The organism is Micromonospora luteifusca (genome assembly GCF_016907275.1).
Lineage (GTDB): Bacteria > Actinomycetota > Actinomycetes > Mycobacteriales > Micromonosporaceae > Micromonospora > Micromonospora luteifusca.
Genome location: NZ_JAFBBP010000001.1, coordinates 6631186 through 6687138 on the forward strand (window position 1 = coordinate 6631186; position 55953 = coordinate 6687138).

A 55953-nucleotide genomic window follows, 5' to 3' on the forward strand; every position below is an offset into this window, starting at 1 on the left:
TGACGGTCAGACGGTGTCGGCTGGCGTCGCCGCTGGAGAAGGGCCAGAGCCGGTCGGCGTACTCGACCAGGTCGGCCAGCTGATCTCTGCTCAGGCCGGCCGAGGAGATCTCCGCGTGCACGTCGGCCCGGTACCGGCCGTCGTTGTCGCGCCCCAGCTTCGCCTCCGCCCGTACCTGGACGGTGTGCGCCTCGTCGGTGATCTCCCCGGCCACCTCCACCGCCGCGTGGTGCAGGCAGGAGGCGAAGGCCGCGGCCAGCAACTGTTCCGGGGTCAACCCGGTGCAGTGCGGCGCCAGCGGTGAAGCCAGCGCGGTGGAGAGCCCGCCATCGTCGGTGCGTACGTGACCGCCCTCGGCGGTCGCTGTGGCCTCACGCAGCCAGGAACTCTGATCCGGCATCGCGTTTCTCCCGTCGCTCACCAGGTCGGCTACCCGGCGACCGCCCGACGAAACGCCGTGGACTGGGCTGTCAGCGCTCGGAGGCCCGGTTCGGCTCGTCGAGCACCGCCACCGCCTCGGTCGCCTCCGCGGCGGCCTGTTCGGTCCACGGCGACATCGGGGCCGACCGGCGGGTCGTCGGGATCGTCATCGGCACGTACACCCGCGCGTCCACGGCTTCGGCCAGCAGCAGCGCCGCGATCATGCTGGTCGGGCGCTGCGCGGGATCGTCGGCGAGGCAGGAGTGGCACAACTCGGCCACCTCCGGCGGCAGCCCGTCGATCTCGGGCAGCGGCTCGGGTGGCTGACGGCGGCGTACGCCGAGCAGTTCGCTGGTGGTGGCCGCGCGGTACGGCAGGCGGGCGGTGAGGCAGTAGTAGAGCAGCACGCCGAGGGCGTACATGTCGGCGGCGGGGGTGGCCGGCGCCCTCTGCAGCTGCTCGGGCGCCAGGTATGCCGGGGTCCCCAACACCATCCCGATCGGTGTCGAATCCGCCGCGCCGGCGGGGGTGGCGATACCGAAGTCGAGCACCTTCACCCCCGACGGGGTGAGCATGACGTTTGCGGGTTTGACGTCGCGGTGCACGATGCCCTCCGCGTGCGCGGCGGCCAGCGCCGCGGCGACCTCCGCGCAGACCCGTACGGAGATGCGCCAGTCCAGCGGCCCGGCCCGCAGGTGCGCGGCGAGCGTCTCACCCTCGGCCAGCTCCATCACGATGTAGGGCACCGGGCGGCCCGACCAGGTCGAGGAGGTGCCGAAGTCGTGCACGCTCGCCACGTTCGGGTGCACCAGCCGCGCTGCCGAGCGGGCCTCCGCGCGGATCCGGTCCGCCGGGCCGTCCTGATCGTCCGGGCCGGGGAGGATGAGCTTCACCGCGACCGTCCGGTCCAACACCTGGTCGTGTGCCCGCCACACCTCGGACATCCCGCCCACGCCGATGCGCTGCTCGAGCTGGTACCGCCCGTCCAGTGTGCGCATCGCCCGCTCCTCGCCCTCGCCCCGCCGACAGCGGGTGCTCCGGTCGCGGTACCCGAGCGCCGAGCTGGGCAAACCGACAGCCGGCCGGCCCGGCGCACCTCGCTGCGGCACGACGACGGGTGCGGTAGCTTGCGAGCCAGAGCCGGTGTCACCGATTGTGCCGGCACCGTCACCGCAGGGGGCGCCGCGATGGGTGAGGTCACCGTACGCTTCGTCGGCGGGCCCGCGGACGGCCTGGTCCGGCGGCTGCCGGCCAGCTCCGACGGCACCCCGCCGCAGCGTTGGATCATGCGGCACCCGGACGGCACCGGGTCGGTCCAGCCCGGCCCCGACCACCTCTACGAACGCGACCGGCCCGACGACGCGGGCGGCTGGAGCATGCGGTTCGTGCGGACCGACGCGTACGGGGTGTCCGAGTGACGACGAGGCGGGCCTGACCGGTGGTGACGTCCGCGTCACGTCGGCCCGGTCGCACAGCTGGTACACAGCTCCGTCAGGGGCGCGGCACAGGTGTCGCGGCCACGATGGCGGGCATGATCACGAACGGGCAGGCCGCGCCGAGCCGGATCGAGCTGCTGCGCCCCGACGGCGAACCCGTCCGGGTGCTGGTGGTCGACGACGAGCCGACACTCACCGACCTGCTGTCGATGGCGCTGCGCTACGAGGGCTGGCAGGTGCGCAGCGCCGGCAACGGCATGGCGGCGTTGAGCACCGCACGGCAGTTCCAGCCGGACGCCGTGGTGCTCGACGTGATGCTGCCCGACCTGGACGGCTTCCAGGTGCTGCGCCGGCTGCGCGAGCACGCCCCCACCGTGCCGGTGCTCTTCCTGACCGCCCGCGACGCGGTCGAGGAGCGCATCGCCGGGCTCACCGTCGGTGGCGACGACTACGTCACCAAGCCGTTCAGCCTGGAGGAGGTGATCGCCCGACTGCGCGCGCTGTTGCGGCGCTCCGGCTTCGCGGTCGTCGCCCGGGAGGACGCGGTCCTCACCGTCGGTGACCTCAGCCTCGACGAGGACAGCCACGAGGTACGCCGCGACGGCCAACTGATCACTCTCACCGCGACGGAGTTCGAGCTGCTGCGCTTTCTGATGCGCAACCCCCGCCGGGTGTTGAGCAAGGCACAGATCCTCGATCGGGTGTGGAACTACGACTTCGGCGGTCAGGCCAACGTGGTGGAGCTGTACATCTCGTACCTACGCAAGAAGATCGACGCCGGCCGGGCACCGATGATTCACACGCTGCGCGGTGCGGGCTATGTCCTCAAGCCCGCCGAGTAGCCGCCGCCCGATGCGTGCCGCCCGCCGGTGGCTGGCCGGCCGCTCCCTGCGTACCCGATTGGTGTGTGCCCTGGTCGCGTTGCTGGCGTTGGTCAGCGTCGCCATCGGTGGCATCACCACCGTGGCGCTGCGGCACTTCCTGATCGACCGGCTCGACGCCCAACTGGCTCCCGCGACGGTCATGCGGGGCGAACGTCCGGGGCGGCCCGCCTTTCCCGGCAACGGACCCGCCATCCCACCCGGGTCGCCGGCCGGCACGGTGGTCGCAGTGATCACCAACGGTCAGGTGACGAGCGCGCGGACCCTGACCAGCAGCCCGTCCAGCGACGACCCGTTCCCCGACGAGCACGCCGTCCCGGTCGGGGAGGTCGCCACCCTGGCGGGCCTGCCGGTCGGCGCCGAACCACGCACCGTCGACCTCGGCGCCCGCGGTGACTACCGGGCCGTGGCCCGGCAGTACTGGGACGGCCGGGTACGCGTCGTCGCGATCCCTCTGGCCGGTGTGCAGGAGACCGTCCAGCGGCAACTCGCCGCGCAGGCCGGGGTGGCCGCCGTCGGGCTGCTCATCGCGTGCGCTGCCGGCGCGCTGATCGTGCGGGCCACGCTGCGCCCGCTCAACCGGGTGGCCGCCACCGCCACCCGCGTCACCGAGCTGCCCCTGGACCGTGGCGAGGTGGCGCTCGCCGTGCGGGTTCCGGCCGCCGACACCGACCCGCGAACCGAGGTCGGTCAGGTCGGCGCGGCACTGAACCGGATGCTGGGCCACGTCGCCGACGCGCTGTCCGCCCGGCAGGCCAGCGAGACCCGGGTACGCCAGTTCGTCGCCGACGCCAGCCACGAGTTGCGCACGCCCCTCGCGGCGATCCGCGGCTACGCGGAGGTGGCCCGGCGCGGCCGCGACGAGGTACCCGCCGACGTGGCCCACGCGCTGCGCCGGGTGGAGTCGGAGAGCACCCGGATGACCAGCCTCGTCGACGATCTGCTGCTGCTGGCCCGGTTGGACACCGGTCGGCCGCTCGCGGTGGGACCGGTCGACCTGACCGCCCTGGTGGTGGACGCGGTCAGCGACGCGCACGTCGCCGGCCCCGAACACCGCTGGCAGCTCGGTCTGCCCGAGGTGGCGATCCGGGTGCCCGGCGACGCCGCCCGGCTGCACCAGGTGGTGGCGAACCTTCTGGCCAATGCCCGTGTGCACACCCCGCCCGGCAGCACGGTCACCACCACGCTGGCCGTCGTCGGCGACAACGCCGTGCTCACCGTCGCCGACGACGGGCCCGGGGTGCCGGCCCAGTTGCAGCCGGAGATGTTCGAACGGTTCGCGCGCGGCGACAGCTCCCGGTCCCGGGCACACGGCAGCACCGGCCTCGGCCTGGCGATCGTCGCGGCGGTGGTGGAGGCCCACCACGGCACCGTCGAGGTGGACAGTCACCCCGGCCGGACGGTGTTCACCGTCCGGTTGCCCAATCCCACAGCTGACGTCTAGTCGGCGCACGGCGTCGCGCCGGCCGAGCCGCCGACGCTCAGCGGCCCAGCATCTGGGCGAGGACCTCGACGACGCGTCGGGTCTGGCGCCCGTCGGGGTCCTCGTCGGTGTTCAGGTCGGTCACGCTCATCCCGAGCAGCCGATCGGCGCGGGCCAGGGGGGTGACCAGCGCGATCAGGTCCGCCCAGCGCAGCCCGTCCGGCTCGGGGTAGGTCACCGCCGGCAGGTCGCGTGGGTCCACCACGTCCAGGTCGAGGTGCAGCCAGGCCGGCCCGTCCCCGCCGGCGGCCAGGGTGGCCCCGACGGCTCCGGCGCCCCGGCGCAGCAGCTCGACGGCGGGCATCTGGTGGATCGCCGGGTCGATCCGGGCCGCTTCGACCCGGCTGCTCTCGTCGGTGGGTGGGCGGTGCCCGAGCAGGTGTACGCGGTTCGGGTCGATCAGCGCGTCGTCCGGCCCGACGGCGGCGGCGGGGCCGTGCCCGGTGACCACCGACAGGTCCATGTCGGCGGCCTCACCGGTCGGCGAGGTCGCGCCGTCGAGGAAATCCGGGTGGGCGTCGACGAACCACAGCTCCGTCGTCGGGGGCAGCGCCCGGCAGATGCCGGGCAGGATCGCGCAGTCCCCGCCGAGCACCAGCGGCCGGTGGCCGTCGGAGATCAGCGCGGCGACCCGTGCGCTGATGGCCCCACTCGCCCCGGGCAGATCGGCGGCGCCGATCACCCCGCTCGCCGGATCCCGGGTCGAGTTGCGCAACCGCGCCTCGTCCACCTGCCCGTCGTCCTCGGCGGAGAGGGCGTCCAGCAGGCCGGCCCGGCGCAGCGCAGCCGGCGCCCGCTCCTCGCCGCGCCCGGCTCCGGAGGAGTCCAACGGCGCGTCAACCACCATCCAGCGCACGTCCGTAGCGTACCGACCGGGGCGGTGTCCCGGTCGCATTCTGTGGCGAGGCTGAGAGTCCGGCAATGTGCCCGCGACGCGGATGACGATCAGCGTACGGTGAGGAACAAGTCCGGCTTTCTGGGTCAAAAGCCTCATCGGTGTACGCCCGGGACCGGGGTCAGGACGGGCGAGGGCAAGGAGCGATCGGTGAGACATCTGGCCTACCTGGACGCGGGGTCCGGCAGCCTGATCGTGCAGGCGGTCGTCGGCGGGGTGGCCGGCGCCGCGGTGGCCGCCAAGCTCTACTGGCGACGTCTGGTCGACCGGTTCCGCCGGCAACCCACCGACCAGCGGTGAGCGGGCGGGTCCCGGCGATGGCGATCTCACCCACGGAGGTACGGCCCGAACCGGCCTCCTTCCGCGACCCGGCCAACCGCGTCTTCCACGTCGGCGACGAGGTGCTGCGCGGGCTGAACACGCAGGCCGCCGAGCACTGGCGGGCACTTGCCGACAGCACGTTCTTCCCAGCGTTCGTCGCCGCGCGCAAGGTCTGCGCGACCGAGGACGCCCCGTCGACACTGGTGCCCGCCGCGACCGGGACCCCGTGGGCCGCCGTGCTGCGCCACGAGCGCATCCCGTTCGTCTCCCACCCGTACGAGTGGTCGTTCAGCATGCTGCGCGACGCCGCCCTGCTGCACCTGGAGATCCTGCGCGCCGCGCTCACCGACGGCTTCACCACCAAGGACGGCTCGGCGTACAACCTGCAGTGGCGCGGCGCGGAGCCGGTCTTCATCGACATCGGCTCCTTCGAGCCGGTCCGCGACGGCGAGCCGTGGGCCGGTTACCGGCAGTTCTGCCAGACGGTGCTCTATCCGCTGATGCTGACCGCCCACCTCGGCGTCGACTTCCAGCCGTGGCTGCGCGCCCGGGTCGACGGCATCGAGGCCGACGAGCTTCGGCCGCTCTTCGGCGGGGCCCGCCGGCTGCGCCCCGGCGTGCTGACCCACCTGCACCTGCACGGCGCCATGCAGCACCGCAACGCCACCGCCAGCACCACCGAGGTACGCGACCAACTGCGGGCCGCCGGCTTCTCCCGGGAGTTGCTGTTCGCCACCGTCCGCGGCATGGAGAAACTGGTCCGCCGGCTGGACCATCGCGCGCCGGAGAGCCACTGGTCGGACTACCAGCGCACCTGCGGCTACTCCGCCCGGGACCGGGTGGCGAAGGAGCAGTTCGTGGCCGCCGCGGTGGCCGCCGGCAGCCGCCCCCGCCTCGTGCTCGACCTCGGTGCCAACGACGGACGGTACTCCCGGTTGGCGGTCGGACACGCCGACTACGTCGTCGCCGTCGAGCAGGACCCGGCCGTGGTCGACCAGCTGTACCGCAAGCTGCGCTCGGAGGGGCAGCGCCGCATCCTGCCGCTGGTGCTGGACCTGGCCGACCCGTCACCCGGTGGAGGCTGGCGGGGCGTCGAGCGGGCCGGCTTCGCCGAGCGGGCGTCCGCCGACGTGGTGCTCGCCCTGGCCGTGGTGCACCACCTGGCGATCGGGCGCAACGTGCCGTTGCCGGAGGTCATCGACTGGCTGGCCGGGCTGACCGTGCCCGGCGGCGCGGTGGTGGTGGAGTTCGTCGCGCCGGAAGATTCGATGGCAACTCGGCTGCTGGCCAACAAACCCGCAGGCCTCTTCCCGGACTACCGGCGCGACACCTTCGAGGCGTTGCTCGCCGCCCGCGGGCGGATCACCGACCGGCTGGAGCTGCCCTCGGGCACCCGCACGCTCTACCGGACGGTGATAGGTGGCTGAACCAGCCGCCGCCGGCCCGCCAGCCCCCGACGAGCCGCCGAACCCCGCCCGCGAGCGGTGGGACCGGGGTTGGCGGGGCGAGGTGGCCCGCCTGCTGGAAATGGTCGCGCTCGTCGGCCTGGTGGTCACCCAGCCACTGCTGGACGTGCTCGGCCGCAGCCCCGACTTCTTCCTCTTCCACCGCGCCGACACCGCCCAGATCCTGCTACTGGTCGCCCTGGTGGCAGTGGTGCCCACGACCGGGGTGGCACTGCTCGGCGCGCTCAGCCGACTCGCGGGCAGGACCGCCCGCGCCCTCACCCACACCGGGCTGGTCGGCCTGCTGCTCGCCGCCCTCGCCGTGCAGGTGGGCCGACACGTGACACCACTTCGGGGCGTACCGCTGCTGTGTGTCGCCGGTCTGGCCGGCGCGGCCGGCGCGGCCGCACACCGACGGTGGCGGGCCCCCAGCCGGGTGCTGCGACTGGCCGCCGCCGGACCGGTGGCCTTCGTGGCGCTCTTCCTGCTCGCCTCACCCACCTCGGCGGTGGTGCTCCCGCGCACCGACGGCGGGGCGGCCGGCACCGCACAGGGCACGGGCGTGCACCCGCCGGTGGTCATGCTGATCCTCGACGAACTGCCACTGGTCAGCCTGCTGGGCACCGACGGGCGGATCGACGCGGCAAAGTACCCACACTTCGCCGAACTGGCCGGCGGGTCGACCTGGTACCGCAACGCCACCGGCGTCAGCGGGTGGACACCCAACGCGCTGCCCGCGATGCTCACCGGCCGCTACCCGGCACGGCCGGTCGCCCCGCACTACTCGCAGTACCCGGACAACATCTTCACCGCCTTCGGCGGCCTCTACGACATCCGCGCCGAGGAGAGCATCACCCGGCTGTGCCCACCCAGCCGCTGCGAGCAGCCCGTCACCCCGGAACAGGGGCTCGACGTGCTGGTCCGCAAGACCGGAACACTGCTCCGCCAGATCACCGGGCCGACAGCCACCCAGGTCGACCCGGAGGACTCCTACCGGGAGCAGACCCGGGCCGAGGCCGGCCTGGACGCCGCCGAACCGGTGCCGGCCGACCCGACGTTCCGCTGGGACAGCCTGGACGACAACCAGCCCGCCCGGTTCACCACCTTCCTGGCCGGGCTGAAGCCGACGACCCGACCCACCCTGCACTTCCTGCACCTGCTGATGCCGCACTCACCATGGGCGTACCTGCCGTCCGGGGCGCGCTACGACGCACCGGAGGACCTGCCCAACGACGGTGCCGGCTGGATCGACCTGGCCCGCCAACGGCACCTCGCCCAACTCGGCTACACCGACCGGCTGGTCGGCGAAACCCTGCGGACACTGCGCGCCAGCGGCCTCTACGACCAGGCCCTCGTCGTGGTGACCGCCGACCACGGGGTCAGCTTCCACCCCGGGGCCCAGGGCCGGGGCATGGACGCGATCAAAGCCGCCGCCGGCGAGGTCGCCTGGGTGCCGACGTTCGTCAAGGAACCCCGGCAGCAGACCGGCCGGGTGGACGACCGCAACTGGGAACACGTCGACCTGCTGCCGACCGTGGCCGACGAAGCCAACATCCGGCTGCCCTGGCAGGTCGACGGCCGCTCCGCCCGGCAGGCCCCGCGCACCGACGCCACGAAACACTTCTACGACCGCCCCGGCGAACCGGTCACCTTCCCCGGCGGGGTGCCCACCCCACCGCCCCCGCCGACGCCACACCCCCTGATCGGCACCGAGGTGCGCGCCGGCCCGGCCGATGGCAGCGCCCGGGTCGCCGACCTGGCCGCGTTCAAGGCCATGGACCCGGACACCGGCACCCTCCCGGCGCTCATCTGGGGGGACGTCCCCGACCGGATCCCGGACGGCACACTCCTGGCGGTGGCCGTCAACGGCCGGATCGGGGCCGTCGTCCCGGTGGTGCCGGCTGACCCTGGCGGACGCCGGTTCGCCGCGCTGCTCGCCGACGACAAACTCTTCCACGCCGGCACCAACAAGCTCGACGTCTTCCAGGTCGGCACGGACGGTACGCTGCGACGACTCGCGCTGTCCTGACATGATTCCCGGTTCGTCCTGCCCTGGTCTTGGCCCCGGTCCAGTCTTCGTCCCGTTCCGCGGGACGTGGGGTTTCCCGGTGGCCCGGTCGGGAATCGGGTGACGCATACCTCACCGTCGAACCACGGCGGACGTTGTCCCCTGAGCCGCAATTACGGTAGAAGCGAAGGCAATTCAACGTAGATCTGCCGGCGAAGCGAGGAATTACATGACGGAAGTCAAGCTCGATCACCCCGGTGGGCAGCTGTCGATGCCGGTGCATCCTGCGGTCGAGGGCCCCGCCGGTATCGGGGTGAGCAAGCTGCTGAAAGAAACCGGGATGACAACGTACGACCCCGGTTTCGTCAACACCGCGGCTGCCTCATCCGCGATCACCTACATCGACGGCGATGCGGGGATCCTGCGTTACCGGGGATACCCGATCGAGCAGCTGGCCGAGAAGTCCTCCTTCCTGGAGGTCTCCTACCTGCTCATCTACGGTGAGCTGCCCACCGAGCAGCAGCTGACCGAGTTCACCGAGTGGATTCGGCGGCACTCGCTGCTGCACGAGGAGATGCGCCGCTTCTTCGACGGCTTCCCCCGGGACGCCCACCCGATGGCGGTGCTCTCGTCAGCGGTGAGCGCCCTGTCCACCTTCTACCAGGACAGCCTGGACCCGTTCGACTCCGAGCACGTGGAGATCTCGACGGTCCGGCTGATGGCGAAGGTGCCCACCATCGCCTCGTACGCGTACAAGAAGTCCATCGGGCAGCCGCTGCTGTACCCGGACAACTCGCTGGGGTACGTGGACAACCTCCTGCGGATGACCTTCGGCGTGCCGGCGGAACCGTACGAGGTCGACCCGGTGATGTCGAAGGTGCTGGACATGCTCTTCGTCCTGCACGCCGACCACGAGCAGAACTGCTCCACGTCGACCGTCCGCCTGGTCGGCTCCAGCAACGCCAACCTGTTCGCCTCGGTCTCCGCCGGTGTGAACGCGCTGTTCGGCCCGCTGCACGGCGGCGCCAACCAGGCGGTGCTGGAGATGCTCCAGCAGATCCACGCCGGCGACGGCGACGTCCGTTCCTTCGTCCGCAAGGTCAAGGACAAGCAGGACGGCGTCAAGCTGATGGGCTTCGGCCACCGGGTCTACAAGAACTACGACCCGCGGGCGGCGATCGTCAAGAAGGCCGCCCAGGACGTGCTCGGCCGGATGGCCAAGCCGGACCCGCTGCTGGACATCGCCATGGAGTTGGAGGAGATCGCCCTCGCCGACGACTTCTTCGTCTCCCGTCGGCTCTACCCGAACGTGGACTTCTACACCGGCCTGATCTACAAGGCCATGGGCTTCCCGACCAAGATGTTCACGGTGCTGTTCGCGCTCGGCCGGCTCCCCGGCTGGATCGCCCAGTGGCGCGAGATGATCAGCGACCCGGAGACCAAGATCGGCCGTCCGCGGCAGGTCTACGTCGGTGCTCCCGAGCGGGACTACGTCCCCTTCGCCGACCGCTGACCCGCTCTTCGCAACACCCGCAGGCCGCCGACCCGTTCCGGGTCGGCGGCCTGCCGCGTCCTCTACCGTCCGCACCCCGGTCCCTGTTCTCGACCGTGTAGAGCTGCCCCACGTATGGGGCGGCAGCGGCGGGGCGACGGGGGCCTGCCGCCCCATTTCTGGGGCAGGTCTACAGGGGCGCGAACAGGCCAGGCGTTGTGGCGCGCTCGACGTCACGCCATCCGGGCCGCGTTCGACGTTGGGATGTCTCGGTGCGGGCCGCGTTCGATGTCGAGGCCTCAGAAGGCGGAGATGTCCCGGGCTCGTTCGCTGCGGCTCAACGCGCTGATCAGCGCCGACTGGCCGTGCCGGCGGACGGCCAGTCGGATCAGCAGGTCGCGTACGGGGTCGAAGACGTCCACCGGGAACTCCGGCGTGGGTACGCCGATGCTCACCGCGAGGTCGTCGGAGTGCACGACGACCTCCAGTTGGCGCGTGAGCAGGAAGTCGGCGCGGCGCAGGGACCAGCCCTGCCACGGGATCGGCACGACGTCTAGGGCGGCGCCCCGCGACAGCAGGTCGGTGACCTTGGTGAGCGCGTCGGCCGAGCGGGCGTGCAGGTCCGCCGGTCCGTGTGCCGCGTCGGCCTCGTCGGGGCCGGAGGCCACCGAGTCCTTGTCCGGAGGCCCCTCGGTGACCCAGGCGGCCCGCTCGTAATGGTTGTCGGCCGACTCCAACACCGGCAGGTCGGTAGGCATCGGCAGTAGCTCCGCCGCGCGTACCGCCTGACGTCCCAGGTGGCACGCCAGGGCACCCACCGAGAGGTGTGGCAGCGCGCTCGGGCTCGGCCACTGCTCGGACACCTCGGGGCGTCGGATCAGGTCCAGCGCGATCGCGGCGGCGATCGGAAAGGCGGAATCCAGGGCGTCGACAGAACGAGACATCCGCACATCCTGGCAGGCGCGACCGGTCCGCGCCGAGGAGCGAGGCCCGGCGTGATCGACTCGGCTTCCAGGAAGTCGTGGGGTCCCCGGCACCGGGACACCACGACTTCGAGGAAACCGAGTCGATCAACCGCAAACGGGCCGGATCAGCGCAGCCCGGCGGCGGCGAGCAGGTTGCCCTCGGGGAGCACCGGGAGGGCGCGGCCCTGGGCCATGCGCTGCTCGGTGCGCTGGGCGGTGAACGTGGCGTCGGTGGCGATGGCGGCGGCGTAGCTGGCGGCGGTGCGTTGGGCGATCGCCGCCCAGCCGTACTGGTCGTTGACCATCCGGCGGGCACGGCGGGCCATGACGCGGGCACGGTCGGGATCCGACAGCAGCGCGTCGACGGCGTCGGTGAGGCCGTCGGGGTCGTGCGGGCGGAAGGTCATCCCGGTCACGCCCGGCTCGACGATCTCGGCGAGGCCGCCGGTGGCGGCGACGGCGAGGGGTGCGCCGGCGGCGGCGCCCTCCAGGGCCACCATGCCGAACGGTTCGTAGATGCTCGGCACGGCGAAGCAGTCGGATGCGGCCATCAGCGCCGGCAGGTCGTTGCCGCCGAGGAAGCCCGGCATGGTGACCATGCCGCCCAGGCCGCGGCGGTGCACCTCGGCCTCCAGTTCGGCGCGGTACGGGCCGTCGCCGGCGATCACGGCACGCAGGCCAGGGTGCCGCTCACGCAGCCGGGGCAGCGCGGCGATCAGGTGCTGGACGCCCTTCTCGTACACGAGTCGGCCGGCGAAGGTGACCAGCGGGCCGTCCCCGGCGAACCGGGCGCGGGCGGCGGCCACGGCGCTCGCCGGCACGCGCCAGCGGTGCGGCTCCACGCCGTTGGCGACCACGTCGACCCGTCCGGCCGGTACGCCGAACAGTGCGTTCACCTCGTCGCGCATGTACCCGGAGCAGACGATCACCCGGCCGGATTCGTTGCTGAGCCACTGCTCGACGCCGTGGATGGTGCGGTTCATCTCCTCGGGCAGCCAACCCTGGTGCCGCCCGGCCTCGGTGGCGTGGATCGTGCTGACCAGCGGGATGTCCAGGTGGTCGCGCAACGTCATCGCGGTGTGGGCGACGAGCCAGTCGTGGGCGTGGATGACGTCGTAGGTGCCGGCCTGGGTGGCGCGTAGGGCGGTGCGGGTGAGGGTGTGGTTGAAGGCCATGGTCCAGGCCAGCAGTGAGTCGGTGGCGAGGGGGAAGGTGACCGGGTCCTCGGGGGCGCGCAGGATGCGGACGCCGTCGGCGTACTCCTCCAGGGGTGCGCCCTCGGAGTGGCGGGTGACGACGGTGACTTCGTGGCCGGCGGCGGCGAGGGCGACGGAGAGGGCGTGCACGTGTCGGCCGAGGCCGCCGACGAGCACCGGCGGGTACTCCCAGGACAGCATGAGGATGCGGCGGGTCTGCGGGGGCACCCCGGGGCCCGACTGCGTCGGCGAGGGCGTGCCGGGCTGCACGCCAAGACCGGGGCCGGGCTGCGCGGGGGGCCGGGAGGTCAGGGTGGGCCGGTGGGCCCGGTCCTTGGTGGCAGCGAGCTGCTCATCGACCCGCAGGGTCGTCACATCAATCTCCGTCCATGCATGGTGGTACGCGCCGGCGTCAGTGGCGGCGGAGCGAGAGGTGTAAGGGGTGGCCGAGGGCCTGGTGGGCACGCGCGGACGCTTGCCCCCGGTCAAGGAAAGTGCATCGAGCCCAAGAACGCACCTCGAATAGGGCCATCGTGACGGAGGACACCTGAAGGGTGTAGCGCCCATCAGACAGGTGGTTTTCGGCCGTGGCCTGAAAGGATGGATTGGCGTGCCCGGGGCGGGGGCAATACCCCGCGTGCGCGCGGGCGGTCTCTGCCGGTGCGCTCGTGGCGCGGTGTGCACACGACCATGGTCTGAAGGAGCGACATGCAGGTCTGGCCGGGCGAGCGGTACCCCCTGGGCGCCACCTACGACGGGATGGGCACCAACTTCGCCATCTTCTCCGAGGTGGCCGACCGGATCGAGCTCTGCCTGTTCGACGAGTGGGACACCGGCGCGGAGCGCCGCGTCGAGTTGCGCGAGGTGGACGCCTACGTGTGGCACGCGTACCTGCCGGGCATCGAGCCGGGGCAGCGTTACGGCTACCGGGTGTACGGCCCGTACGACCAGGCGAACGGGCTGCGCTGCAACCCTCACAAGCTGCTGATCGACCCGTATGCGAAGGCCATCGACGGTGACGTCACGTGGGACCCGGCGGTCTACGACTACGACCTGGCGGAGCCGGAGCGGATGTCGGAGGCCGACTCGGCGCCGTTCATGCCGAAGTCGGTGGTCGTCAATCCGTACTTCGACTGGGGCAACGACAAACCGCCGCGCACCCCTTACCACCACTCGGTGATCTACGAGGCGCACGTACGCGGGCTGACCATGCGCCACCCGGACATCCCGGAGGAGTTGCGCGGCACGTACGCGGGCATCGCCTCCCCGCCGATGATCGAATATCTGACCCAGCTCGGGGTGACCGCGATCGAGTTGATGCCGGTGCACCAGTTCATCCACGACAACCGTCTGGTGGATCTGGGGCTGCGCAACTACTGGGGTTACAACACCATCGGTTTCTTCGCCCCGCACCACGGCTACTCCGCGCTGGGTCGCACCGGTCAGCAGGTGCAGGAGTTCCGGGGCATGGTCAAGGCGCTGCACGCGGCCGGCATCGAGGTCATTCTCGACGTGGTCTACAACCACACCGCCGAGGGCAACCACCTCGGGCCGGCGCTGAGCTTCAAGGGCGTGGACGCGCCCAGCTACTACCGGCTCAGCGAGGAGGACCGCCGCTACTTCGTCGACTACACGGGCACCGGCAACAGCCTCAACGTGCGCAGCCCGCACTCGCTGCAACTGATCATGGATTCGCTGCGCTACTGGGTGACCGAGATGCACGTCGACGGTTTCCGCTTCGACCTGGCCGCCACCCTGGCCCGCGAGTTCTACGAGGTGGACCGGCTGTCCACCTTCTTCGAGGTGGTGCAGCAGGACCCGGTGGTCAGCCAGGTCAAGCTGATCGCCGAGCCGTGGGACGTCGGCCCGGGCGGCTACCAGGTGGGCAACTTCCCGCCGCTGTGGACGGAGTGGAACGGCAAGTACCGCGACACGGTGCGCGACTTCTGGCGCGGCGAGCCGGCCACCCTCGCCGAGTTCGCGTCGCGGATCTCCGGCTCGGCCGACCTCTACCAGGACGACGGCCGCCGCCCGTTCCACAGCATCAACTTCGTCACCGTGCACGACGGGTTCACGCTGAACGACCTGGTGTCCTACAACGACAAGCACAACGAGGCCAACGGCGAGGACAACCGGGACGGCGAGAGTCACAACCGCTCCTGGAACTGCGGTGTCGAGGGTGACACCGACGACGAGGCGGTGCTCGCCCTGCGGGCCAAGCAGCGGCGCAACTTCCTCGCCACGTTGATGCTGTCGCAGGGGGTGCCGATGATCGGCCACGGCGACGAGTTGGGCCGCACCCAGCACGGCAACAACAACGTCTACTGCCAGGACAGCGAGCTGGCCTGGGTCGACTGGGACAACGTCGACCAGCAGCTGCTGGAGTTCGTCCAGACGCTCACCGCGTTCCGCAAACGGCACCAGGTGTTCCGCCGCCGCCGGTTCTTCACCGGCCTGCCGGTGAACGGGCGCGGCATCGACGAGCCGCTGCCCGACCTGGCCTGGCACACCCCCGACGGGCGGGAGATGACCGGCGAGGACTGGGGCAACGACTTCGGCCGCTCGGTGGCGCTCTTCGTCAACGGCGAGGGCATCCGCGAACGCGGCCAGTACGGCCAGCGCCACCACGACACCTCGTTCCTGCTCTGCTTCAACGCCCACGACGCACCGCTGGACTTCACCATGCCCGGCAGCGAGTACGGCCAGAAGTGGGAACGGGTGATCAGCACGGCCGAACCCGAGCCGGACGACGCCACGGTGATCAGCGCGGGTGGCACGATCCGGGTGCCGGACCGCTCCCTGGTGGTGCTGGAGAGGATGAACTGACATGGCGGCCACCCCTCCACAAGCCACCTACCGCGTGCAGATCCGCCCCGGCTTCGGCCTGGACGCCACCGCCGAGATCGTCGACTACCTCGCCGACCTGGGTGTCAGCCACCTCTACAGCGCCCCGCTGCTCACCGCCACCCCCGGTTCGGCGCACGGCTACGACGTGGTCGACCACCGGGAGGTCAACCCCGAGCTGGGCGGTGAGGCGGCCCGGCAGCGGCTGCTGCGCGCGCTGCGTGACAAGAAGCTCGGCCTGGTCGTCGACATCGTGCCCAACCACGCCGGGGTCGCCGTCCCACCGGCCAACCCCGCCTGGTGGGACGTGCTGCGCCGGGGGCGCGACTCGACGTACGCCGACTGGTTCGACATCGACTGGGACCGGGGCCGGCTGCTGCTGCCGGTGCTGGCCGACGACCCGGCCGCTCTGGACGACCTCAAGCTGGTCGACTCCGAGCTGCGCTACCACGAGCACCGCTTCCCGGTCGCCGACGGCACCGGCGACGGCAACGCACGGGAGGTGCACGACCGGCAGCACTACGAGCTGGTCTCCTGGCGTCGGGGTGACGCCGAGCTGACGTACCGCCGGTTCTTCGCCGTTTCCGGCCTGGCCGGCCTGCGCGTGGAGGACCCGGCGGTGTTCGCCGCCACCCACGAGCTGATCCTGCGGTGGGCCGCCGCCGGGGAGGTCGACGGCATCCGTGTCGACCACCCGGACGGGCTGCGCGACCCGGCCGGCTATCTCACCCGGTTGCGGGCCGTCGCGCCGCAGGCCTGGCTCGTGGTGGAGAAGATCCTGGAGTACGGCGAGGAGCTGCCGGACTGGCCGGTCGACGGCACCACCGGCTACGACGCCCTGGCTGCCGTCAACGGGCTCTTCGTCGACACCGACGCCGAGGGTGACTTCACGGTGCTGGACACCCAACTGGCCGGGCACCCCACCTCCTGGGAAAACCTGACCCACGCCACCAAGCTGGCCGCCGCCACGAAACTGCTCGCCGCCGAGCTGACCCGGCTCGCCGCGCTCGCCCCCGACGTGCCGGCCGACAAGGCACGGGCCGCGCTCGCCGAGCTGGCCGCCGCGTTCGCGGTCTACCGGGGCTACCCGCCGCACGGCGCCCGGCACCTCGCCGCCGCCCGCTCCGAAGCCGGTCGCCGCCGCCCCGACCTGGCCGGCGCCCTGGACGCGGTTACCCGCCGGCTGCGCAACCCCCACGACGAGCTGGCCCAACGGTTCCCCCAGCTGACGGGCGCGGTGATGGCCAAGGGGGTGGAGGACACCGCGTTCTACCGCTGGACCCGGTTCGTGGCGCTCAACGAGGTCGGCGGCAGCCCCGCCCACTTCGGGGTCCCACCGGCGGAGTTCCACCGCTTCGCCGCCGCCCGGCACGTCCGCTGGCCGGCCAGCATGACCACCGTCTCCACCCACGACACGAAACGCGGCGAGGACGTCCGCGCCCGCCTCGCCGTGCTCAGCGAGCTGCCCGGCCAGTGGGCCGAGCAGGTCAAGAGCTGGATGGAGTACGCCCCGCTGCCCGATGCGTCGTTCGCCCACCTGCTGTGGCAGACCGCCGTGGGGGCGTGGCCGATCGAGCGGGAGCGGCTGCACGCGTACGCCGAGAAGGCCGCCCGGGAGGCCGCGGCCTCGACCAGTTGGTCCGAGCCCGACCAGGCCTTCGAGCAGGCGATGCACGCCGTGATCGACCTGATGTACGACGACCCGAGCCTGCACGACGAGCTGACCGAACTCGCCGCGGCGATCGCCCCGGCCGGCTGGTCCAACTCGCTCGGGCAGAAGCTCGTGCAGCTCACCATGCCCGGGGTGCCGGACACCTATCAGGGCACCGAGCTGTGGGACAACAGCCTCGTCGACCCGGACAACCGCCGCCCGGTCGACTTCGACGTACGCCGAGAGATGCTGGCACGGCTCGACGGCGGCTGGCGTCCCCCGATCGACACCGACGGCGCCGCGAAGCTCCTCGTCGTGTCGCGGACCCTGCGGTTGCGGCGGTCGCACCCGGAGCTGTTCACCGGCTACCGGCCGGTGCCGGCGCACGGTCCGGTGGGCCGGCACGTGGTGGCGTTCGACCGGGGTGGCGCGATCACCGTGGCGACCCGACTGCCACTCGGTCTGGCCCGCGTTGGCGGTTGGTGCGACACGGCCCTGTCGCTTCCCGTTAACGAGGTTAAGGACCTGTTCACTGGCCGGGTCTACAGTGGCGGGGAGACGCCTCTGGACGACCTGTTGGCCGATTATCCCGTCGCACTACTGGCTCCTCCCACCGCTTCCGTGGAGGCTGCTTCATGACCGAATTCTCCGTGTGGGCACCGGACGCCACCCGCGTCCGGCTGCGCCTGACCGGCGACGCCGACCACGAGATGCGCGCCGCCGCCGACGGCTGGTGGCGGGTCGACGTGCCCAACGCCGGCCTCGACTACTCCTTTCTGCTGAACGACGACGAAACCCCACTGCCCGACCCCCGCTCGCCGTGGCAGCCTGCTGGAGTGCACGGGCCGAGCCGCCGCTACGACCACGCCGCCTTCGCGTGGTCCGACAACTCGTGGACCGGCCGGCAACTGCCCGGCAGCATCCTCTACGAGCTGCACATCGGCACCTTCACCCCGGAAGGCACCTTCGACGCGGCCATCGACCGCCTCGACCACCTGGTGTCGCTGGGCGTCGACCTGATCGAACTGCTCCCGGTCAACGCCTTCAACGGCGAACACAACTGGGGGTACGACGGCGTCTGCTGGTACGCACCGCACCAGCCCTACGGCGGCCCCGATGGCCTGAAACGGTTCGTCGACGCCGCCCACGCTCGCGGGTTGGGGGTGATCCTCGACGTCGTCTACAACCATTTCGGGCCCTCCGGGGCCTACGCGCCGCAGTTCGGCCCCTACCTCGCCGAGCAGAGCAACACCTGGGGCCGCTCGATCAACCTCGACGGCCCCCACTCCGACGAGGTCCGCCGCTACATCATCGACAGCGTGCTCATGTGGCTGCGCGACTACCACGTCGACGGCCTACGCCTCGACGCCGTACACGCCCTGCGCGACTCGCGGGCGGTTCCTCTGCTCGAAGAGCTGGCAGTTTCCGTCGAGTCTCTGTCGACGCACCTGGGGCGGCCGTTGTCGCTCATCGCCGAATCCGACCTCAACGACCCGCGGCTCATCACCCCGCGCGAGGCGGGTGGCTTCGGGCTGCACGCGCAGTGGAACGACGACGCGCACCACGCCCTGCACACGTTGCTGACGGGGGAGCGGCAGGGCTACTACGGCGACTTCGGGTCGCTGGAGACGTTGTCGGACGTGCTGACCGGCGGGTTCTTCCATGCGGGGACCTGGTCGAGCTTCCGTAACCGGCACCATGGGCGGCCTCTGGATTCGCGTGTCCCTGGTCATCGCCTGGTGGCGTACCTGCAGAACCACGACCAGATCGGGAACCGGGCTACCGGGGATCGGATCTCGGCTTCCCTGTCGCCTTCTCTCCTGCGCGTCGGGGCTACCTTGCTGTTGACCGCGCCGTTCACTCCCATGCTGTTCATGGGGGAGGAGTGGGCTGCCTCTACGCCTTGGCAGTTCTTCACCTCGCACCCGGAGCCGGAGCTGGCTACCGCCGTTGCTTTGGGGCGGCGGCGGGAGTTCGCCTCGCACGGGTGGACTGAGGGGGACGTGCCTGATCCGCAGGATCCGGAGACGTTCGTGCGGTCGCGGTTGGACTGGGCGGAGCTGGACAAGCCTGAGCATCGGGAGATGTTGGCGTTCTACCAGCGGTTGATCGCGCTGCGTCGGTCGTTGCCGGACCTGTCTGATCCTCGGTTGCACACGGTTTCGGTGCAGCATGGGGACCGGTTCTTGGTGATGCGGCGGGGGGAAACGCTTGTGGTGGCGAACTTGGCTGGGCGGGGTCAGGGGATTTCGCTGCCTGGGGTGGCTCGGCGGGTGCTGCTGGCTACGGGGGAGGGAGTAACCGTCATGCGGGACCGGATCCAACTGCCGGCTGAGACTGCGGCGATCGTGGCGCTCTGAGAAACCGCATTTACGACCGCGCCGCGTAAGATCGAATTCCTGGATACCAGTTGGCCATTGATCTGACAGGTCCTACGGCAGTGCCACGAACATCGGCAGTTAGGATATTGCGATCGCGTTGTAGATTTGCTCGACTGCCGCCGCTACCGCGCCGACAATGGGCACTGCTTCCAGCGCTCCCCTGAGGAGAGCTTTCGCGACCGGCGGCTTTGGTTTGTCCGATTGCATCTCTGCGCTAAAGCTCTCAAACAACTCCTTCGCTTCGGCGCTCCCGGTCTCAACTACGGCCCTCTCAAGGACGAGCAGGGCCTGCAGAGTTGCCTCGTCATACTTCTTCTCAAGCTCATTGAATGAATTGATAATAGTGCTGCGATTGATCACCCGGCCATTGGGTGCGTTGATATAGTCACCGTTCACGCTGATCTCTCCAGTGCTAACTAATCGTTGAAAGTGGGAATGGCCCGCCTGGGTAATCTTGATCTCTTCATGGCGCTCGGGGCGCCGACGTGGGTCGGGTTTGGGTAGATTTGACGAATCATCCTGATTCTTCTCGACTATTTCCGAGAACCCGTGGTCTATCAGCCGGTGCGTAGCTAGGCAGGTATCCTCGTATGGCTGGCCAATTGCTGCGCTTAGCGCAGCAACGGTGACAGCCCGGCCATGATCTCGGTGCAGTCTGCTTAGAATTTGCCGCTCAAGATCGAGTAATTGCTGATCGGTCATATTTTCTGAGCGGCGCTGCGCATCCGCGAATCGCTGCTTACTCTTGGCTGCCGAGGAAATGCCCGCGAAGATGGCGATTGCGACGCTAGCGACTACGAGTGTTAGGCATACCGTGCTAGCTGCTTGATCTGCTGGAGGTCCACCTGGGGAGATGGTGGGTGAGGGCGCCGCGTAGAGCCACATCAGGGTTAGCGCCTCCAAGATTCGCCTCCTCGATCTTGAGGCTGATAGGCTTCCTCCCAATCTTGTCGGAGTCAACTCGTCTGTCGTGGACCCGTCAGCAAGTCAGAACTCTTTGCCGTCGGGTTCGGCCCGCACCACCCACCTGGCCTGGTCTGGCCGGTGTTGGTTCGAGTGGCCCCGAGAGTGAGTAGCAAGTCCGACCCCTGCCTGCTGATCACTTGGCATGGATGGTCAACGATAGTCATTCCTGGCTCTCGTCCGGCGGCTGGGCATCATCTTGGCGGCACGCAGGACCACCGACTGTCAGAGATGTCCCATCCGATTCCGACGCACCGGTGCCACGGTGATGCCCTGTAGCGTCGCCTCGCACCGGCAGCCGCGCTGCTAACTGGGATCGCGGGAAGACGACGGATTCGAAGGCGCGTCGTCGTACTTTGGCCTGGGGCGCTGATCGTTCAAGCTCGAAAGCACTCGTCAGGGCTGCTCCTTCGTGAGCCAGTCCTTTACCTTTTGCGAGATAATGTCCGGATGCTCCTTCTGGACAAATTCCAAGAACTGTCGCATTCCCGCCGATTGGTCGTTGCCGTACGAATCCTTTGTCGGTAGATCCAGCAATCGGTCGAGGTCAGCTTCGGTGAGCTCATCGACCACGAGCTCAAGCAGCATCAGCACGATGTTGCTGTGGTCGTAGCTCTGAGTAAAGTCGGCCTCGTTCAGCCACTTGGTCTTGAGTACCTTACGCACTGCCGAGGACTGAAACTTGGCAGGCACCGTCAGGCTTTGCAGCCACTTGCCATCCTTAAAATCACGGTAAAAGGCACCTGCGGTTCGATAGCTCTGGCGCTTGGCGAGAACCAACTCTTCAAGCTCCTTGATCGTATCTTCGCTGACGTATCGGGTGATCAAGTCGTAGGCAAGGCTCGCCAGCGAGATGTAGTGAACGGCAAGGTTGGGTTCGAGAGGCGTTGCCGGAGTGTGGGCCTTCTCGTTTCTGAGATGCTGGACTCCCAAGTGCAGGTACCCGATACCTCGGAAGAAATCTGATTCTGCGGCGTTCGTAGGTATCGACTTGCCGAACAAGGCTTCGTAGTGCGCGGTGTTCTGGGCGCTGTTGTTGAAGACGTCAGAGGCCTTCTCATTGCCGGTGATCTCGCGGAGCTTCCCGCGCACCAGCTTGTAGGACTCTTCGACTGCGTGAAAGTAATCCCCGGTCGCCAGGTACTGCCCGATGTGGTTGTAAATATCTCCGTGAATCTCGATCTGAATCTTGTTTTCTGAAACCGTCGCTTCGGTAGTGAAAATGGCGAGCGTTGGGTCAGATACCTCGTCGGCCGACGTCGTCTGTCCCATGTGATTAAACGGTGCACCATCAATCTCCGCGGCGATCCTTCGAATCATGGCGATCTGGCTGTCCGTGATTCTGTCGGGGAAGCCTGGAAAACCCGGTGCAGCTTGCTTTGCGTCGATGTAGTCCGCGAGGGTGCCGAGCGTTAATGCGACCTCGGAATCTGAGCCGATCTTCCATAGCGTCCTCAACCTGTTTGCCTTCGACACCCCGTACTCGGCGTACTTGTCCTCGTAGATGTCGATGGCGAGTTCGTCGAAAAGCTGCGCCAATGACGTATTTGTGAGATCGAGGACGTACCCACCGCTCATGCCCAGCACAGCCTCCAAAAAGGTTTTGTCTGGCAACGACAGCTTGCTCACGACTTGTCGCTCCTCTGATCGGCTTGTCGTTCCGTAGTGAGCCAGCATGATGGGGTCTGCCCGTCGCGCGACCGAGCACAGGATCATCGTCAAGATCGGGGTGCCTGTCATCGGCATGGTCAGACATCCGACACAACCTACGTCGCGCTTCTTGGCAAGCGGTTCGAGGCAGATGAGTGTGTTCCGCAGGTGCCTAGCGCTGGCCCAGGCAATGTGCTCCATCCTTCGACGCCACGCCCAAGTGCAGATCACCTCGCACGGATCACCCGCGAGCCAGAACGCGCCGACCGCCGGCCCCCGAAAGCACCTTGACCGAGCCAGCGGAAGTAGGGGCACCAACGGAGCTATTGGGGTGTCACGGTGGACGGCGGAAGTCGGACGATACCGGCAAAACCTTCTGCGCCGTATCGCATGTCAGCTCAGCTTTAAATCATGGTCGTGCAATCCTGATGATGAACGGCGATGAGGATTATGACGACGATTTCGGTGGAGAAGCATCTCTGAATAGCAGTGGCGGCCGCTCGGCCTCCGTGCGGCCGAGCCAACCCCGCAGCTCAGGCTTCGGCGACCCCGCAAAGTCGTAGCAAGCAGGGCCTCCTTCCGGGTCGTCCAACTCACGAGGCGGCCGAGTCAACTCCAATGGCGGGTGTGTCATCCACGCCGCGCTTCTCGGGCACCCAGTGCTTGAACGTTTCGCCGGTGTATCGTTCAACCGTGCAGGGATAGAGAAGTGTGGCCGCTGTTCCGGCCCTCTACCCGGGAGTAGGCGAAGGTATGGTGACAAAGCCGGAAAGCATTGGTGCCAGGATTCGGTATTGGCGGATGCGCCGTGGCGGGATGACCCAAGCCGTCCTCGCGGGACTCGCCGGCGTCACCCAGTCGTACGTGTCGCAGATTGAGTCAGGTCGGAAGACCATCGACCGGCGCTCCACCTTGGTCGCTCTTGCCGCAGCTCTCCAGGTCACGGTGGCCGACTTGCTCGGCCAGGGTACGGAGTCAGGCGATCCGGCTCGTGAGAGCGCCGCCGAGCGTGTGCCGGCGATCTGGTCGGCCTTGATCGAGATCGAGGACGGCGAGCGCCGCCCGTCGACCTACACGGCGGATCAACTGGCGGCCGAGATCGCCCGCGCCGACCAGCTCCGCAACTCATGCCACTACCCGGCCATGGCCCGGATGCTCCCGAGCCTGCTGCTGGAAGCCGCTGCCGTGGGTGGGACCGCGCTCGCTCAGGTTGCTTACCTAGCTTCCACCTGCCTCCGGCACCTCGGCTACCGCCACCTGGCCCTCAATGCGGCCCGGGTATCCGTATCGGCTGCCGAGGACGTCGAAGATCGAGCGTGGATCGGTGCATCTCGCTTCGTGTACGCGCAGAGCCTGCCGATCGAGTCCGCACGCTTGGCGGCCAGATCCGCTGGCCGATCGCTCGTGGAGCTTCAGGGAGATGCGGCCGACGTCCGGGTGCGGCAAATGCTTGGTCAGCTTCACCTTATGGCTGCACTGGCGTCGACCGTGGACGCTCGCCCGGATGTTGCCCGTGACCACCTCGGGGAGGCCACGCGGGAGGCGGCGAGTTTGGGAGACCCGGCCGACGGTGGTGGCTTCAACGGGTGTTGTTTCGGTCCGACCAATGTCGGGCTCTGGAAGATGTCCATCGCGGCTGAGCAGGGCGAGTACGGCAAGATAATCGAGCTGTCCCGGACGATACGACCGCAGGTGCTCAAGGCATCAAATCGCCAACTGTCGTACTGGCTCGACATCGGGCGAGCGCTGGCGGACGGCGGTCGTCGGGACTCCGAGGCGTTGGCCGCATTCATCCGGGCCGAGCAGGCTGCTCCGATCCCGTTCGCGATTAACCCCCTCGCCCGCGATGCCGTGGTGACCCTGGCGCAGCGCGCCCAGCGCCGAGCCATCCCCGACGAGCTGCGCCTGCTTGCCGGCCGCATAGGCATCAACCTGGCCGCATAACTGCCAGTAATCACGCCCTCACCAATGCACCTTACTGTCCGATTTGGGACGTGAGCGCGTCCTGATGGCCTGGGGGCGGCGGTGGTTGAGAGCGAGCCTCCCGGGCGTCTGACGGAGGAGGCGGGGATGAGCGGGCAGGATGACAACGCTCCGGAGAGCACGGGCGAGGCGGCCGAGCGGGAGGCTGCCAAACAGCGTCTCCTGGCCCAGGCCGAGGCGGAGCGCGTACCCGTAGACGACACGACCCGCGCGGTCCCGGACCGGCGGTGGCGGCGTGACCAGCGATGACGTGCCGATCGGTCGGCGGGTGGCGCGGTGGCGGGTGCGGCGGTCGATGACGCAGCAGATGCTGGCCGACCGGTTGCGCAGGTCGAAGAGCTGGGTGGACAAGGTGGAGCGAGGCGTGCGCGCCCTGGACCGGTACTCGGTGATCCAGGAGTTGGCCCACGTTTTGCGGGTCGATCCGGAGGTGCTGCTCGGGCAGCAGCGGCCGACGCCGGCCGGCCCGCCGGATGGGGTGGACGACATCCGGGCCGCTCTCGCCCGTTACGACACCCCGCAGGCCCCGGCGCAATCGCGGGAAGAGGTGAGAAGGCAGGTCGGGTACGCCTGGTTGACCTACCAGCACGCGCACTACGGGCAGTTGGTGCGGCTGCTGCCGGGTCTGCTCGACGCCGCCCAGGGCGCGCAGTCGCCGGAGTTGCTGGTGCAGGCGTACCGGATCACCTCGTCGTTGCTTGTCAAGCTCGGCGAGGCCGATCTCGGGTGGCTGGCCGCCGACCGGGCGATGGCCGCCGCCGGCGACGACCCGGTGCTCGCGGCGACGGCCACCGTGTCGGTCGGGCAGGCGCTGCGCGCGTCGGGCCGGGACCGTCTCGCCCTGGCCGCGACGCTCGCCGCCGCGAACCGCGTCACCCCCGGTTCGCAGCGGTCGGCGGGGGAGTGGGCCGTGGGCGGGACGCTGCTGCTCCAGGCCGCCCTCGCCGCCGCCGGCTGCGGCGAGCACCGCCGCGCCGACGAGCTGACCGAGCGGGCCGCGGGGGTCGCCGCGCAGATCAGGGGGTACGACGATCAGCACCGGACCAGCTTCGGGCCGATCGCTGTCGAGTTGGCGCGGGTGGTGTTGGCGGGGTTGCGGGGTGACGCCGCCGAGGCGCTCCAACGGCATTCGGCCGTAGTGCGGCGGGAGGGGTGGCGGCGGTTGCCGGCCGAGTATCGGGGCGCGTACCTGGTGGATGCCGCTCGGGCGTACCTGCAGGTGGGTGACCTGCGCGGGGCGGCGCGGGCGCTGGTGGACGCGGACAGCGTCGCGCCGGCTGAGGTTCGGTGCCGGCCCTTGGTGCGTACCGTGATCGCCGATGTTGCCCGCGCGCAGCCGGCACCGGCCGGCGTGGCGCGACTGGCGACGCTGGTCGGCCTCACCCGATGACCGGCCGGCGTCCGGCCACCACCACGCTGGCGCCGCAGGCAGGGTTCTGCACGAGATGCGCCGTGTGACCCGCGACCGGCCGACGGCCTGGGCGGGGTTTCCGGGAACGTGAGATTCGGGCATGTACCTCGGCACTGCTGGAGGGGAGACGGCAATGCTGGTAACTGGTTATCTCGGCGCGGTGCTCATCGGTGCCCTCGTTGGCCTGCTCGGCCGACTCATTCTGCCGGGGCGGCAGCGGATCGGTTTCTTCGCCACGTTCGTCATCGGCGTCGGCTCGGCGGTGCTGGGCACCGTGGTCGCCAGGGCGCTTGATATCGACGACGGAGCCGGCGTGGAGGTGTGGGTGCTGCGCTGGGACTGGGTCGTGCTCGCAATCCAGGTCGGCGTCGCGATCGTCGTCGTGGCGTTGGCGAACATGCTCACCTTCACCCGGCTTGCCGGCGGCGACGACAAGCCCCGTCGGCGGGTCCGTCGCAGCCAGGCCAAGGGCTGAACGGGCGGGAACGGGCAACCCCGACTCCCGCCCACGCAAGCGGGTCAGCACATCCGGATGTGCCAGACCGGCGAGAAGTTCACGGCTTCCCAGGCTTCTCCAGAACTGAAGCCGCGGATCGGGTTGCGGTTCTGGTCCATCAGGTCGGTTCAGATCTTCTCCGGGCACCCGCACCTGGGGCTGTTCGCCGGAAACTCGATCGCGGTCCTGCAGTGTCCGCCGCCGCCCAGCTGACTCGCGCGTCGCCCGTCGTGGTTCACGTCGTTGCTGTCCGGTCGAGGAGGAACAGCGCCGTGGCGTCGATGACGCCGTCGAAGTGCCCGCTGGTGCCGGGGTAGTGGAATCCGTGTTCGGCGTTTTCGTACTCCAGTAGCGTGCACTCGTTGCCGGAGCGGGCCATCGCGTCCCGGAACTGCCGCACCGAGCCGATCGGCTCGACCTCGTCGCGGGTGCCGTGGTGGATCTGCGTCGGCGGATTCCCCGGCCGCACGCACTCGATCAGCGAGTAGTCGACCAGTCTGCCCTCGGCGATACCGACCTGCTGTTCGAGGCGGCGCTGCGCGTCCGGCTCGAAGGAGCCCAGGTTCAGTCCCGCAGGGTTGAGGGCCACCAGGGCCGCGATGCCGGGTTCCGGTGCCGCATTGGACGGGGTCATCGCCGCGAGCATCGCGAGATGGGCACCGGCTGAGCTGCCGCCGGCGGCCAGGTGCGGCGTTTCGAGGCCGCGCGACGCCGCCAGCCGGCCGAACTGCTCGACCGCGCGCCGCACATCGGCGAGGCAGTCGTCGATGCTGGCAGCGCCACGATCGAGCAGCCGGTACCCGGCCGACACCGCGAAGATTCCCCGCGACGCCAATGCTCGGCAGTGCGGGACGAGCCCGTCGGGCGATCCGTCGCGGAGGGCGCCGCCATGAAACAGGACGACGCCAGCGCGCGACGGTGTGCCCTCGGCCGGCTCGAAGACCAGCAAGTGCAGCTCGCTGCCATCGGCGGCCCGGTAGGAGATCGCGGACTCGCGACCGGCCCTCATCATCACGGCATCCGAGCCTAGGCACCCAAGATGGCCTTGAGCGCCGTGTCGAGGGCCTGGTCTGCCGAGACGGGTACATCGGGGACCACTCCGACGCCCTCCCAGTTGGTGCCGGTGACGCTGTTGATGGTCCGGGCGGTCGGCACGGTTACGAGGATGTGTTCGGTGACCGGGTGGCGGGCCGTCGGATGCGCGCCGCCACGCGTCGTCTCACCGACGACGACGGCCCGGCCGTGCGCTTGAAGGGTGTATGCCACGTCCTCGCCCCCGGAGAACGTCATCGCGCTGGTGAGCACATAGACCGGGCGGTCCGCGTAGCGCGGCCCGGGCAGGTGCGCGGTCGTCCAGAACTGGCGTGTGGCGCCGGTGGACCGCTCGTAGAAGTCGTTGAGGTGCACCTGGTCGTCGCGGAAGAAGTAGCTGCACCACATCGCAGCTCCCTCCGGTGTTCCGCCGGAGCACGCGCGTAGGTCCAGGATGAGCGCGGAGCTGAGCGCGACCAGTTGCATGGCCGCGCCGATCGCGGCCGCGCCTTCGTCGGCGTACGCAATGCGCCGCACGTCGATGAGCCCGACGTTCCCGTCCAGGTGCTCGACCCGGCGGATCCCCTGGTTTTCCGCCCTGAGCAGCGCGAGGAACGCGGCCCGCCCGCCGTCTTCGTCCGCTGGATCCAGCGATTGCGGCTGGTCCGACCACAGCAGCCGCAGATGCTTGTCCGGGCACACCTGCTGAAGGTGAGCGGTCACCGTCTCGCAGAGCGCCGGCCCGTCCAGGTCGTCGTACTCGCCTGCCGCGAGACGGCGCCGGATCGCGGCGTCGATGTCCGCGACCTTCACCGGAAAGACGTACCCTGCCTCGATCCGATCCAGGGCCTGTCCGATTATCTGTTCGTTTGAGAGCACGGCGGGCCACGGTAGACCACAAACAGTCTCATGGCCACCGGTTGGGCGTGGCGGGCTGGGGTGCGGGCGTGAACGGGGCCAGGAGCAGATCGGTGAGGCGCCGCCTGGCGTCCTCGTCACCGCTCAGTCGCAGTGCGCCCGACTTCACCGCCGCCGCCATGGTGATCTCCTGGCCACAGACGGCCCGAAGGGTGTCGATGTCAGTGGTGAGCGCCGCGTCGGGTTTGGACGCCGTGGTCGGCGGGGGACAGGGCCGTTGCGCGTACCGTGATCGCCGATGTTGCCCCAGCCGGCGCCGGCCGGTGTGGCACGACTGGCGACGCTGGTCGGCCTGACCCGCTGACGGCCGGCGCTCGGCCACCACCAGGCTGGCGCCGGCCTCGTCATCCCGTGCGTGAAGGCGACTACGGCGAGCCAGCGTCCCCTTCGGCCTCGATGTCACCGCTGGCGGCGCCCTGCGGATCGTGCCCCCCTCCTGCTGTCGAACGCGTTGCCCAGGAACAGCCCTGGGACCACTGCTGTGCGTGGGGTCTGTGTGACAGATGCCCCGAACATGTCTGCTTCTCGCGTCTGTGTCCGATGCGAGAAAACCTCTGCTACGTTCCGTTCTGGTAGCTAAGGCCCTATTTGGTCGCTATCAGCACCGTAGTGACGGTGCGGACCTGTTGTGTTTGGAGAAGGGTGAGGTTCCGCTAATGTCCGATCATCTACCGAAACACCGAAATGTCAGCCAAGCAGCAGCTCAACCCGGGCCGCCGGGACGGAGCCGGCGGGCACGCTGGCTTGTGGTCGGGCTGACCGGAGTGACCGGGCTGGCCGCCGTCAGCGGCGCCGTCGGCGTCACCGGAGCGTCCGCCCTTGCTGGCGTCAACGACCGCCTCGAAAAGGCCGCGCAGCAGTTCATCGTCGAACGCGGCCGAGTAACCGGCGACGACAACGGCGGACAGGATCCGGGCGGACGAGCCCCAGGCGCACAGGACCCGGGCGGCAACGACGGCAAGGGTCACAACGGCGGCGAGAGGGCGGTGCCCTGTGACCCCGATGAGCTGATCGCCGCGCTTGTGCACGCCAACGCCGGAAACGGGGCGTCCCTCAAACTTGCTGAGCGATGCACGTACACCCTCACCGCGTTCGCTCCGGTCGTCACACCGCCTGGGACCAGTGGCCCCAACGGCCTACCGATCATCACCAAACCCATCACCATCAAGGGCGAAGGCGCCACCATCGTCCGGGCGGCGAACGCCGAACCGTTCCGGATCCTGGAGGTCGGGGTCGGCGGGAACCTGAGGCTCCGCGATGTCACCATCAAGGGCGGTTCAGCGACCGTCGCCGGTGGTGGCGGGATCCGGGTCAGCGCCGGCGGCGAGGCCACCCTCGAACACATCAACGTGGTCCACAACCGGGCCGCTGGCGCCGGTGGCGGGATCGCCAACTTCGGCATCACCAAGATCAGCGGCAAGACCGACTACGGCAATGACTCGCCCAGCACCGGGGCACCTAGCCCCGAGGCGCCCAGCACCGGGGCACCTAGCCCCGAGGCGCCTAGCCCCGGGGCGCCCAGCCCCGAGGTGCCTAGCCCCGAGGCGCCCAGCCCCGGGGCGCCCAGCACCGGGGTACCTAGCCCCGAGGCGCCCAGCCCCGGGGTACCTAGCCCCGAGGTGCCTAGCACCGGGGCGCCCAGCACCGGGGTACCTAGCCCCGAGGTGCCGAACACCGAGGCGCCCAGCACCGAGGCGCCCAGCACCGAGGCGCCCAGCAACGGGCCGGCGGCGCAGGCCCCGGGTGGCCAGGGCGCCGCGGCGGAACCGCCTGCGGAGAACACCGGCACGGATAAGAACTGGGACGACAAGGACAAGGGCGGGCACGAGGGCAACGGAAACACGATCAGCAACAACTCCGCCGTGCTCAATGGCGGAGGCATTCACAACAACGGCTACCTCACCGTGGAAAACACCCGACTGAGCTACAACGTCGTACGCACATCCGGTGGCATTGCGATAACCGGTAACGGTGGCGGGGTGTCGAACGGCCGTGTTGCCGTGCTCGACGATGTGCGCATCGACCACAACCTCGCGGACTTCCGTGGTGGCGGTGTCCTAGGTGGAATCAACTCCACCACCACGGTCACGAACGCTGATATCAGCGACAACACGGCCAGCAACGAGGGCGGCGGCATCTTCAGCGACGGCGACTTCCACCTGAAGCACAGCAAGGTCGACCGCAACTCGGTCTTCCAACGTGGCGGTGGCATCTTCAACCAGATTGGCCAGTTCGTCATCGAGGACAGCAGAATCAGCGAGAACATCGTCCGCAACGAGCACGGCGGCGGCATCTTCGTGGGCACCGGCACTGTCGTGCTGCTACGGACTCACGTCGAACGGAACAAGGCCGTGGGCCCGAACTCGCAGGCCGGTGGAATCTACAACCGCGGCACGCTCAGCCTCACGGAGTCCAAGGTCGTCCAGAACGATTCCACCCTGCCGCCCGGCGGAATCTTCACCAACAACAACCTGATCACGGTGGATCAGAACTCACTCATCATCAAGAACCGACCCACCAACTGCACCGGCAGCGACCAACCCGTTCCGAACTGCTTCGGCTGACCCTCAGCCACCCAGACATTCGGAGCCTGACGGCAGTCGTCAGAAGCACACGGCACATCCGGCCCCGCCCGGGTTTGATCAACCAGATCAGACCCGCGGCGGGGTCGGCGCGTACCGTCCCAGCCGATGGCCCGAACGGTGGGGCTGGGGCGAAGTCCGGCCGGCTGGTGGACACCGTTGGCCCGGCGATGGTCCGGACCGGCCTGCGCCCCACCTGTGATCGCCGATGTTGCCCGCGCGCAGCCGGCGCCGGCCGGCATGGCGTGACTGGCGACGCTGGTCGGGCCCCCGTCCTGTTATTCGCGGCCGAGCCAGGTGGCGACGCACGCCTCGTTGCCCTCGGCGTCGGCCAGGACCCACCACATGGGGGCGTGCGCGTCGGAGACCAGGTGGCCGCCGGCGGCCAGGGCGGCGGCGATGCGAGCCTCTGCCTGGTCGTGTGGGACAGCTATGTCGAGGTGCATGCGGTTGCGCTGGGGGCGCGCCTCGTCCATCGGTTGCAACCCGAAGCCCGGGCCGCGCCGCGACGGGTCGAACAGGTAGTCGTCGCCAATCTGCCGATAGCCGAGCAGCGCCTGCCAGAACGGCAGCACGTCCGCGCCGGCGAGTGCGTCGAGGGTGACGTTGATGAGTTGGACGGCGGTCGGGTCGGCGGGGATGCCCAGATCCTTGGCGGCGGCCGAGATGCGCCGGGCCAACGAGATGTCGCGCCGATTCAGGCTCACCGTGACGCCGGTGCCGCGCAGGTCGAGGTTGAGGTACTGCTGCTGGGCCTCGTCGGCGAGCCGGCCGATCTCATCGACGAGCGCGATGCCCTTGGACAGCGAGCCGGTCGGGAAGTAGGCCGAGACCAGGTGGTAGAGGGAGCGCCAGTCCTCGACACCGTCGGCCGCGTGGAACTGCGCGGCCGTGATCTGCGCAGTCATGTCAGGGAACCTAACATCGGCCGGCGCGACGGCCTCCTGGGCGGCGGTTGCCAGCTGAGCATCGGGGCGTGTACCTGGTCGATGCCGCGCGGGCGTACCTGCACGTTGGCGACCTGCGGGAGTCACGTCGCCAGAGAGGTGGTCACCGAGGTGACGTTCGGGCCCGACGTCGGGTGAGCGCGTCGTGGAGGTCGAAGACGACGAGCGCGAGCGGCACGAAGCACCACAGCTGAAGCACGGTGTAGCGGCGCAGTTCGCGGCCGATGTCGACGCCAGCCAACTCGGCGTCGAGGGCGCCGGGCCGCATCAGCTTGATCGCGTACACCGACAGCGGAGCGTAGTTGAGACCCGCGCCGATGAACCACAGGCCGATTGCTCGGCCGCCGAGGCCGCTCGATGACGCCAGCAGCCAGATGCCCAACGTCACCATGGCAGCCACGCCGACGAGGAACTCGGCCAGGATGATGAGCCGTCGGCGACGGGTTCCTCGGCTGCCGTACATGTCGACGGCCGCCAATCGACGAACGTTCATGAGGCGATGATGCCACCGGACGGCATCGTTCGCGCCCCGCTGGTCAGAGCCTGGCGACGACGACCTTGGTGGCCTGGGCGATGAGGGCGTCGTCGGCGGTGGCGTCCTTCTTGTCGCGGGTGGACAGCACGGCGAGGACGATCGGGGCGCGGTCGGGCGGCCAGATGACGGCGATGTCGTTGCGGGTGCCGTACCCTCCGGTCCCGGTCTTGTCCCCGACGACCCAGCCGGCGGGCACCCCGGCGCGGACCAGCGTCGCGCCGGTGGTGTTGCCTCGCAGCCAACCGCCCAGAAGGTCGCGGTCCGCGGCCTCCAGGGCGTCCCCGACGGTGTACGCCCGCAGGTCGGTCGCCAGCGCCCGCGCGGTGCTGGTGTCCCGCTTGTCGCCCGGCGCCGCCTCGTTGAGCGCGGTCTCGTAGCGGGCGGGGTCGGTGACCGTGTCACCGACCTCGCGCAGTCTCGTCTCGAACCCCTGCGGCCCGCCGAGGGGACGCAGCAGCAGGTTGCCGGCCGTGTTGTCGCTGTAGCGCACCGCGGCGTCGGCGAGGGCACGAAGGCTCATGCCCCTGGCGACGTGCTTCTCGGTGATCGGTGAGTGCGGCACCAGGTCCTGCGCCGAGTACCGCACCACCCGATCCAGCTCGGCGTCCGTGGTGTCGTCCAGCACCTCGGCGGCGCCCAACGCCTTCCAGGTCGAGGCGTACGCGAACCGTTCGTCGGCTCGGTACTCCACGGTGCGGCCAGTGCCCGTGTCGACGGCGTAGATTCCCAGCCGCGCCTCGAAGGTCTTCTCCAGCCGCTGGAACTCCTGCTGGTCGGCCGGCGACGGGGAGACCGTCACCTCGGCGTTCGGCGTCCGCACCTCGGCGGGGTCTCCGGTGGTGGTGCACAGGCTTCAGTCGTCGCGCCCGGCACCGCGATCGGGTGCGGCCATGTCGCCCGTCGCGGGCGTGCCCCCGGCGAGCCCGTAGCGCAGGTACACGGTGCCCTTCGAGCTGGCTACCGGCGGTTCGAGGAGTGTGAGGTTCGTGGGCACCGCACCGCCGTCGAACACCTTCTTGCCGACGCCGAGCACGATCGGGTGCAGCCACAGGTCGAGCCGGTCGAAGAGCTTCTCGCGCAGGAGGGTCTGCACCAGGTTGAGGCTGCCGACGACCTTGATGTGCTCGTGCCGGTCCCGGATCTCGCGCACCGCGCCGGCCAGATCCGGGCCGAGCTGGGTGGACCCGGCCCACGAGAGGTCGGGGTTGCCGCCGGACGCCACGTACTTCGGGATGCTGTTGAAGAGCGTGGCGATCTCGTTGTCCTCGCCGCCCTCCTGGTGCGGCCAGTAGGCGGCGAAGATGTCGTATGTGCGCCGGCCGAGCAGGAGGGCGTCCGTGCCCTCGTACGCGGCGCGAACCTGCGACCCGGCGACCTCGTCCAGCAGGGGCGCCTGCCAGCCGCCGAACGGGAACCCCGCCGGGTCCTCGTCGGGGCCGCCGGGCGCCTGCCCGACGAGGTCGAGGGTCGCGAACAGTTCGATGTGGATGAGGCCCATGCTCTACTCCCGGTGAGTTGGTCGTCTCGGTCGGGAGAGTAGACCGGTGAGCGCCGGCAGGCTCAGCGCCGCGACGGCTCAGTCGGAAATTCGCGCTGAGCGGATCACCCGGTGCGGTCGGGCACCGCGCAGCCGTCCGGGGCGCACATGCCCTCGGCGGCACCGACAACCGGCAGCGGCTGCGGCGTCGGGTGGCTCTCGTCCCACGCCTTGCTGATGACCGCGAGCAGGTCGTCGAGGCCGATCGCCCCGGGCACGGCGAAGCGGCCGTCGAACACGAGGAACGGCGCGCCACGGGCCCCGAGACGCTGCGCCTCGCGCTGGTCGGCTGCGACGCGAGCCCGGTAGCGGCGGCTTCGCAGGGCCTCGGCGGCCCCGGCGCGGTCCAGGCCCACCTCGGCGGCGAAATCGATGACCTCGTCGGCGGTCCACAGCTTGCGGGCCTGCCCGAAGTGCGCCCGGAACATCGCCGTCCAGATCTCGTTGCCGCGGCCCTGGTCGGTCGCGTAGGCGAGCAGCTCATGGGCGAAATCCGTCGGCCCGAGCGTGCGGTCGACCGCGTGGTAGGGCGTCAGGCCCTCCGCCTCGGCGGCCCGCTCGATCGGCCGTAGCACCTGGTCGACCGTCGTCGCGGGAGCCCCGGCCATCGTGATCAATTCCCGTTGACTGACACCCGCGCGGGGCAGGTCGGGGTGTAGTTGGAACGACCGGTGGATCACCTGCACCTGATCGCCGTACGGGAACCGGTCCAGGGCCTGGTGGAGCCGGTGGTCCATCAGCCCGCAGTACGGGCAGACGATGTCCGACCAGAACTCGATCTTCATGGCACTCCTCCTCGATTCTCACTTCTTGTTCGTAGCGCCATCATGCATCAGAATCGGAGGGCCACAAAAGGTACATTCATGTGCGTGGCAAGGGGCTGGCGAGAGGGGCGGCGAGGATGGGTGCAGGGGATCTTCGACGGCGACGCACCAACGTCCGGGCGAACGTCCGGGCCGCTCCGGGGCCCTGCGCGCACTGGAACGACGAGGACGCCGACTTCATCCGCGAGGTGCTGGACCTCGTCGGCGACAAGTGGAGCGTCCTGATCATCGGCACGCTCGCCGACGGCCCCGTCCGCTACTCGAACCTGGGCGACGCGATCCCCGGCATCTCCCAGCGCATGCTCACGCTGACCCTGAAGCACCTGCAACGCACCGGCCTCGTCACCCGGACGTCCTACCCCGAAGTCCCGCCCCGGGTCGAGTACGCCCTCACCGAACTGGGCACGTCACTGCTCTCCACCGTCCTGGCCCTGGCGGCGTGGTCCGCCGACCATCACGCCGAGATCCGCCGCCACCAGGCGACGTACGACGACCGCGCCGCACCGTAGGAGCCGGACTGCCGCCGCGGCCCGTGCTGGGACCTGATGTGCGCCGAGCCTGCGCCATGCAACACCGCACCCCTCTCCGCCTGATCCACACCATGTCGCCGAGGTTGGGGTTTCGAGGCGGCTCGGATACCGCCAGGTCGGCGAAATGGAGTGGATCACGCCGTGGAAGGGGTGGATTACGCCGGCCGTTGACGCGCCTCAGCCGCTGACCCGGGCGGCCTGTTTGACGCCACGGGGGATCCAGGACGGGGCTCCGCCGTCGAGGTTGCGCTCCTTCTCGATGAACGCCAGGTTGTGGTAAAAGTGCAGCCCACCGATGTCCGGGTCGGTCGAGGCGGGTGCCCGGCCCACGATGTCCTCGTGGTGCAGGCCGTCGATCAGCGTCTTGAGGAACCCCAGGCTCGTGGCCGGGTCGGTGTAGGTGCTGGCCCGTCCGCCGAAGAACGGCCAGTACGACGTCTGAAGGTCCTCCATGACGTACAGGCCGCCGTCGCGCAGGTGCGGGAAGAGGTACGCGAAGGAGGCGAGCAGGTGCGGGCTGACGTGGCTGCCGTCGTCGATCACGATGTCCGGCCTTCCCGTCACCTCCAGCACCCGGGCCAGGTCGGCGGGGGACGACTGGTCGCCCTGCAGGACAGTGACCCGTCCGGTGCTCAGGTGCGACTTGTCGACGATGTCGAGGCCGTAGACGAGGGCGCGGGGAAAGTAGCGCCGCCAGACCTCCAGTGACGCGCCGCCGCGCCCCTGGTCGCCGAACCCGCCCACGCCGATCTCCAGGATGGTGAGGGGCTGGTCGCGCAGGTGGTCGAAGTGCTGCTCGTACCGGCGCGGGTAGGTGTGATGACCCCACTTGTCCGAGCCGTAGCGGACGCAGAGCTCGGCCAGGCCGATGGCGTACGGCCGGTCCAGGGCGTCCACGAGTCGACGGACCACGTCGTAGGTGGGCAGTGGCCGGTCGAACGCGGTCGGGTCTTCGAGGTGCCCCCAGCGGATCACCCGGCTGGCACTGCTCTGCGTGCCGCGGGGCCCGAACAGACTGCGGATCACCTCGGTGAGGTCCTGGGTCACTGTCACGTCGGGCGCGACGCTCGGCTCGTCCCCGTGCCGGTGCGGACGGCTGGTGACCCCCGCGGGTCCGGTTTCGACGCCGTACCGGATGGTGGTGGTGCCGTGGCGGAGGCAGAGGTGGACGGTGGCCTCGGGTCCCGGCGGCAGGTCCGCCCGATGCAGCAGCTCGCCGATCGCCATCGCGGCGACGGCTTCCGCCCCGAGGTCGCCGATCGTGGCGGTGATGCCGTCGGCGGTGCCGCCGGCCGCGGAGATGAGCCTGCCGATTCCGTGACGCTGCACCGTGTCCTCCGTGCGTGAGATGGGGTTGCCGGTCCGGGGTGCCTCGACGTCGCGGTGGCACCGCTGTGGGGGAGGGGTGTCGTGCCCGTCGTTCAGGCGGCGGCCTTCGCGAGGTCCTCGGTCGTCGCCTTGATGCCCCGCAGGAGGGTCAGGACGGCCTGGGCGGACGGCAGCATCAGGGCGCCCGAGCGGGTGATCGTCGCACCGGACGAGGTGCGGATGAAGAGTTTGGTGCCGAGCGTCGTCTCCAGGCACTTGATCTGGTAGCTCACCGCCGGCTGCGAGTAACCGAGCGCCTTCGCGGCGAGGTCCATGCGGCCGTGCTCGGCCACCGCGACAAACGCTTGCAGTTCACGCTCGTTCACTTCGACCCCCGTCTGTTCGACTGTCATCAGTTGACTGTTGTCATCGAAGACCTGTCATCAGAGTAATAACGGGTCTGGTTGTCGTCAAGACCGCCGGGGGGCGTCTGTCAAGCCTCTGACCAGGAGGGTAGTTTCACAGGGGACTTCCAGGATGCGTTCAGCAAGCGGTCACCACCGTGTAGTCATCGTTGATGACTGCGGATCGGTCGACGGGTGCCACGGCGGTCATCAGTTCCTCAACGGCATCCACAAAGATTTCGAAGCAGGCTGCCCTTCGCGGCGAGCGGGCCAGTAGAAAATGAGGCATGACGACGCACTCAGCCTCCCGCCCCGATGTCAACCGACTCGTCCGCCTGGTGCTGCCGATGATCGTCCTGGTCGCACCGGTGGCTGCTCTCGCCATCGGCGCGGTGAGCGCCGACGAACTCCTGGCGGGCCTGCCGCTGGCCGTCGCCGGCCCGGAGGAGACGGCCCCCCAGCCCGCATCCGTTGCCCTCGAAGACTGGCCGTGGTGACCGGTCGACCACACATGACAGCAGGAATCCGGTCGCGGCGGCGAGGGACCGCGACCGGACCACCAAACGAGAAAGTCCTCCGCAGCCATCCGGCGGCGGAGGACTTTCTCGTGCGCGGTGTCTCCGGTCGGTTCAACGACCGCCGGCACCACTAGCTGGCGTCGTTGATCTCGCGCCAGATCTGGCTCGCCCGCTGGTACGCCGCCGCCGCCTCGGCCAGTTGGGCGGCACGACGCAGCGAGCCCACCGCCTCCTCCACCCGGCCACACCGGCGTTGTGCGCGGCCGACGGCCAGGACGAAGCGCACCCGTTCGATCCCGGGCAGGTCGGTCTCGTCGACGGTGGTGGCGATCTCCAGAGCGCGCTCGGGGTCGCCGGTGGCCAGCGCGTAGCGGACCTCGAGGCTCGCGGCGGCCGAGGGGGAGGCCGCGCTCTTGGCGGCGGCCATCGCCGCACGGGCCGCCAGCATGTGTGACGTGATCTCCGGAAGGCCCGCCTCGGCGTCCATCAGGGCCGATGCGGCGGCCGCCGCGAAGCGGGCCCAGTCGCGCAGGGACGTGGCCGGGTTCGCCAACATCTCCCGGGCGGCGCGCAGATGCTCCAGCGACCGTTGGATCTCCCCGTTGCGGGCGAGGGCGATGCTGGCGACCCAGTGCGCCCGCCCACAGATCGAGGGAATGTCCAGCTTGTCGGCCATCGCCAACATGCGGTCCACGATCCGAGGCACCTCGGCGCCCCCACCGGCGTCGCTGAGCACCGAGATGTGCACGGCGTGCAGCCGGATGTGCTCGGCGCCATGGACGAACCCGGTCTGGGCGATCTCCTGATCCGCCAGCTCGATCTGGGTGAACGCCTCGGCCAGCCGGCCCACGTCGCGGGCCGCGCCGCTCAGCGCGATCCTCGTGCGCACCAGCGCCTCCGGTACGCCGGTCGCCGCCGCCGCGTCGACCAGCTCGGTGAGCAGGGTGTAGCGGGCGGCGCGGTCGTTGCGTTGCTCCAGCAGTCGTTCCAGGGCCAGCCCACGACTGACCACCGCCAACGTCCGGTTCTCCCGTCGGGCGGCCTGGTAGGCCTCGGTCAGCTCCCGCTCGGCCCGGTCCAGGTCGCCCTGGTCGAGGGCACTGCTGGTGATCAGCTTCCGGGCCAGCTCGGACTCGGCGGACCGGGACTCCGGGGACGGCTCCTCCGGGGACGGCCCGGCGACCGTCTCGGCGTCGGTGGCGAGAGCCTGCATCGGTACGCCGAGAACCTCGGCCAGGTGCATCACGACATCGAGCGTCGGCACCCGCGCCCCGGATTCGAGCAGCGAGATGTAGGACTGGTTGACCACACCGACGGCCAGGTCCCGTTGGGACATCCCACGGTCGGTTCGTAGTCGGCGTAGCCGTTGCCCGAATTCAGGCTGAACAATCTGAGTGGCCATGCGACTGACTTCAAGACCTTCCGCTTCTGTCTCGGCGCGGCCCGCCCCCCGTCGGGCACGTGCACGGTGTGCCACCGGCCGAGTTCCTGGTTGGTGTGACCGATTATCAACACCCGCGCTGTCGGGGCTCGGACCGACCCGCGGGACGCGCACCCCGACCGGTGCCGTGGGGCCCGCAGGTGCGTGACGACTGGGCATCGGAAACTCAGATCAGCGCCGTCGCGCGGCGGGCGAGCAGACGTACGAGTGTCGCGCGGGCCGCGGCGGTGTCGCAGCGGGACGCCAGGGCGGGTCCCGCCGATCGGGCGAGCCGCTGGGCGAGTGCGTCATCGCGTAGGACCCGCACGAGGTGCGCGGCGACCTCGGCGGCCGTCTCGCCCGCCAGCACGTCCCGGCCGGGCGCCAGGCCCATGCCCTCGAAGGCGATCGGTGTGCCCACCACGGGCACACCGTGCTCGATCGCCTCGCCGACCTTGCCCTTCACCCCGGCGCCGTAGCGCAACGGAGCGACCGCCACCCGCGCGCGGGCATAGAGGGGCGTCAGGTCCGGCACCCAGCCGTGCACCGTCACCCGGTCCCCGGCGAGCGCCATGATCGCCGGGGACGCGCCGTCGCCGACGAGGTCGACAGTCGCCTCCGGCACCTCCCTCCAGACCGCCGGCATCACCTCGGCGCACAGCCACCGCGCGGCGTCGGTGTTCGGCTGATGGAGGTAGTTGCCGACGAAGACGATCCGGGTCGACGGGGCCGCTGATCGGGTCGGCGGCACCGGACGGTGGATGTTCGACAGCACCTCGACGCTCGCGCCCGGTGCCTCGTCCAGCAGCAACCGGCGCTCCTCCTCGGAGACCACGAGCGCGACGTCGCACTCGCGGACCAGCATCAGCTCAAGGGCGCGGATGCTCTCCGCGCGGGCACGTACGACGTACCGGTCCGGTGCGCCCTCGGCCGCGGCCAGCGCCGCCTGTCGCCGTAGTCGATGGAAGTGCACGTCGACCGTGTCGTACACCACCAGGCATCCGGGCGCGTTGTCCCGCACCCGGGCGAGCATCTCCACCGCGGGCTCGGGGCGGCACAGCAGTGCCACGCCGAGGCGGTGACCCTCCGCCGCGAGGAAACGTTCCTGTTGGCGGCGGTCGCCGAGCACTCCGACGCCGAGTTGCCGCAGCCGATCGGCGTACGCCGGACCGGCTGTCGCGTTCAGCGGGAAGTAGAGCACCTGATGGCCCAGGCCGAGCAGCTCCTCGATGATGCGGTGTTGGCGTAGGGACCCGGAGTCCCGGTCGGGCGTCGGCAGTTGGTGATCGACGATCAGGATGGTTTCCGCGGTGGCCATGGCACGGTCAGCCCGCGTACAGCGTGACGAGCCAGGCGGTGTCGAGGCCGTGGAAGGCCTCACGCAGAGGGCCGGACGCCCAGCCGGAGCGGGCGATCTCGGCGGCCCGGGCCCGCGTGGCGTCGTCCGCCGCGCCGGGCACCGCCCCGATGGCGTGCAGGATGGTGATCAACACCGACGTCTCCTCGTCGGGGTGCGCACCGCCGAGTGCCGCGGCGATCGCCTGGCGGATGGTCCGCTCACGGGTGCCGTCCTCGGCCGGCCAGGTCTTCGTCTTGATCAGACCGAGCGTCCGCTGCTCCTCCAGCCGGATGGCGCCGTCCGTGGCCAGCAGCTCCAGCAGCGGCTTCCAGCAGACCTGCCCGAGGTTGTCCGCCGCCCAGCCGACCTTCATCGACTTCGTGCCCATCCGGCGCAGGGCGGCGTCCAGGGCGGGATTTCCGGTCGGGGTGGTGTCCAGGACGTCCACCCGGGGCTCCTTGCCCTCCGGGGTGACCGGGATCCTGATCCGGCCGGCGCGGACGAGGTCGAGCAGGACGGCGGCGCCGACGGCGCGGTGGCGACGGTTCATGTCGACGGTGCTGCGGCCGCTGGAGTCGTCGAGCAGCAGGAGGACGAGGTCTTCGGCCAGACGGGACATTGTGGTCTCCTCGGTGTCGATGTCGGGTGGGCGGGTCAGGTGGGGCGGCGGTCCAGGGCGAGGTCGCGACGCCGGGCCATGGTCGAGCCCGACTCCCGGCGGGCCATCAGGCGCAGGACGACCGGCGCGGCGAGCAGTCCCACGACGGCCCACACACCGAGCGCCGTGAACGTCTCCCAGTGCTGCCAGGAGCCGCCGATCTCGGCGGCCAGGGCGCTGTCGGGCAGCAGCGCGGAGCGTGCGGCGAGGCCGAGCCAGTACAGCGGGAACACCTGCGCCACCACCTGCAGCCAGGTCGGGAACCCGGAGATCGGGTAGAAGATCCCGGAGAGCGCCGCGAGAGTCAGCACCGGCAGCATGACCAGGCCGATGCTGCGCGGGCTCTCGATCACCGAGCCGATGACCGCGCCGAGGGGCAGCATCGCGAGCAGGCCGAGGGGGAACACCCAGAGCAGGGTGAGCCAGCGCCGCGCCTCGCCGAGTTGCAGGCCTTCCACCAGCACCGCGCCGGTGCCGAGCACGACGACCCACGCGACCAGCACCATGCCGGAGATCAGCACGATCTTGCCGATCAGGTACGACACCATGCCCTGCGGCAGGGCCTTGAGTCGCAGCAGGGTGCCGTCCTCCCGTTCGACCACGAGCAGTTGGGCGAGCATGAGCAGGCCGTTGAAACCGACGCACATGCTGAGCAGGCTGGGCAGCACGAACGTGGCGACCGACAGGTCGGAGCCGGCGAGCTGGTCGTCGCGGAGGAAGTAGATCGGGGCGAGCAGACCGACGAGCCAGATCAGGTTGCTGGCCAGATCCTGGGCGTTGCCCAGCACGTGACGCAGCTCGGTCACGCCTCGGCGCACGCCCTGCCCGACCGCGTTCCAGGTGGTGTTCATCGGGTGCCCTCCGCGTCTCGCACCATCGCCAGGTAGATGTCCTCCAGCGCCGGCCGGTTGACTCGCAGGTCCTCGACGTCGCCGTCGCCCTGGAGCAGTTCCCGCACGAAACCGGACACGTCGGCGGTGCGTGCACGGTGGGGCCGGCCCGCGCTGACCCACGTCACCTCGGCGTCACCGCCCAACTGCCGGCCGAGCTCCTCGACCGTCCCCCCGGCGACGATGCCTCCGCCGGCGAGGATCAGCACGCGGTCCGCCAGCTTCTCCGCCTCGTGCAGGTCGTGGGTGGTCAGCAGGACCGTCATCCGTTCCTGCGCCAACCGGCGGATCAGCTCGTGGAAGTCCTGCCGGGCCTCCGGGTCGAAACCGACCGTCGGCTCGTCGAGGAACAGCACCTCGGGACGCCCGACGATGCCGATGGCGATGTCGAGGCGACGACGTTGGCCGCCGGAGAGAGTCCCGATCGGCTTGCGCGCCTGCTCGGTCAGCCCGACCACGGTGAGCAGGTCGTCGACGTCCCACGACCCGTTGGAGCCGAGGCGGTCGTACGGGCGGTAGAACGAGCGGAAGTGCAGCAGCAGCTCCCGGACCTGCCACTTGGCGTGGTCGCGCCAGGACTGCAGGACGATGCCGAGCCGCGCCCGCCAGGCTTCGTCGCCGTGGGCCGGGTCGACCCCGAGCACGCTCACCTCTCCGGCCGAGCGGAGCCGAAAGCCCTCGAGAATCTCGATCGTGGTGCTCTTGCCCGCCCCGTTCGGGCCGAGCAGGGCGACGATCTCCCCCCGTTCGACGGTGAGGTCGATGCCGCGCAGCACCTCCTGCTCGTCGTAGGCCATTCGGAGGCCGCGTACCCGCACGGCGGGTTGCTCCGGCCCGGCGGTCGTCTCGGCGGTGGCCGGGACGGCGGACGCCACCCTGGTCGTCATGCCACAACTCCTTCCTGCCGTCGCGGGGGCGTGCCGGCTCCCCGCAGGTGTGCCTCGATGACGTCGCCGGCCGCGCGGGCGCCGCCCGAGGCGGCGATCTCGTCGCGCATCGCGGCCAACGCGGCGGACACCCGCGCGCTGGTCGTGACGTCCTCGACGGCCGCGCGTACCGCCTGCGCGGTGACGTCCGGGGGCCGGATCATCCGGCCCAGACCGAGGGCGTCGACGCGGGCGGCGGTGACGAACTGTTCGACCCCCTGCGGCACCACCACCAGCGGTACGCCGTGCGTCAGCCCCTCCAGGACGCTGCCGGTGCCACCCGCGGTGACGAAGACGGCGGCCTGTTCGAGGACGCGCACCTGGGGCACCCAGCGGTGCACCTCCACGTCGGACGGCAGGGTGCCCAGCGCCGCCGGGTCCACGGCTGCCCCGGTGGCGACCACCACGTGCCAGCCGCCGCCGACGAACGCCTCGGCGCACGCGGTGAAGACCCCCGGCGCCCGGTTGTAGGTGGTGCCGAGGGAGATCAGGGCCACCGGGCGGCCCGCCGGGCCCGTCCAGTCGCCGTCGGCGACGCGCCGCCAGGGGATCGGGCCGACGAAGTGGTGCTCGCCGCCCACCGCGTCGGCGGCGACCTGAAGCGACCGGGGGAGAGCCACCACGCAGGGGCGGGTCTCGGGGGCGAGGCGCACCGGCGAGCCGATCCGCTCCTCGCTGCCCCGGGGGAACACGTGGGTGGGGGAGAACTGCACCTCGGGCACCCCCCACCGGGCCGCCAGCACCGGGGCGTACGCGGTGACCGTGTCGTACACGACCAGGTCGGGTCGGTCGTCGGCGTACGCCGATGCCAGCTGGGGCAGGGCGGCGGCGCGCTCCCGGTCGAAGGCCAGTGCGGCGCGGCGCCCGTCGTCGTCGGCCGGAAGCCAGCCGCTGCCAGGACGGCCGGCGGAGGGGAAGGTCGAGGTGTACGGCACGGGCGTGGCGCCCGTCTCCGCGATCAGCGGTGCGAAGCCCGCACCGGTGGCGAACGTGACGCGGTGGCCCCGGCCGACCAGCTCGGCGGCCACGCCCAGCATCGGGTTCACGTGACCGTGCAGCGGCACGGACATGAACGCGACGTGCGTTCTCTTCGGCGGGCCGGCTGGCGTCACAGGTCGTTCCTCCGTTCCGGGTGTCTCCGGCCGCGCGAGTCAGTGCGGGCCGGTCGGTGGGTGAGCGGCATGCCCTTCGGCGATCTCCCGAAGCGCGGCCATGTGTGCGGTGTAGACAGTTCTACCGAGCGGGGTCAGGGCCACCCAAGCGTGGATTCGAGAATTGAATGGCTCCTTGCGCAGCGTCACGTACCCCGCTTCCTGGAGGACCTTGAGCTGCTTGCTCAGCACCGAGTCGCTGACCCCGAGCCCGTCGCGGATGGCCGCGAACGACAGCGATTCGACGCCGCTGAGCTGGGCACAGATCTGGAGCCGGTTGATCGGGTGGATGGTCTCGTCGAGCCCTGATCTCATGCCGGCCGGCCAAGCTCCCGGGTGAGTACCGCGTCGAGTCGGCGGCCCAGGACGATCACCAGCACCATGACCAGGACCCCCACGGCGGCCATCGCGCCGCGCAGGTCGAGACCCCACTCGAGGACGAGCCCGACCAGGATCAGCGCGGGCACGAGGATCCCGATGACCAGGCTGATCCGGCGTGCACCGGGCGTGGCCTGGAACCGGTCCAGGGAGACCCCGGTGAAGTGCTTGGCCGCCAGGGTGACCAGGTAGGGGCCGAGGAACAGGCCGCCGACGACGCCGAAGGGGATCCAGTCCCAGCCGATCGACACCGAGGCGAAGGCGAAGAGCAGTGAGGCGCCGATGCCGACGTGGTACCACCAGGGCGCCACGGCCCGGCGGGCCACCTGCTCGCGTCCCTCGTCGACGTCGGCCAGTGCCTGGCGTGCCTCGTCGGGGGTGATCCGATTCATGTCCACATGTTCTCTTTCCATGATGGAAACTCTACCCTTTCTGTAATGGAAAGTCGACGATTTCGCGCTACCCGGTCAGGTCGGCCGGGGTCAGATCGGCCGGCACCGCGCCGAGCACCACGACGTGCCACAGCGCGCCGAACAGGTCGTGCGCCGCCGCGCTGAGATCCTCCGGCCGAGGCGCCCGCAGCAGCTCCGGCCGCCGCACCAGCCAGTGCAGCCCACGTCCCGCCGCGGTGGTGTGCCGCAGCGCGTCCGCCAGCGCCGCCGGCGAGTCGAAGGCCGACAACAGTTGCGCGGAGCAGTACCGGCGGACCGCCTCCACCTCCTCGACCGGCGGCGGCTCGGCGATCAGGGCACCCACCTCGGCCCGTACGTCCGCCACCGCCTGCCCGAGCGCCTCGCGCGGAACGGCCAGCCGCACCGACGCCCGCCGGTGCCCGGCCAGCACGTCGCGCCGCGCGAGCAGCACGTGGTCGGCGCGGCCCAGCCGTCGGCACCGGGCCACCAACCGGGCCTCGGTGTACCCGCCCAGCAACGCCGTCGTCAGGTAGCGGGCCGCCTCCGGCGACCCCTCGTCCGGCTCCCGTCCGCTGAGACTCAGATGCGCGACGTCCCCACCGGGCTCCCGCAGCACGAGCAGCTCCGGCTCGCCGCGCAGGTCGGGGGCCACCGGCGTCGCGGCGTCCCCGACCCAATCCACGAGCGGTGCCGCCACGTTGGCCAGCACGGTCACGGCATCCGCCGGGGCGACCACGACCAGCGTGGCCCCGGCCGGACGGAACACGTGACGATGCAGGACGGTCATCTCGGTCGGTGGGGCCGCCGACGCCTCGGCCCCCGCCCAGCGTCGGCGCAGCGCCTCATCCATCCGCTGCTGCGGCGAGGGCGGCACGCTGCGACGTACCGGCAACGGCCGCCACGCGGGCAGCGGACCGGGGTTCAGGACATCTCTCACCACGGACATCAGCGCGGCCAGGCGCGTGACCGGCACCCAGCCACTCAGGTCCGCCCACTGCCCGTCCTGGGACAGGTGCAGGCCACCACCGAGCGTCGCGGCCCGGCCCGCCGCGTCGGCCTGCGCGCTCAGGGCCCGCAACAGGAAGTCGACCCGGTCGGGAAACCCCCAGCCGTACGGGCCCAGCGGCACCCGCAGCCGGATCTCCGCCAGCTCTCCCCGGTGATCCGGCACCGCGACCACCCGCAGCCCGTTGTCCAGGCACACCTCGCGCGCCCCGCCGAGCGCCGGCGGCACCGGCTCACCCAGCGCCGGCGGCACCAGCGGGCCGGCAGCGGTGACACCCAACTCCGCGGCGCTGCGCAGCGGGCCGCCGCTGGGCGCCGGCGGCACCGCGACCGGCCGGGGCGCCGGTGCGGGCGGCGTCCGCGTGGTGACTGGAGGACCCGCCACGAGCAGGGCGCGGGGTTCCCCGGCCAGGGTGTGCGCGGCCCGCGCCACCTGCCCGGCGGACGTGTCGCTGATCAGTCGGGGCAGCTCATAGACCAGCTCGGCCCGGCCGAACAGCAGCTCGAAACGGCCCAGGGCGCGGCAACGGTCCACGAGCCCCGCATGCTGACGGCGGTGCTCACCGGACAACTCCTGCGCCGCCCGACGCACCCGGCCCCGGTCGAGGGTGGAATCATCCAGCCGCCCCCACTCGGCCAACAGGTCCGCGACGAAATCGTCCGGGGTGAGGTCGCCCGGGAGCACGGAGGTGACCACGAAGGCGTCCGGCGCCAACGTGTCCAGCGGCCCGAAGAACCCGCACCCGGCGCTGGTGCGTACGGCGGCCCGCTCCGATCGCCAACGGCTGGTGAGCCGGGCCAGCACCATGTGCGCGACGTAGTCGGTCAGGGCCAGGTGCGGATCCGGTAGCCGGTAGCCCAACGCCACCGCCGTCCGCGTCGCCCCCTCGACCGACTGCTCGGCCACCCGGTGCTCGCCCGGCGGCGGCTCGGCTACGTCGCGGGACGCGACACCGGCCCGGGCCGGCACCACACCGAAGTGCCGCTCGACGAGCGGCCACACCTGATCCGGGGCGTGCGGCGTGACGATCGTCAGCACCGCGCCCGACGGCACGTAGTGGGCGTCGAAGAACGCGGCGCAGTCGTCCACCGTCAGGTCGGCCAGCCGGCTCACCTCGCCGTACCCGTCGTGGGCGTTGGCGAACGAGCCGAACATGACCGCCGGCAGCCCTGGCCACGGCAGGTTGCCGTACAACCGGCTGTCGCGCATCACCTGGATCTCCCGGCCCACCTCGACGAGCTGGGTCGCCAACTCCCCGTCGGTGAACGCCGGTGCGCGCAGCCGATCCGCCTCACGGAACAACGCCTGCTCCAGGGCCTCGGCCGGGAGCACCTGGTAGTAGTCGGTGTAGTCGGCGTGCGTGGTGCCGTTCGCCGTGCCACCGAGCGGGTGCAGGTCGTCGTAGAAGCTTCCCGAGGGCAGACTCTCACTGCCCCGGAACATCAGGTGCTCCACCAGGTGGGCGAGCCCCTCCTGACCGGGCAGCTCCGACCGGAACCCGGTGGCGTGATGCACGCTCACGGCGCAACGCGGCGTCGGCCAGTGGGGGAGCAGCACCACCCGCAGCCCGTTCGACAGTCTGCGACGGTGCAGTCGACGGAGGTTCGAGGACCCGGGCGGGACGGTCATGATTCTTCCTCAGGAGGACAGCAGGTACCGGGCGAAACCCGTGTACCTGGCGAAGACGTCCGACTCCCAGCCGACATAGGCCGTGTAGTCGTGGATGTGCAGCAACACCCGGAAGGCGACCCACTCCTGCCACCGGTCAACTAGGTCGCGCCCGTACCCGTCGAGCAGCGCGGTGATCAGCCGCTGCCAGGCCGGGCGGTCACCACCGCGATACCACTGGAGCTCGACCAGCTCGCCCAGCACCCAACCGAGGTCGTACTCCCACGGGGCGGCGCAGAGGTCCTCACCGATCAGCGCGTCCGCCTCGGTGGGATCCGCCTCGGCGGGCACCAGCGAGCCGAGACCGGGTGCGCCGTGACACAACACGGCCGGCGCGGTCGCGATCCGCTCGGTGTACGCCCGGATCCGTCGCAGGGCGTCGACGCCGAGCCGGGGGAGCAGGAGAGACTCGGCGTACGCCGTCCTCGGCTGCGGCGACCGCCCGTCCAGCCAGGTGGTGAGCCGGGTGAACCCGCGCGGGCGGCTCGTGCCGACCCCCGCCGGTACGGGTTGGTCATGCAGGTGACGCAGGGCCCTGCCGAGCCCGTGCAGGATCGGCACGAGAGCGTCGTCCGGGCCGTCGCGGAGCAGTCGCCCGGCCACCGCGTGGTCGCCGCGCACGTGGTACGTCCGCGCGTCGCCGTCGGGCACACCGGCCACCCAGCGCACCGGACCCGGTGCGGGCAGCGCCACGACGACGTCGTCGACCGCCGGGACGAACGGTGTCGGCGCCAGCGTGCCGATGCTGCGTCGCCACTGGTAACCGCCGACCGGCAGTGGTCGGACCGTGGTGCGCAGCAGCTCGGTGCCGAAGTCGCGCCCCGCCGGTGCAATCGTCGCCACCGTCATGCCGCTGCCCCACCAGCCAGAACCGCCTCGACACCACCGAGCAGGCCCAGGCGACGCTCCTCGAGCCGGCGCAGGGCCTCCGGCAGCGGGGGGCACACCCAACCGTCGTCGCGGCCCGTGGTGAGGCTGCGCGCGGGCATCGGTGGTACGAGGGCGACGTTGCGCTGCTGCGCCAGCGTCGCCCAGTGTCGTTGGAACGCCGGGCTGTCCAGCCCGCCCGGCGGCAGCGCCGGCGCCAGGCCGATGGCCGCGCTGGTGCAGTGCAGCGTCAACAGGGCCGGGGAATCCGCGAGACCCAGAGCGAACCGGGCCACGAAGTGGAAGGTCGCCGGGTACACCAGGACGGCGTCGGCCCACTCGGCATGCTCGACGTGCCGGGCCCGCGTGCAGTCCTCCCACGCGTCGACGACCACCGGGTGATCGGTCCGCAGGGCGAGCGCGTCGCGGGTGACGAAGCGCAGGGCACTGCGGGTCGCCACCACGGCGACGTCGAGGTCGGCGTACGTGTCGCGGAGCCAGTTCAACCAGTTGGGCACGTTGCTGGCCGAGGCCGAGCCGGTGACCACGAGCAGCAGCCGTCGCAGGTGCAGCTCCGGCGCCTGGAGGAACTCCGGCGGGGGCGGGGCACTCATGGTGCCGTCTCCCCGAGGACGGTCTCCAGCTCGCCGAGGGTCCGCCGCGAACCGTACGTGGCGCACACACCGGACATGTTCAGCACGACCTCGTCGACGCCCGCCGCGACGAACTCCTTGATGCCCAGCGCCAGCTCGGCCGGGTCGCCGTAGAGGAAGGCACCCCCGTCGATCAGGGCCCGGCCGCTGGCTTGCGCGTCCGCGGCCACGTCCACGGAGATCCCCGACCGCTGCAACATGTCGCGGTAGTGCGGCAGACGCATGTGCCCGGAGTTGCTGGCCAGCGCCAAAGCGACGGGGTCACGGTCGGCCTGGCGCAGCGCCATCGGCACGACGGCGACCAGCCGTGGCGTGGGTCGTCCGGCCCGTTCGGCCCCCCGGCGTAGCGCCGGGAGCACGGTGTCGCGCAGGTACGCGGCGGGCGTGAGCCAGGTGATCGCCACGTCGGCGACCTCTCCGGCCAGCTCCGCCATCCGTGGCCGCAGCACGCCCAGGCCGATCTCCACGACCGGACGGGGGTAGCGGGCCAGCTGCATCCCGCAGTGGAAGTACTCCCCTTCGAGGTGCACCTCGCCGCGCTCCAACAGCGACCGCACGATTGTCGCGTACTCGCGTACCGCGCCGAGCTGGCTGCGGTACGGCGCGCCCAGCACCCCTCGTTGCAGGGCCGCCGCGCCGGGTCCGAAACCGGCCACGAACCGGTGACCGGTGGTGGCCGCCAGGGTCTGCGCCCGCAGGGCGGCGTCGTACGGGTGCAGGAACGGCATCAGGTTGACCGAGGTGCCCATCGGCACCCGGAAACCGCTGGCCGCGGCGTGGGCGAAGCTGACGTGGGTGTCGCCGACGTTGCCCTGGCCCTGCCAGAGACAGGACGCCGACCACTGGGTGAGCGCGGCGAACGGCAGGAGCTGTTCGGGACGCTGCGGCGCGAACGGCATCATGATCGAGTACGCGGTCATCAGTTCACTCCCGTCCCGACGAGCAACTGCCCCCGGACCAGGTCGGTGTAGTCAGGGCAGGTCTGCACCAGGTTGTCGTGCGACCCCTGACCGATCACCGCTCCGGCCTGCATGACCACGACGTGGTCGGCGTGGCGGATCGTGGAGATGCGGTGCGCGACCACGACCACCGCCCGGGTCGCGGCGATCTCGTCGATCAGGTCCCGGAGTCGCTGCTCGTTGATGCTGTCCAGATGCGACGACGGTTCGTCGAGGAGCACGAGTGGCGCCTCGCTGAGCAGGGCGCGGGCGATGGCGAGGCGCTGCCGCTGGCCGCCGGAGAGGTCCACACCACCGGCGAGCACCGTGTCCAGCCCGTCGGGCAGACGTCGGATGTCGTCGGCCAGGCCGACCCGGTGCAGCGCCGACATCAGGTCCCCGTCGGAGTACGCGCTGTCGCCGCGGCCCAGGGTCAGGTTGCGACGCACGGTGTCCTGCACCGAGCTGGAACCCTGGTCGACGAAGGCGATCCGGCCGCGCAGCTCGTCGAGCGACCACTGCCGGACGTCGTTGCCGAACACGCGGATGCTGCCGTCGGTGACGTCGGCGAAGCGCTGGATCAGCTCCATCGCGGTCGTCTTGCCGGCGCCGGAGAGACCCACCACGGCGGTGAGGCCCCGCGCCGGCACCTCGAACGACACGTCACGCAGGATCGGCTCCGTGCCGTAGCGGAACCCGACGTTGTCGAACCGCACCGCCGGCGCGGACGCCGCCGGGCTCTGCGGCGCCGGCAGCGCCTCGTCCGGACCGGCCTCCTGCGGCATCGCGAACAGGCCGGTGAAGCGGTCGCGGGCCACGGCGCCCATCTTCAGTGCCGTGACACCAGCCGCGATCATCATGAACGGGCCGGTGAGCTGGAGCAGGTAGAGCAGGAACGCGACGAAGTCGGCGAGGCTGAGCCCGCCCGCCACGACCCGGGCGCCACCGCCACTGACGACCGCGACCAGGGCGATCTGCTGCCCCAGGTTGACCACGGGGGTCATCAACGCCTCCATCCGCGCGGCGTCGATCTCCCGGCGGGCGACCGTGTCGGCCTGCCCCGCGAGATCCGCGGTCACGCTCGCCTCCGCCCGGTACGCCTTGATCACCTTGATCGAGTCGACCGCGGTGACGAAGCGCTGGGCGAGGGACCCGGTGGTCTCCTGCACGGCGGCGTAACTGCGCCGCAGGCGCCGCACCACGCCCACGATCAGAGCGGCGGCGACCAGGAACGCGGCGAGCGTCATCGCCAACAGCACCCAGTCGAGGAAACCCATGATCACCAGCGTGCCGACGGCCGTGAGACCGGCGATGGGCAGCTGGATCGGGCCGACGTCGATCAGCTTCTTGACCCGGGAGGTGTCCGCCGTGATGCGGCTGACGAGGTTGCCGCTGCCCTCCCGGCGTACGTCGGCGAGGGGCAGCCGCAGGACGTGGCCCATCGTGCGTACCCGCAACCGGCAGATCATCTGCTGACCGAGGCGGGACAACAGGAACGTGGCGAGCGCGTTGGACAGCGCCGCGCCGAGCCCGAAGACGATCAGCAGCACCGTCCATCGCTGGGTGCTGCCCTCGCCGAGGGCGGCGATCAGTTGGCCGACGGCCCACGGCAGGGCCAGGGTGCCCGCGGTGGAAACCAGCGCCAGCAGGCCGATCAACACCATGGTCGGCGGATTCGCCGTGACGAGGTCGCGCAGCAGACGCAGTGGGCGGTCCGGCTGGCGCTCGCCGGCGAGGACAGGAGTTCGCGAAGTACGCACGGGATTCTGCCTTTCGACTCGGTCAGTGGCCGACGAACTCGAGCAGGGTCCGGACCGCCGTGTCGGGTCCGCGCCAGGAGAGCCGGAGACCCGCGGCTCCGGCCAGTCGCTCGATGTCCTCGGCGGTACGGGTGGGCGCGGGCATCATCGAACGCAGCCGCAACTCGGAGCCGGCGCCGCCGACGGGCATGGCGATGTCGGCGACCAGTACCTTGCCGGTCGCCCCGGCCGCCTCGGCGCAACGCTTGAGGATCAGGATCGCGTCGTCGTCCGACCAGTCCGCGAGGATGGCGGAGAGCAGATAGACGTCGTGGCCCTCCGGCAGCGGGTCGAGGAAACTGCCTTCGACCGCGGTGCACCGGTCCGCCACCTCGCTGCGCGCGAAGCGCCGACCCGCCTCAGCCGACACGTTCTTCAGATCCAGCAACGTGCCGCGCAGGTGGGCGTGTGCCCGGACCAGGGCGAGGGTCAGGTTGCCCAGGTGACCGCCGACGTCGACGAAGCTCCGCACGCCGCCCCAGTCGTACCCGGACACGACGATGCCCGCGTCCCAGTGCAGGTCCATCCGGTCCGCAGCCTCACCCTGCTCCCGCCACTCGGCGACGAAGGCCGGGTCGTTGTTGACGGCATCCCAGTAGTCGCGGCCGAACTCGGCCACGTAGCCGGGCCGTCCGGTGCGTACGGTGTGGTCGAGCCGCAGCAGGGACAGGCCGCTGCTGCCGAACATCCCGTCGTTGCGCAACATCGCGCGCACGCTCTGCGGGTGGTCGGAACGCAGCGGCTCGGCGAGGGCGGTGAGGGCGTACCCGCCGTTCTCGTCGCGGTCGAGCAACTCGATGTCCACCAGGTAGCGGAGCAGCATGTCGGTCACGTCGGGGGCCGATCCCGCCCGGCGGGCGATCTCGTCGGCGGTGGTCGCCCCCGCCGCGACGTGGTCCGCGATGCCGAGCGTCGCGGCCGCTCGCACGGCTGCCGGGACCAGAAGGTCGGTCATGGTCAACAGTTGCTGGAAGGGCGGGATCTCGGTCATCGTTGGTACCTCGCTGTCAGGTGGGGTGGCCGAGCGGTGGGCCGAACGGGGCCGTACGGCCCACCGCTCGGGGGCCTGCCGTGTTTCAGCAGCCGTCGTCGACGGTCTTCGAGATGATCTGGCTGGCCATGAAGCTGACGGCCGCCGAGGCGGCGCAGGCCGGGGTGGTGGCCGGGGCGTCCGAGACAGCCGAAACCTCGATGTCCTCGGCGGTGCTGTAGGTCTCGTAGCCAGCCAGCAGCTCTTCGATGTTGCTCGCCTTGTCCTGCACTTTCTCTCCTTCGTGAATCGGTTTTCAGGAACGTCCGCCGCGCCGGCGGACGGGATCGGGAGGTGCGCTCAGCAGGTCGCCTCGTAGGTGACCGAGGTCAGGAAGCTGACGGCGGCGCTGGCGCAGTACCAGGTGGTGGCCGGGGCGTCCGCGACGGCCGAGACGTCCAGCTCGTCGGTGTCGCCGAGGTAGGTCTCGTAGCTCGCCACGAGGTCGACGATGTTGTCGCTCTTGGTGAGGTCCGTGGGCATTTCGATCTCCTTCGTGGTGGGAAGCACTGAGCTCCAGACTGGGAACGCCCCGTCGACGCCCCCAGCAAGAGAGCTCAGGTCTTCTGTCATCGGTACGGGTCAGGCCGGCAGGTTGCGGGCCGGGTTCTTGGGGTCGATGTGTGCCGCGATGAAGTGCTCGACGACGGTGGGCTCGACCTGCCTCAGGTCGTCACCGGCCTCGACCAGGGCGGCGGACAGAACGGTGGCGCGGTGCTGCCCGAAGCTGAGCCCCTGGCGACCGGCCTTGGCGTCCTTGGGTTCCCAGGCCGCCCCGACCCCCGGCGCCACCCGGTCGACGAAGGCCGACGTCTCGTGTTCCAGACCGGGCAGGTCCTGCGCCACCCGGGCCAGGTCGTCGGCGACGTGCGCCCAGTCGTCGGTGAGGTAGACGACGATGGCGTCGCGGCGCGGGTACAACTCGCGCGCTGACAACACCTTCGCCCGGTACGGCACCTCCCGGTCCTCAAGGTGGTTCAGGATCGTGGCCCACGCGCCGACGGCGTGCTCGGCGTCGCGGAGGTGGAAGTAGATCCGCAGGAAGTCCCGGTCGTTGGCGCGCTGCCGGGAGCCGTCGACCAGGAAGAATCCTGGTGACAGGGCGGCCCGCCACGGTGGTACGCCCAGCTTCACCGGCTCACCGGGAGCGGACCCGGTCGTGGTGAGTGCCTCCACGGGAACCCAGATCCGCAGGCCCTCGCGCTCGACCAGGATCCGGGCGCGGCCGGCGGGGTCATGTTGGACCGCCGAGCGGGCGACGGCCCGTACCTCGATCTGTCGGTGTGGAACCGCGGCGATGAACCGCTCTTCGAGCGCGTCGTCCCGCAACCGGGTGGGCACCTGCCCGTCCGGCTGCCCGGAGTGCAGCACGTTGTAGATCGACTCCGCGAGCAGCCGACGCAGCTCCCGGGGATAGTCGGCCTTGACCTCCTGGCCGCCGACGACCGCGGTGGTCCGGTCCGCCGACACGCGGATCTGCCTGATCGCGTCGCGCACCGCGGGGGAGAGTTCCCCCGTCACGGGCTGGGCTTGCAGTGTCATCGGTCTCCTCCGAAGCCGAGGGTGGTGGCGAACTTCTCCGGGTTGACCAGGGCGGCACGTCCGACTCCGGCGGCGGCGCGCTGGATGGCGGACAGCCGCGCGGAGGACAACGCGCCGGCGATCAGACGGTCGAGCAGGTGCCAGCCGGCGAAAGCCGTCGCGCGGACCGCCAGGCCGTCGTCGACCTCCGGTCGAACCTCGCGGTACGCGCGCCAGAACTCGTGCACCAGCGGAAGCAGGCGGCGCATCTTGTCGACCCCGCGTCGCAGCACCAGCTCGTGGGTGAACTCGGTGTCCAGGAAGGCGTCGTCACCCCGGTTGGTCACGAGGTCCAGGACCGACCGGTAGATCCACTCGCCGGCGAACGCCCCGACGTCACGGGCCGGATCGGCGAGCCGGAACTCCTCCCAGTCGGTGAGGAACAGCCCAACCGGTCCGATCAGCAACTGGTCGACCCGCAGGTCGCAGTGGGACGGCACCTTCGGCGCCCGCTCCTCGGCGTCCCGCAGGCGCCGGACGGCAGCGATCAGCTCGGGGTCGTTCTGCAGAAGCCGCCAGGCTTCGATCTCACCGGCGCTGGAGCGCAGGAACATCGACAGCGGCAGCCCCTCCAAAAGGCCGACCGGCGGAAATCCTGGGGTCGTGTCGTCGAGCTCGACGGTGGCCGCGGGCGGGGTGGAGTGCAGGTGCCCGATCGCCCGGCCCACCTGGTACGCGTGCTCCAGCGTGAAGGTTTCGTCGACCATGAGCGTCGCGCCGTTGACCGCGTCGTCGATGCGCTCGAATACGACGATGAAGTTTTCCTCGTCACTGCCGATGAATTGCGGCCAGTGCACATTCTCGAAAGAGGCGTCCGCCGCGTACTTCTCGAAGTCGAGCAGGCGGCGCATACGGCCATGGGTGTCGCCAGCCCGGCCGGTGAGCCGTTTGACGAAGACGTCCCGACCATTCTCGGTAACACCGGCCCACGCGTCGTTCCGCCCGATCGGCGAGGTGACAGTCTCGCGGACGAAGGGCCCAACGCCCAGCTCCAGCAGCAGCCGGTCGACCTCGGGAGCCAGATCCAAATTGATCGGCATTACCTGCTTCGTGACCACTCTTATCACCTCCAACAATTCTCACACGGACACGACTAGCTAAGGGGACCGTGTTCGTCTTGAATGGTTCCGGTGGCACCGGAACTGTCTTTCCGTTACCCCTCGGCTCCCTTTCGGGTGGTGCTCCGTGCGGTGTGATGAAAGATAACCATGGCGGGCTGAGGCGAGACAAGACGCGAATCCGCAGCCATATAAAAACTGTTTCTGCGACCGGCTGTCGGTATGTCCGATCTGCACGGACGTCGGCGCGCCGGCCGTCCTGCCGATGCGGCTTTCCGGGCCGGGTACGGACGCGTGTGCCCAGCTCAGGGCGGGAAAATGGTGCACCGCTGCGGTCCCCGGCAGGGACCGGCCGGACTCAAAATTTCTCAAGTGGACATCCGGTCGTAACCGGGAACAGCAGAGCCCCGGTTGGGCTCCGGACGACCGGAGCCCAACCGGGGCTCGAAGGAGTGCTGCGGGGTCAGCCGCAGGTGACGCGGACGAACGTGAAGCCGAAGCGGTTCGGTACGCGGTAGACGTCGACGTTGCCCTCGCTGCCGACGTAGGAGCCGAGCAGCGGCACGTCAGGATGGTCCGGGCAGATCGGGCCGGCCGCCACCACACTCGCCCGGGCGGTGCCACCGTGCGTGGCAGTGGGGACGGGTGCGGCAAGTGCGACCGGTGCGGCAAGTGCGACGGCGGTCGCGGCGAGCGCGGCGACACGGTTCAGAGGGGACATCGGTTCTCCTTTTGCGACAGGGCGGCCGGGGGACGCGGACGCCGGGATGGAAGCCGGACGGCGCAGGCGACGGCAGGCAGGTGCTGTGCCATGGTCAAGGTCTACGACTTCGGGGGTCACCCCCGGCACCCCAGATCGAAGAATTGAACGCCACGATCGGCCGGGGCTGCTCCTACCGCCGGCCCCATCGTGGCGCGGCAACTGTGCCCCGTTCAGTCGGAGGGGAGTGGGTGCGGTTCGAATCTCTGCCCTCGTCGGAGCTGCCAGGAAGCGGTGGGCAACGCCGCGATGAAGCCAGCTATCAGCCCTAGCTGACCCGCGAACCAGAACGCCGGGCTGTCGGGAAGCAAGGGTGGTTCCGGAAAGACCACGCGATGCGCGAGCGTCAGCCAAACGAACAG

The 55953-nt window shown here is 70.3% G+C and carries 54 protein-coding genes (2 of these 54 cut by a window edge); 17 read left to right on the forward strand and 37 right to left on the reverse strand.

Annotated elements, in window-relative coordinates:
- Together JOD64_RS29980 and JOD64_RS29985 are read right to left on the reverse strand one after the other, a co-directional pair.
- On the reverse strand, window positions 1-400 hold the 5' portion of the coding sequence (locus JOD64_RS29980) for an OsmC family protein (protein WP_030332593.1). The gene continues 26 nt to the left of window position 1, outside the view; the window shows 400 of its 426 coding nt (coding positions 1-400); its start codon is at window positions 398-400; its stop codon lies beyond the left edge, outside the window.
- Window positions 401-470: 70 nt separating this feature from the next.
- On the reverse strand, window positions 471-1418 hold the full coding sequence (locus JOD64_RS29985) for a serine/threonine-protein kinase (RefSeq protein WP_204945343.1): 948 nt from the start codon (window positions 1416-1418) through the stop codon (window positions 471-473).
- A 189-nt stretch (window positions 1419-1607) separates the two neighbouring features.
- Between JOD64_RS29985 and JOD64_RS29990 the strand changes: the two genes are divergently transcribed.
- From JOD64_RS29990 to JOD64_RS30000, 3 genes are all read left to right on the forward strand, one after another.
- A complete protein-coding gene (locus JOD64_RS29990; protein WP_204945344.1) occupies window positions 1608-1838 on the forward strand; it encodes a DUF8847 domain-containing protein in 231 nt (76 codons plus the stop codon).
- 113 nt (window positions 1839-1951) lie between these two features.
- Window positions 1952-2698 carry a response regulator transcription factor gene (locus JOD64_RS29995; protein WP_204945345.1) on the forward strand — a complete coding sequence of 249 codons (747 nt, stop codon included), beginning with the start codon at window positions 1952-1954 and terminating at the stop codon, window positions 2696-2698.
- On the forward strand, window positions 2676-4181 hold the full coding sequence (locus JOD64_RS30000; protein ID WP_204945346.1) for a sensor histidine kinase: 1506 nt from the start codon (window positions 2676-2678) through the stop codon (window positions 4179-4181). Before JOD64_RS29995 ends, JOD64_RS30000 begins: the two co-directional genes overlap by 23 nt.
- Window positions 4182-4218: 37 nt before the next feature.
- On the opposite strand, the gene JOD64_RS30005 is transcribed toward JOD64_RS30000, so the two are convergent.
- A complete protein-coding gene (locus tag JOD64_RS30005; RefSeq protein WP_239561908.1) occupies window positions 4219-5067 on the reverse strand; it encodes an arginase family protein in 849 nt (282 codons plus the stop codon).
- Window positions 5068-5265: 198 nt separating this feature from the next.
- On the opposite strand from JOD64_RS30005, the gene JOD64_RS30010 reads away from it, so the two are divergent.
- From JOD64_RS30010 to JOD64_RS30025, 4 genes are all read left to right on the forward strand, one after another.
- Window positions 5266-5415 carry a hypothetical protein gene (locus JOD64_RS30010; protein WP_179778832.1) on the forward strand — a complete coding sequence of 50 codons (150 nt, stop codon included), beginning with the start codon at window positions 5266-5268 and terminating at the stop codon, window positions 5413-5415.
- Between the two features lie 17 nt (window positions 5416-5432).
- A complete protein-coding gene (locus JOD64_RS30015) occupies window positions 5433-6863 on the forward strand; it encodes a class I SAM-dependent methyltransferase (protein WP_204946324.1) in 1431 nt (476 codons plus the stop codon).
- The gene (locus JOD64_RS30020; protein WP_307813813.1) at window positions 6856-8910 is read left to right on the forward strand and encodes a sulfatase-like hydrolase/transferase; all 2055 of its coding nucleotides are present in this window, start codon (window positions 6856-6858) and stop codon (window positions 8908-8910) included. Before JOD64_RS30015 ends, JOD64_RS30020 begins: the two co-directional genes overlap by 8 nt.
- A 208-nt stretch (window positions 8911-9118) precedes the next feature.
- Window positions 9119-10402 carry a citrate synthase gene (locus JOD64_RS30025; RefSeq protein ID WP_204945348.1) on the forward strand — a complete coding sequence of 428 codons (1284 nt, stop codon included), beginning with the start codon at window positions 9119-9121 and terminating at the stop codon, window positions 10400-10402.
- 278 nt (window positions 10403-10680) lie between these two features.
- On the opposite strand, the gene JOD64_RS30030 is transcribed toward JOD64_RS30025, so the two are convergent.
- Together JOD64_RS30030 and JOD64_RS30035 are read right to left on the reverse strand one after the other, a co-directional pair.
- Window positions 10681-11325 (reverse strand): maleylpyruvate isomerase N-terminal domain-containing protein, encoded by a 645-nt coding sequence (locus JOD64_RS30030; protein WP_204945349.1) that lies wholly within the window; start codon window positions 11323-11325, stop codon window positions 10681-10683.
- Window positions 11326-11471: 146 nt separating this feature from the next.
- A complete protein-coding gene (locus JOD64_RS30035; protein WP_204945350.1) occupies window positions 11472-12917 on the reverse strand; it encodes a glycosyltransferase family 4 protein in 1446 nt (481 codons plus the stop codon).
- A gap of 333 nt (window positions 12918-13250) precedes the next feature.
- Between JOD64_RS30035 and glgX the strand changes: the two genes are divergently transcribed.
- Genes glgX through treZ form a run of 3 tightly spaced genes read left to right on the forward strand, consistent with a single transcriptional unit; the run spans window position 13251 to window position 19397 of the window.
- On the forward strand, window positions 13251-15368 hold the full coding sequence (gene glgX, locus JOD64_RS30040) for a glycogen debranching protein GlgX (protein ID WP_204945351.1): 2118 nt from the start codon (window positions 13251-13253) through the stop codon (window positions 15366-15368).
- A 1-nt stretch (window position 15369) separates the two neighbouring features.
- A complete protein-coding gene (gene treY, locus JOD64_RS30045; protein ID WP_204945352.1) occupies window positions 15370-17676 on the forward strand; it encodes a malto-oligosyltrehalose synthase in 2307 nt (768 codons plus the stop codon).
- Window positions 17673-19397, forward strand: coding sequence for a malto-oligosyltrehalose trehalohydrolase (treZ, locus tag JOD64_RS30050; RefSeq protein ID WP_204945353.1), 1725 nt, complete (start codon window positions 17673-17675; stop codon window positions 19395-19397). The genes treY and treZ overlap by 4 nt, the downstream gene beginning before the upstream one ends.
- Window positions 19398-19496: 99 nt before the next feature.
- On the opposite strand, the gene JOD64_RS30055 is transcribed toward treZ, so the two are convergent.
- Both JOD64_RS30055 and JOD64_RS30060 read right to left on the reverse strand, forming a co-directional pair.
- A complete protein-coding gene (locus JOD64_RS30055; protein WP_204945354.1) occupies window positions 19497-20321 on the reverse strand; it encodes a hypothetical protein in 825 nt (274 codons plus the stop codon).
- A 456-nt stretch (window positions 20322-20777) separates the two neighbouring features.
- Window positions 20778-22010: a TIGR02391 family protein gene (locus JOD64_RS30060; RefSeq protein ID WP_204945355.1), complete on the reverse strand. Its 1233-nt coding sequence runs from the start codon at window positions 22008-22010 to the stop codon at window positions 20778-20780.
- A gap of 774 nt (window positions 22011-22784) precedes the next feature.
- Here JOD64_RS30060 and JOD64_RS30065 point away from each other — a divergent pair.
- From JOD64_RS30065 to JOD64_RS30080, 4 genes are all read left to right on the forward strand, one after another.
- Window positions 22785-23975, forward strand: coding sequence for a helix-turn-helix domain-containing protein (locus JOD64_RS30065; protein WP_204945356.1), 1191 nt, complete (start codon window positions 22785-22787; stop codon window positions 23973-23975).
- 126 nt (window positions 23976-24101) lie between these two features.
- Window positions 24102-24263, forward strand: a complete 162-nt coding sequence (locus JOD64_RS30070; protein WP_204945357.1) for a hypothetical protein — start codon at window positions 24102-24104, stop codon at window positions 24261-24263.
- Window positions 24250-25404, forward strand: coding sequence for a helix-turn-helix domain-containing protein (locus JOD64_RS30075; RefSeq protein ID WP_204945358.1), 1155 nt, complete (start codon window positions 24250-24252; stop codon window positions 25402-25404). Before JOD64_RS30070 ends, JOD64_RS30075 begins: the two co-directional genes overlap by 14 nt.
- Window positions 25405-25558: 154 nt before the next feature.
- Window positions 25559-25900, forward strand: a complete 342-nt coding sequence (locus JOD64_RS30080) for a GlsB/YeaQ/YmgE family stress response membrane protein (protein WP_204945359.1) — start codon at window positions 25559-25561, stop codon at window positions 25898-25900.
- A 256-nt stretch (window positions 25901-26156) separates the two neighbouring features.
- Here JOD64_RS30080 and JOD64_RS30085 read toward each other — a convergent pair whose 3' ends face one another.
- Genes JOD64_RS30085 through JOD64_RS33645 form a run of 3 tightly spaced genes read right to left on the reverse strand, consistent with a single transcriptional unit; the run spans window position 26157 to window position 27992 of the window.
- Window positions 26157-26933: an alpha/beta hydrolase gene (locus tag JOD64_RS30085; protein ID WP_239561912.1), complete on the reverse strand. Its 777-nt coding sequence runs from the start codon at window positions 26931-26933 to the stop codon at window positions 26157-26159.
- A gap of 14 nt (window positions 26934-26947) precedes the next feature.
- Complete coding sequence (locus tag JOD64_RS30090) at window positions 26948-27832, reverse strand: S41 family peptidase (RefSeq protein ID WP_204945361.1); 885 nt, start codon at window positions 27830-27832, stop codon at window positions 26948-26950.
- Between the two features lie 28 nt (window positions 27833-27860).
- On the reverse strand, window positions 27861-27992 hold the full coding sequence (locus tag JOD64_RS33645; protein WP_275581608.1) for a hypothetical protein: 132 nt from the start codon (window positions 27990-27992) through the stop codon (window positions 27861-27863).
- A gap of 625 nt (window positions 27993-28617) precedes the next feature.
- On the opposite strand from JOD64_RS33645, the gene JOD64_RS30095 reads away from it, so the two are divergent.
- Window positions 28618-30435, forward strand: coding sequence for a hypothetical protein (locus JOD64_RS30095; RefSeq protein WP_204945362.1), 1818 nt, complete (start codon window positions 28618-28620; stop codon window positions 30433-30435).
- Between the two features lie 296 nt (window positions 30436-30731).
- Here the strand turns inward: JOD64_RS30095 and JOD64_RS30100 are convergent, their stop codons facing one another.
- The 5 genes from JOD64_RS30100 to JOD64_RS30120 all read right to left on the reverse strand — a co-directional run bounded on the left by JOD64_RS30100 (window position 30732) and on the right by JOD64_RS30120 (window position 34257).
- On the reverse strand, window positions 30732-31361 hold the full coding sequence (locus JOD64_RS30100; protein WP_204945363.1) for a 4a-hydroxytetrahydrobiopterin dehydratase family protein: 630 nt from the start codon (window positions 31359-31361) through the stop codon (window positions 30732-30734).
- Between the two features lie 142 nt (window positions 31362-31503).
- On the reverse strand, window positions 31504-31893 hold the full coding sequence (locus JOD64_RS30105; RefSeq protein WP_204945364.1) for a hypothetical protein: 390 nt from the start codon (window positions 31891-31893) through the stop codon (window positions 31504-31506).
- A 43-nt stretch (window positions 31894-31936) separates the two neighbouring features.
- Window positions 31937-32785 carry a class A beta-lactamase gene (bla, locus tag JOD64_RS30110; protein WP_204946326.1) on the reverse strand — a complete coding sequence of 283 codons (849 nt, stop codon included), beginning with the start codon at window positions 32783-32785 and terminating at the stop codon, window positions 31937-31939.
- A 3-nt stretch (window positions 32786-32788) separates the two neighbouring features.
- Window positions 32789-33433 (reverse strand): dihydrofolate reductase family protein, encoded by a 645-nt coding sequence (locus JOD64_RS30115; RefSeq protein ID WP_204945365.1) that lies wholly within the window; start codon window positions 33431-33433, stop codon window positions 32789-32791.
- A gap of 104 nt (window positions 33434-33537) precedes the next feature.
- Window positions 33538-34257, reverse strand: coding sequence for a DsbA family oxidoreductase (locus JOD64_RS30120; RefSeq protein ID WP_204945366.1), 720 nt, complete (start codon window positions 34255-34257; stop codon window positions 33538-33540).
- Window positions 34258-34373: 116 nt separating this feature from the next.
- Between JOD64_RS30120 and JOD64_RS30125 the strand changes: the two genes are divergently transcribed.
- Window positions 34374-34805, forward strand: coding sequence for a winged helix-turn-helix transcriptional regulator (locus JOD64_RS30125; RefSeq protein ID WP_204945367.1), 432 nt, complete (start codon window positions 34374-34376; stop codon window positions 34803-34805).
- A 198-nt stretch (window positions 34806-35003) separates the two neighbouring features.
- Here the strand turns inward: JOD64_RS30125 and JOD64_RS30130 are convergent, their stop codons facing one another.
- Together JOD64_RS30130 and JOD64_RS30135 are read right to left on the reverse strand one after the other, a co-directional pair.
- A complete protein-coding gene (locus JOD64_RS30130) occupies window positions 35004-36155 on the reverse strand; it encodes a hypothetical protein (RefSeq protein WP_204945368.1) in 1152 nt (383 codons plus the stop codon).
- Window positions 36156-36247: 92 nt separating this feature from the next.
- Window positions 36248-36547, reverse strand: a complete 300-nt coding sequence (locus JOD64_RS30135) for a LysR family transcriptional regulator (protein WP_204945369.1) — start codon at window positions 36545-36547, stop codon at window positions 36248-36250.
- 278 nt (window positions 36548-36825) lie between these two features.
- Here JOD64_RS30135 and JOD64_RS30140 point away from each other — a divergent pair, with 278 nt between their 5' ends.
- Window positions 36826-37035: a hypothetical protein gene (locus JOD64_RS30140; protein WP_204945370.1), complete on the forward strand. Its 210-nt coding sequence runs from the start codon at window positions 36826-36828 to the stop codon at window positions 37033-37035.
- 151 nt (window positions 37036-37186) lie between these two features.
- Here the strand turns inward: JOD64_RS30140 and JOD64_RS30145 are convergent, their stop codons facing one another.
- The 20 genes from JOD64_RS30145 to JOD64_RS30240 all read right to left on the reverse strand — a co-directional run.
- Window positions 37187-38656: a helix-turn-helix domain-containing protein gene (locus JOD64_RS30145; RefSeq protein ID WP_307813815.1), complete on the reverse strand. Its 1470-nt coding sequence runs from the start codon at window positions 38654-38656 to the stop codon at window positions 37187-37189.
- 7 nt (window positions 38657-38663) lie between these two features.
- Entirely contained in the window at window positions 38664-39794 is a 1131-nt protein-coding gene (locus tag JOD64_RS30150; protein WP_204945372.1) for a glycosyltransferase, read from the reverse strand.
- Window positions 39795-39801: 7 nt separating this feature from the next.
- Window positions 39802-40434 carry a GOLPH3/VPS74 family protein gene (locus JOD64_RS30155; protein ID WP_204945373.1) on the reverse strand — a complete coding sequence of 211 codons (633 nt, stop codon included), beginning with the start codon at window positions 40432-40434 and terminating at the stop codon, window positions 39802-39804.
- 35 nt (window positions 40435-40469) lie between these two features.
- A complete protein-coding gene (locus tag JOD64_RS30160; RefSeq protein ID WP_204945374.1) occupies window positions 40470-41324 on the reverse strand; it encodes an ABC transporter permease in 855 nt (284 codons plus the stop codon).
- Entirely contained in the window at window positions 41321-42160 is an 840-nt protein-coding gene (locus tag JOD64_RS30165) for an ABC transporter ATP-binding protein (RefSeq protein WP_204946327.1), read from the reverse strand. The genes JOD64_RS30160 and JOD64_RS30165 overlap by 4 nt, the downstream gene beginning before the upstream one ends.
- Window positions 42161-42246: 86 nt before the next feature.
- Window positions 42247-43401 (reverse strand): nucleotide disphospho-sugar-binding domain-containing protein, encoded by a 1155-nt coding sequence (locus JOD64_RS30170; protein ID WP_204945375.1) that lies wholly within the window; start codon window positions 43399-43401, stop codon window positions 42247-42249.
- 39 nt (window positions 43402-43440) lie between these two features.
- Window positions 43441-43755 carry a transcriptional regulator gene (locus tag JOD64_RS30175; RefSeq protein WP_204945376.1) on the reverse strand — a complete coding sequence of 105 codons (315 nt, stop codon included), beginning with the start codon at window positions 43753-43755 and terminating at the stop codon, window positions 43441-43443.
- Complete coding sequence (locus tag JOD64_RS30180) at window positions 43752-44231, reverse strand: hypothetical protein (RefSeq protein ID WP_204945377.1); 480 nt, start codon at window positions 44229-44231, stop codon at window positions 43752-43754. The genes JOD64_RS30175 and JOD64_RS30180 overlap by 4 nt, the downstream gene beginning before the upstream one ends.
- 46 nt (window positions 44232-44277) lie before the next feature.
- Window positions 44278-46866, reverse strand: a complete 2589-nt coding sequence (locus tag JOD64_RS30185; RefSeq protein ID WP_204945378.1) for a M16 family metallopeptidase — start codon at window positions 46864-46866, stop codon at window positions 44278-44280.
- A gap of 9 nt (window positions 46867-46875) precedes the next feature.
- Window positions 46876-47754: a phosphotransferase family protein gene (locus JOD64_RS30190; protein ID WP_204945379.1), complete on the reverse strand. Its 879-nt coding sequence runs from the start codon at window positions 47752-47754 to the stop codon at window positions 46876-46878.
- A complete protein-coding gene (locus JOD64_RS30195) occupies window positions 47751-48386 on the reverse strand; it encodes a flavoprotein (RefSeq protein ID WP_204945380.1) in 636 nt (211 codons plus the stop codon). The genes JOD64_RS30190 and JOD64_RS30195 overlap by 4 nt, the downstream gene beginning before the upstream one ends.
- The gene (locus JOD64_RS30200) at window positions 48383-49345 is read right to left on the reverse strand and encodes an LLM class flavin-dependent oxidoreductase (protein ID WP_204945381.1); all 963 of its coding nucleotides are present in this window, start codon (window positions 49343-49345) and stop codon (window positions 48383-48385) included. Before JOD64_RS30200 ends, JOD64_RS30195 begins: the two co-directional genes overlap by 4 nt.
- Window positions 49345-51123, reverse strand: a complete 1779-nt coding sequence (locus tag JOD64_RS30205; protein WP_204945382.1) for an ABC transporter ATP-binding protein — start codon at window positions 51121-51123, stop codon at window positions 49345-49347. Before JOD64_RS30205 ends, JOD64_RS30200 begins: the two co-directional genes overlap by 1 nt.
- A gap of 22 nt (window positions 51124-51145) precedes the next feature.
- Window positions 51146-52153 (reverse strand): methyltransferase, encoded by a 1008-nt coding sequence (locus JOD64_RS30210; protein WP_204945383.1) that lies wholly within the window; start codon window positions 52151-52153, stop codon window positions 51146-51148.
- Window positions 52154-52238: 85 nt separating this feature from the next.
- Window positions 52239-52424, reverse strand: coding sequence for an LxmA leader domain family RiPP (locus JOD64_RS30215; RefSeq protein ID WP_184186624.1), 186 nt, complete (start codon window positions 52422-52424; stop codon window positions 52239-52241).
- A gap of 68 nt (window positions 52425-52492) precedes the next feature.
- Window positions 52493-52675: a hypothetical protein gene (locus JOD64_RS30220; RefSeq protein WP_204945384.1), complete on the reverse strand. Its 183-nt coding sequence runs from the start codon at window positions 52673-52675 to the stop codon at window positions 52493-52495.
- 99 nt (window positions 52676-52774) lie between these two features.
- On the reverse strand, window positions 52775-53734 hold the full coding sequence (locus JOD64_RS30225) for a T3SS effector HopA1 family protein (protein WP_204945385.1): 960 nt from the start codon (window positions 53732-53734) through the stop codon (window positions 52775-52777).
- Window positions 53731-54831: a class V lanthionine synthetase subunit LxmK gene (gene lxmK / locus JOD64_RS30230; protein WP_204945386.1), complete on the reverse strand. Its 1101-nt coding sequence runs from the start codon at window positions 54829-54831 to the stop codon at window positions 53731-53733. The genes JOD64_RS30225 and lxmK overlap by 4 nt, the downstream gene beginning before the upstream one ends.
- Before the next feature lie 463 nt (window positions 54832-55294).
- Window positions 55295-55552 (reverse strand): hypothetical protein, encoded by a 258-nt coding sequence (locus JOD64_RS30235; protein ID WP_204945387.1) that lies wholly within the window; start codon window positions 55550-55552, stop codon window positions 55295-55297.
- Window positions 55553-55764: 212 nt separating this feature from the next.
- A protein-coding gene (locus JOD64_RS30240; RefSeq protein ID WP_204945388.1) for a DUF4396 domain-containing protein crosses the window boundary here: on the reverse strand, window positions 55765-55953 show its final stretch. It continues 396 nt past the right edge of the window; the window shows 189 of its 585 coding nt (coding positions 397-585); its start codon lies off the right edge, out of view — the gene reads right to left on this strand; the stop codon is at window positions 55765-55767.

What these genes read in the sequence shown, in the direction of transcription:
- JOD64_RS29985 (WP_204945343.1), bottom strand. Translation starts at nt 1,418, where the DNA reads ATGCGCACACTGGACGGGCGGTACCAGCTCGAGCAGCGCATCGGCGTG.
- JOD64_RS29990 (WP_204945344.1), top strand. Translation starts at nt 1,608, where the DNA reads ATGGGTGAGGTCACCGTACGCTTCGTCGGCGGGCCCGCGGACGGCCTG.
- JOD64_RS29995 (WP_204945345.1), top strand. Translation starts at nt 1,952, where the DNA reads ATGATCACGAACGGGCAGGCCGCGCCGAGCCGGATCGAGCTGCTGCGC.
- JOD64_RS30000 (WP_204945346.1), top strand. Translation starts at nt 2,676, where the DNA reads ATGTCCTCAAGCCCGCCGAGTAGCCGCCGCCCGATGCGTGCCGCCCGC.
- JOD64_RS30005 (WP_239561908.1), bottom strand. Translation starts at nt 5,067, where the DNA reads ATGGTGGTTGACGCGCCGTTGGACTCCTCCGGAGCCGGGCGCGGCGAG.
- JOD64_RS30015 (WP_204946324.1), top strand. Translation starts at nt 5,433, where the DNA reads ATGGCGATCTCACCCACGGAGGTACGGCCCGAACCGGCCTCCTTCCGC.
- JOD64_RS30025 (WP_204945348.1), top strand. Translation starts at nt 9,119, where the DNA reads ATGACGGAAGTCAAGCTCGATCACCCCGGTGGGCAGCTGTCGATGCCG.
- JOD64_RS30030 (WP_204945349.1), bottom strand. Translation starts at nt 11,325, where the DNA reads ATGTCTCGTTCTGTCGACGCCCTGGATTCCGCCTTTCCGATCGCCGCC.
- glgX (WP_204945351.1), top strand. Translation starts at nt 13,251, where the DNA reads ATGCAGGTCTGGCCGGGCGAGCGGTACCCCCTGGGCGCCACCTACGAC.
- treY (WP_204945352.1), top strand. Translation starts at nt 15,370, where the DNA reads ATGGCGGCCACCCCTCCACAAGCCACCTACCGCGTGCAGATCCGCCCC.
- treZ (WP_204945353.1), top strand. Translation starts at nt 17,673, where the DNA reads ATGACCGAATTCTCCGTGTGGGCACCGGACGCCACCCGCGTCCGGCTG.
- JOD64_RS30065 (WP_204945356.1), top strand. Translation starts at nt 22,785, where the DNA reads ATGGTGACAAAGCCGGAAAGCATTGGTGCCAGGATTCGGTATTGGCGG.
- JOD64_RS30070 (WP_204945357.1), top strand. Translation starts at nt 24,102, where the DNA reads ATGAGCGGGCAGGATGACAACGCTCCGGAGAGCACGGGCGAGGCGGCC.
- JOD64_RS30080 (WP_204945359.1), top strand. Translation starts at nt 25,559, where the DNA reads ATGCTGGTAACTGGTTATCTCGGCGCGGTGCTCATCGGTGCCCTCGTT.
- JOD64_RS30085 (WP_239561912.1), bottom strand. Translation starts at nt 26,933, where the DNA reads ATGATGAGGGCCGGTCGCGAGTCCGCGATCTCCTACCGGGCCGCCGAT.
- JOD64_RS33645 (WP_275581608.1), bottom strand. Translation starts at nt 27,992, where the DNA reads ATGGCGGCGGCGGTGAAGTCGGGCGCACTGCGACTGAGCGGTGACGAG.
- JOD64_RS30100 (WP_204945363.1), bottom strand. Translation starts at nt 31,361, where the DNA reads ATGACTGCGCAGATCACGGCCGCGCAGTTCCACGCGGCCGACGGTGTC.
- JOD64_RS30105 (WP_204945364.1), bottom strand. Translation starts at nt 31,893, where the DNA reads ATGAACGTTCGTCGATTGGCGGCCGTCGACATGTACGGCAGCCGAGGA.
- JOD64_RS30115 (WP_204945365.1), bottom strand. Translation starts at nt 33,433, where the DNA reads ATGGGCCTCATCCACATCGAACTGTTCGCGACCCTCGACCTCGTCGGG.
- JOD64_RS30120 (WP_204945366.1), bottom strand. Translation starts at nt 34,257, where the DNA reads ATGAAGATCGAGTTCTGGTCGGACATCGTCTGCCCGTACTGCGGGCTG.
- JOD64_RS30125 (WP_204945367.1), top strand. Translation starts at nt 34,374, where the DNA reads ATGGGTGCAGGGGATCTTCGACGGCGACGCACCAACGTCCGGGCGAAC.
- JOD64_RS30135 (WP_204945369.1), bottom strand. Translation starts at nt 36,547, where the DNA reads ATGACAGTCGAACAGACGGGGGTCGAAGTGAACGAGCGTGAACTGCAA.
- JOD64_RS30140 (WP_204945370.1), top strand. Translation starts at nt 36,826, where the DNA reads ATGACGACGCACTCAGCCTCCCGCCCCGATGTCAACCGACTCGTCCGC.
- JOD64_RS30145 (WP_307813815.1), bottom strand. Translation starts at nt 38,656, where the DNA reads ATGCCCAGTCGTCACGCACCTGCGGGCCCCACGGCACCGGTCGGGGTG.
- JOD64_RS30150 (WP_204945372.1), bottom strand. Translation starts at nt 39,794, where the DNA reads ATGGCCACCGCGGAAACCATCCTGATCGTCGATCACCAACTGCCGACG.
- JOD64_RS30155 (WP_204945373.1), bottom strand. Translation starts at nt 40,434, where the DNA reads ATGTCCCGTCTGGCCGAAGACCTCGTCCTCCTGCTGCTCGACGACTCC.
- JOD64_RS30160 (WP_204945374.1), bottom strand. Translation starts at nt 41,324, where the DNA reads ATGAACACCACCTGGAACGCGGTCGGGCAGGGCGTGCGCCGAGGCGTG.
- JOD64_RS30165 (WP_204946327.1), bottom strand. Translation starts at nt 42,160, where the DNA reads ATGGCCTACGACGAGCAGGAGGTGCTGCGCGGCATCGACCTCACCGTC.
- JOD64_RS30175 (WP_204945376.1), bottom strand. Translation starts at nt 43,755, where the DNA reads ATGAGATCAGGGCTCGACGAGACCATCCACCCGATCAACCGGCTCCAG.
- JOD64_RS30180 (WP_204945377.1), bottom strand. Translation starts at nt 44,231, where the DNA reads ATGGAAAGAGAACATGTGGACATGAATCGGATCACCCCCGACGAGGCA.
- JOD64_RS30185 (WP_204945378.1), bottom strand. Translation starts at nt 46,866, where the DNA reads ATGACCGTCCCGCCCGGGTCCTCGAACCTCCGTCGACTGCACCGTCGC.
- JOD64_RS30190 (WP_204945379.1), bottom strand. Translation starts at nt 47,754, where the DNA reads ATGACGGTGGCGACGATTGCACCGGCGGGGCGCGACTTCGGCACCGAG.
- JOD64_RS30195 (WP_204945380.1), bottom strand. Translation starts at nt 48,386, where the DNA reads ATGAGTGCCCCGCCCCCGCCGGAGTTCCTCCAGGCGCCGGAGCTGCAC.
- JOD64_RS30200 (WP_204945381.1), bottom strand. Translation starts at nt 49,345, where the DNA reads ATGACCGCGTACTCGATCATGATGCCGTTCGCGCCGCAGCGTCCCGAA.
- JOD64_RS30210 (WP_204945383.1), bottom strand. Translation starts at nt 52,153, where the DNA reads ATGACCGAGATCCCGCCCTTCCAGCAACTGTTGACCATGACCGACCTT.
- JOD64_RS30220 (WP_204945384.1), bottom strand. Translation starts at nt 52,675, where the DNA reads ATGCCCACGGACCTCACCAAGAGCGACAACATCGTCGACCTCGTGGCG.
- JOD64_RS30225 (WP_204945385.1), bottom strand. Translation starts at nt 53,734, where the DNA reads ATGACACTGCAAGCCCAGCCCGTGACGGGGGAACTCTCCCCCGCGGTG.
- JOD64_RS30235 (WP_204945387.1), bottom strand. Translation starts at nt 55,552, where the DNA reads ATGTCCCCTCTGAACCGTGTCGCCGCGCTCGCCGCGACCGCCGTCGCA.